This window comes from Nonomuraea maheshkhaliensis (assembly GCF_039529435.1).
GTDB lineage: Bacteria > Actinomycetota > Actinomycetes > Streptosporangiales > Streptosporangiaceae > Nonomuraea > Nonomuraea maheshkhaliensis.
In genome coordinates, this window is record NZ_BAAAMU010000002.1 from 169,184 (window position 1) to 225,234 (window position 56,051).

The window sequence follows — 56,051 nt, forward strand, 5'->3', positions numbered from 1 at the left end:
GACCGACGTGCAGCGAGCCGGAGACCGTCGGCGGCGGGGTGTCGATGGAGTAGACCTGCTCGCGCGGCCTGGACCGGTCGAAGCGGTAGGTGCCCTCTTCTTCCCAGCGAGCTACCCATACCTGCTCCAGGCCGTCGAGAGTCGGCTTCTGGGGCATGGCGGGACTGCGTAGTCGCTGTTGAGTCATGCCTCCTTATGGTACGGCTTCGCGGGCCCGGCAAGCGGTACAGACTAGTGTTCGTTACAAAGGGGAAGGGAGATCGACATGGCGGAGGACAAGCCCGATATCGCCTGGCGTGTCGTGGGCGGCCTGGTGGGGCTGGTGACCGCTTGGGGCGCGCGGAAGATCCTCGCGTTCGCCTGGAAGAAGGCGACCGGCAAGGAGCCGCCCATCGACACGGAATCGCCCGAGGTCAGCATGGGCGAGGCGATCGGTTACGCCGTCGTCATGGGCGTGGGCATGTCGGTGGCGCAGATCGTGGTCAACCGGACCGCCAAGAAGCGCTACGACGCGTGGAAGGCTCTACGGCAGGTGACTCCAGAGCAGTGAGAAACTCGCTCGCCCAGCGGTCCACGTCGTAGGTGGCGACCCGGCGGCGCATCGTGCGCATGCGCCGGGCCAGCTCGTGCGGCGTGGCCCGCATCGCCGTCAGCATCTGCCGCTTGACGTCCTCCACGTCGTACGGATTGACCAGGTACGCCTGCCGCAGCTCGTCGGCGGCCCCGGTGAACTCGCTCAGCACCAGCCCGCCGTGCAGATCGTGATGGCAGGAGACGTACTCCTTGGCCACCAGGTTCATCCCGTCGCGCAGCGGCGTGACGACCATGACGTCGGCGGCGAGGTAGAGCGCGGCCAGTTCCTCGTGGTTGTAGGACTGGTGGAAGTACCACACCGGCTGGTAGCCGAGCTGGGCGTGCTCGCCGTTGATCCGGCCCACCTGCAGCTCGATGTCGTCGCGCAGCCGCCGGTACTCGTCCACCCGCTCCCTGCTGGGCGTGGCGATCTGCACGAAGACGGCCTCGCCCGGACGCAGCCGCCCGTCGTTGAGCAGCTCGCCGAACGCCTCCAGCCGCTGCCCGATGCCCTTGGTGTAGTCGAGCCGGTCCACGCCGAGCAGCACGTGCTCGGGGTCGCCGAGCTCCATCCTGATCTCCTTGGCCCGCGCCACGATGTGCGGCTCGCGCACGAGGGAGTCGAGCTGCGCGAAGTCCACGGAGATCGGGAACGCCTGCGTGGTGACGATCCGGTCGTCGAGGAAGATCTCGTTCCCCTTGTACGGCAGCCCGAGCAGGCGGCGGCACAGCCGGCGGAAGTTGGAGGCGCCGCCGGGCAACTGGAAGCCGACGAGGTCGGCGCCGAGCAGCCCTTCGACCAGCTCCTTGCGCCACGGCAGCCGCCAGAACAGCTCCGTCGGCGGGAACGGGATGTGCAGGAAGAAGCCGATCCGCAGGTCGGGCCGGAGCCGGCGGAGCATGGCGGGCACGAGCTGGAGCTGGTAGTCCTGCACCCACACGACCGCGCCCTCGTCGGCCGCCTCCGCGGCGGCCTCGGCGAAGCGCTGGTTGACCATGCGGTAGGTGTCCCACATCTTCCTGTCGAACACCGGTGTGGCCACCACGTCGTGGTAGAGCGGCCACAGGGTGGCGTTGGAGAACCCCTCGTAGTAGAGCTCGACCTCGCTGGCCGACAGCGGCACCGGGATGAGGCTCATGCCGTCCTGCTCGAAGGGGGCGAGCTTCTCGTCGGGTGCTCCGTGCCAGCCGGCCCAGGCTCCGTGACGGCGCTGCATCACCGGGGCTATCGCGGTGACGAGTCCTCCGGGGCTCCTGCGCCACGAGGCCGTTCCGTCAGGCTCGATCGTCCGGTCGACGGGCAACCGGTTCGCCACGATCAGAAACGAGCTACGGCCACTCACGCAGTCCTCCTCTTGGGGGTCACATGTCAGGTGAGCCGCCGATCGCGCGGCTCATGGCGGCCGCCACCGACTCAGGCCCCGCATGGGGGATGATCGCGGCGATATGGGAGTCGGGCCTGATGAGCCATGCCTCATCGGGCCCCGCGCCGAGCCTCTCAGCGAGCGAGCCTGTCCCATCCATCTCCGCGAGCCCGCGTACGGCGAGCGGCGCCCTCATGACCTTGCCCAGGACCTGCACAAACAAACTCGAATCGCACATATCGCCCAATAGCACGAGAAATCCATCCCGCGTGAACTGCCGCAACCTCCCCCCGGGCACCAGGACGTCGGGCACGATCACGCCCGGCGCGGGTGGGCACAGCGCGCCCTTCGGCGGACGGCCCAGGAACGGCCGCGACGGCTCCGGCGTGGTGAGCGGCGAGTCGGCGTACCAGAAGGGCTCGGCGAAGCGGCCGGAGTCGATCTCGGCCACCCGCCCGCCCTCCAGCGCCGCCCGCCGCCGCATGCGCTCCTCCACGCTCACCGGCGCGAGGAAGCGCATCGTGGCGGCCGTCACCTCCAGGTTCTCCAGCGCCGCCGCGTGCCGCTCCACGTGGTACGACTCCAGCAGCTCCTCCCCCGCCCACCCGTTGAGCACGAACGCCAGCTTCCAGGCCGCGTTCTCGGCGTCGGGCACGCCGGAGTTGAGCCCCCGCGCGCCGAACGGCGCCACCAGGTGGGCGCAGTCGCCCGCCAGGAGCACCCGGCCGACGCGCATCCGGGAGGCGACGCGCGAGTGGAAGCGGTAGGTGCTGTGCCACAGCAGCTCGTACGGGCGATCCCCGACGATCCGCCGGATCTTGCGCGCGATGTCGGCGTCGGCCGGGATGAAGTCCGGCGCGATCTGCCAGTCGATCCGGTACGTGCCGCCGGGGCACGGATGGATGAGCACCTGCCTGCCCGGGTTCCAGATCGGGTCGAAGTAGAAGCGCCGCTCGTTCTCCCAGCCCGGCAGCTCGGCCCTGATGTCGCAGATGAGGAACTGGTCCTCGTACGTCTCCCCGGTGAAGGCGACCCCGAGCGCGCTCCTCAGCGCCTGCGCCCTGGCTCCGGCGCAGGCCAGCACGTAGGGGGCGCGCAGCACCCGCTGCCCGCAGCGCACGGTGACGCCGGAGGAGTCCTGGGTCAGGCCGGTGACCTCGTGGTCCCAGCGCACCTCGATGAGCGGCTGGGCGGCGATGGCCTCGTCGAGGATCTGCTCGGTGCGGGTCTGGGAGATGTTGACGCAGGCCGGCAGCGGCCCCTCGCGCTCGAACGTCCAGGAGAACAGCTCGCGGTCGCGGTGGTAGGTGCGGGCCGTGGTCCAGGCCAGCCCCTCCTCGGCCACCTTGCCCGCCCCGGCGGCGGCCCAGATGTCGAGCACGTCGCGCTGCTGGCAGATGGACTTCGACCCGCCACTAGCCCGGCCAGGCCGCTGATCGAGCACCAGCACCTGGACGCCCCAGCGGGCCAGCAGCAGCGCGGCGCTCTGCCCGACCGGGCCCGCGCCGACGACGATCACCTGCGCCGCGTCCTTCATCAGAAACCTCCGAGGAAAGCCCCGCCTTCAGGCGGGCGGATCGGACTCTTGCGGAGCAGGGCAGGAACAGGTGATTCGCCGCCAGGCGAACAACCGTATCGAACAAGCATGCGAATGTTCCTTGATCGTTCGGTAGGTTGTGAGGCGTGGCGCAGATCGCGAAGCGGGCCTACAGATACCGCTTCTACCCGACCCCCGAGCAAGCCTCGCGGCTTGCCCGGACGTTCGGCTGCGTCCGCCTCGTCTACAACAAAGCCCTCGAAGAGCGCACCCGCGCTTACGCTCTGGAGGGCAAGCGGGTCTCCCATGTGGAGTCGTCGGCGATGCTCACGGAGTGGAAGCGCAGCGGCGAGTTCGCCTTTCTGCGCGAGGTGTCGTCTGTGCCCTTGCAGCAGACGTTGCGGCATTCGCAGGCGGGGTTCGCGAACTTCTTCGCCAAGCGCGCCAAGTACCCGGCGTTCAAGTCCCGCAAGGAGAAAGGCTCGAACAATCGGGCCAAGGCTCGCCTGAAGGTGGCCCGGGTGTACGCCCGGGCCACCGACCGGAGAAGGGATCATCTGCACAAGGTCACGACACGGCTGGTTCGCGAGAACCAAGCGATCGCCGTGGAAGACCTGACCGTCCGCAACCTGGTCAAGAACCGCGGCCTGGCCCGCGCCGTCTCCGACGCGGCCTGGCGGCAATTGCGCTCGATGCTGGAGTACAGAGCGCGCTGGTAGGGGCGCACGCTGGTGGCGGTGAACCGCTGGTTCCCCTCCAGCAAGCTGTGCTCGGCCTGCGGCGCCGTGCGAGAGAATCTGCCGCTGACCATCCGGGAATGGGCGTGCGCCCGCGGCGCGGCCCATGACCGGGATGTGAACACGGCCAGGAATGTGCTCGCCGCCGGGCCGGCGGAGAGCTGAAACGCCTGTGGAGCCGGTGTAAGACCTCAACGAGACTCCTCTCGGGCGGGCGACCGGCCGTGAAGCAGGAAGGCCCATGGGCGACCATGGGATTCCCCCCTCTTCAGGAGGGGGAGGATGTCAAGTCTGCAGCTCGTCCCACACCTGCCGGTCGCGCTCCGCGGTCCAGATCCGCGGCCGCTCGACGCCGTGCAGCTCGTCCCACAGCCGGGAGACGTTGAACGGCAGGCAGTGCTCGAAGATCGGCCACTTGCCGTAACGGGGCTCCAGCGCCCGGTGGGTGCGCTCGAACGCCTCCTTCAGCGACCCGGCGGCGCGACTCTCGTGCAGCATCACGGCGAGGAAGTCACGCGTCTGCCCGATGGCCGCGGCCACGCCCTCCTCACCCCGCGCCACCGCGCCTCTGCCGCCGACCAGCGTCTCGGCACCGAACGAGGCCACCCGGTCGAGCGTCGAGGAGGCCCAGTCGCGGTGGAAGGCGTCGCCGGTGTAGAGGGCGGCCTGCGACTCGACCAGGTCGCCGGCGAACATGATCCGCTGCCGCGGCAGCCAGGCCACCAGATCGCCCTCGGTGTGGCCGCGCCCGCAGTACTGCAGCACCAGGTCGCCGCGCCCGCCGCCGAGGTCGATGGTGAAGCGGTCGCTGAACGTCACCGTGGGCCAGGTCAGGCCGGGGATGGACTCGGGCTCCTTGAACAGGCGGGGCATCCTGGCGTACTCGCTGGCCCAGTCCTGCTCGCCGCGCTCGGCGATCAGCTCGCGGGTCTTCTCGTGCGTCACGATCACGTCGGCGTCGAACGCCGAGGCGCCGAGCACCCTGACCGCGTGATAGTGCGACAGCACCAGGTATCTGACCGGTTTGCCGGTGTGCTCGCGCAGCCTGGCCAGCCAGGCGCGGGCGGCCACCGGCGTGGCCAGCGCCTCGAAGCAGACGAGGAAGTCCTCGCCCTCGATCGCGCCCACGTTGGGGTCGCCCTCGGCCGTGAGCGCGTACACACCTGGGGCGAGCACCTCCAGGGACTGCCTCTTCTCGCCGAGGTCCGCCGACGAGGCGAACGGCTTGGCCATCGCTTCTCCTCCCGCTCGGGCGTGACGCGGCCACGCGCGACCCGGACCAGGGTCAGCTCATGGGGAACGCGGTCACCACTCGTAGAACCCCTTCCCGCTCTTACGGCCCAGCTCACCGGCCGCGACCTTGTCCCGCAGCAGCGCCGGTGGCTCGAACCGGGGCCCCAGCCGGGCGTGCAGGTATTCGGCGATGGCCAGCCGCACGTCGAGACCGACCAGGTCGGTGAGCTTGAGCGGCCCCATCGGATGCCCGTAGCCGAGCGTCATGGCCGTGTCGATGTCCTCGGCCGAGGCCACGCCCTCCGCCATCATGCGGATGGCTTCAAGCCCGAGCAGCACGCCCAGCCGGCTGGTGGCGAATCCCGGCGAGTCGTTCACCACGACACTCGTCTTGCCGATGCCCGCCACGATGCCTCTGGCCCGCTCCAGGACCTCACCCGGCGTGGCCTTGGTGACGACGATCTCGACCAGGCGCTGCACCGGGACGGGGTTGAAGAAGTGCAGGCCGATCAGACGTTCCGGGCGGTCGAGCACGGCGGCCAGCTCGGCGACGGACAGCGAGCTGGTGTTGGTGGCCAGCAGCGCTCCCTCCTGGACGGCCGCCTCGGCCTCGGCCAGCACCTCGGCCTTCAGCGCCGCGTCCTCGGGCACCGCCTCGACGACCAGGTCGGCGTCCGCGGGCACCGGGCCCATGGTGAGCCTGGCCAGCGCCTCGGCCTTGTCGACCGCGCCCTTGGACTCGGCGATGGCCAGCCCTTCGGCGATGCGCCACCTGGCGGCCTCGGCCTGCGGCTCCCGCACGGTGACGCGCTCGCCCGCGGCCAGGAAGACCTGCGCGATCCCGGCGCCCATGCGCCCTCCGCCGATCACCGCCACCCTCATGGATTCACCCTCTTGACATGGAAGTCCCGCCGATGATTTGTTTACCGAACATTCGGTCAGTTGACAAGGGAGACCTTCCTTGGAGAGCGCGCGTCGCATGATGGACGCCGACACCGCCTCCGCCGCCCTGGGCATCGAGCTGACGGAGCTGGGCGAGGGCCGGGCGGTGTGCCGCATGCCGGTGACCGAGCGGATGATCAACGGCCACGGCCTCTGCCACGGCGGTTACGTGTTCCTGCTCGCCGACACGGCGTTCGCGTGCGCGTGCAACACCCGTGGCCCCGTCACGGTCGCGGCCGGGGCGGAGATCACGTTCGTCTCCCCCGCGCACGCGGGCGACGTGCTGGTGGCCGAGGCGGCCGAGCGCACCCGTTTCGGCCGCAGCGGCATCTACGACATCACCGTGCGCCGACCAGACGGTCACGTGGTCGCGGAGTTCCGCGGCCGGAGCCGGGAGCTGAAGTGAGACTTGGCGATCCCCCCGCACCCCACGAGCTCGACCCGATCGAGCGGGTGTCCCGCGACGAGTTGCAGGCGCTCCAGCTCGAACGGCTGCGGCACACCCTCGACCACGCCTACCGCAATGTCCCGCTTTATCGGGACAAGTTCGATCAGGCAGGGGTGCATCCGAACGACTGCAAGGAGCTCGGCGACCTGGCGAAGTTCCCGTTCACCACGAAACAGGACCTGCGCGACAGCTACCCGTTCGGCATGTTCGCCGTCCCCCGCGAGCGGGTCGCCCGGGTGCACGCCTCCAGCGGCACCACCGGCCGGCCGACCGTGGTCGGCTACACCCAGCACGACCTCGACGTCTGGGCGGAGGTCATGGCCCGCTCGATCCGCGCCTCCGGCGGGCGGCCCGGCGACATCGTGCACATCGCCTACGGCTACGGCCTGTTCACCGGCGGGCTGGGCGCCCACTACGGGGCCGAGCGGCTGGGCTGCACGGTGGTGCCCGTCTCCGGCGGCATGACGCAGCGGCAGGTGCTGCTGATCGAGGACTTCCGGCCCGACATCGTGATGATGACGCCGTCGTACATGCTGGCGCTGCTGGACGAGTTCGCCGCCAGGGGCCTGGACCCGCGGGCCTCCTCGCCGCGCATCGGCATCTTCGGCGCCGAGCCGTGGACCGAGCGGATGCGCCTGGAGATCGAGGACCGCTTCGACCTGCACGCCGTCGACATCTACGGCCTGTCGGAGGTGATGGGTCCCGGCGTGGCGAACGAGTGCGTGGAGAGCAAGGACGGCCTGCACGTCTGGGAGGACCACTTCTACCCCGAGACCGTCGACCCGCTCACCGGCGAGCCGGCCGAGGAGGGCGAGCTGGTCTTCACGAGCCTGACCAAGGAGGCCATGCCGGTCATCCGCTACCGTACGCGCGACCTGACCCGGCTGCTGCCCGGCACCGCCAGGCCGGCCTTCCGGCGGATGGAGAAGGTCACCGGGCGTACAGACGACATGATCATCCTGCGGGGCGTGAACGTGTTCCCGACCCAGATCGAGGAGGTCGTGCTGGGCGTCGCGGGCCTGTCGCCGCACTTCCAGCTGCACCTCACCCGCCCCGGGCGGCTCGACGTGATGACGGTCAGGGTCGAGGCGCGCCCCGGGCTCGGCGACGGGCGGGACGAGGCGGGCGAACGGCTGCGCCAGGCGGTCAAGGACACCGTCGGGGTGAGCGTCGAGGTCGAGGTGGTGGACCCCGAGACGCTGGAACGGTCGGTGGGCAAGCTCAGACGAGTCATCGACAAGCGGGATACTTAGCCACATGGCCACTCCGACCCCCACCCGGCCGCGCAGGCGGGGCCATGACCCCGAGTCCGTGCTGGCCACGGCCGTGGGCGTGTTCAACGAGCGCGGCTACGACGGCACCAGCATGGAAGACCTGGCCAGGGCGCTGGGGGTGACCAAGTCGGCCATCTACTACCACGTGCCGGGCAAGGAGCAGTTGCTGTCACGCGCGCTCGACCGGGCGCTCGACGGGCTGTTCGAGATGGTGGCCGACGAGCGCGCCTGCTCGGGGGCGGCGATCGAGCGCCTGGAGTGGGTGGTGCGCCAGAGCGTGCGCCTGCTCATCGACCGGCTGCCGTACGTGACGCTGCTGCTGCGGGTGCGCGGCAACAGCGGGACGGAGCAGGCGGCGCTGGAGCGGCGGCGGGAGTTCGACCGGTTCATCAGCGGCCTGGTCACGGAGGCGGCGGTGGAGGGCAGCATCAGGGCGGACGTCGATCCCGGGCTGGTGACGCGGCTGCTGTTCGGCAGCGTCAACTCGATCACCGAGTGGTATCAGCCGGCGCGTGGCGCCTCGGCGGATGATCTGGCCGACGCGCTGCTCAAGATGGCCTTCGGCGGCCTGCGCGTCGATCCGGCCGCTTAGCCTGCCGTTCAGGCGTCGAGCTGGTCGCGGGCCGGTGCGGAACCGACCGCGCCGGCCACCCCGCCCGGGGGCAGCTTCACGCGCAGGTCGGCGCGGATGGCCTCGCCCAGCTTCTTCGTGGCCATGCGGTTGAGCGCGCCGCCGGCGACCGCGCCGGTCAGGAAGGGCCCGAAGGTGGTCAGGTGACGGCCCAGCGTGCGCATGAGCCGGTTGCGCAGGGCGGTCTTGGTGGCGGCGCCGAGCGCCAGGGAGACGGACGCGGGGGCCAGCGGGTCGATGCCGCGCTGTTTCGCCCAGGCGGCCGTGAACGCGACCGCGCGCTGGGTGCCGGTGCCCTGGACGCGTACGCCGTAGACCTCGTGCAGCTCGGCCAGCAGCTTGACCTCGATGGCGGCGACGACGATGGTCTCGGCGACGAGCTGGGCGGGGGCGGAGAGCAGGAGGGGTGGCGCGGCGAACTCGGCCGCCGCCAGTGCTCCGCCGATGGCGCCGACCGTCATCGTGGCCTTCTGGGCGGTGCGCACCAGGTCGTCGGCGAGTTCCTCGCCGGTCAGGCCGTGATGATGCTCGGCGAGGGTGTGCAGGTCCCGGATCGGGATGCGCGGCGCGATGTTGAGGAAGACGTCCGCCAGCCAGCGGCCACGGCCCGCGCCGGTCTCCCGGGCCTTCCTGGCCCCGGTGGACAGCGCCCGGGCTAGTCGGCCGAGCAGCCTGCGCCGCTCGGCCGGTTCGAGCTCACCTGGCGCGGTGAGCCTGCCTACGAGCTCGCCGACCTCGTTCTCGGGGTCGGCGACCTCACTGCCTGGTTGACGGTCTTTCTCTGGTACGGCCACGCGATGCCTCCATGTCTCTTGGTCGCGATCGCTCAGGGACGAACCGATACCGGTCCTCGCCATCTCCCCGAGACCGCTCGCTCCAGATGATCAGGCGGCGCACTCCCGGCAGACCTGCTGACCGTTCCTCTCGGAGGCCAGCTGGCTACGGTGGTGCACCAGGAAGCAGCGTGAGCAGGTGAACTCGTCGGCCTGACGGGGAATCACCCGCAGGGACAGCTCCTCGTTGGACAGGTCGGCGCCGGGCAGTTCGAGCGACTCGGCGAGATCGGTCTCGTCGATGTCGATACTGCCGGACGACTTGTCCGTGCGCCGCGCCTGAAGTTCCTGAAGGCTGTCCTCCCCCAGGTCGTCATCTGTCTTGCGCGGGCTGTCGTAGTCGGTAGCCATTGTGCTTACTCCATCCCCCTCAGCTATATGTCTTCGCGCTCATCGCGCGTCTTCTAACGTCCGGGAAGCCCATCTTGTGCCCGTTCCGTCGGGGAGATTTCCCATCGGTACCCCGCGGAAACGAACAACGAACCTCCCAACACGTCAGGGCCTGCTGCCGACGGCAATGGTTAGCCAAATATGGCGAAACCCACAGCCTTGGCGTCATGCACCACCGTGTTCGACGGCACATCCAACCACATGTGCGGCGCGAATGAGACGCCCCCCGTGCCTCAACACGCGCATCAACATGCGGACGAACGCGCCGGAACGCCACGGGTGTCAGCGCCTCGGCAGTCTGACGGTCACGACAAGTCCTCCACCATCGCGTGGCACGGCGGTCACATTTCCGCCGTGCGCCTGTACCACCGCACGGACGATGGACAGCCCGAGCCCTGATCCCTTGGCCGATTCCACGCGGTCGGCGTGGAGCCTCCTGAAGGGCTCGAACAGGCTGTTCACCTCGTACGCCGGGACGTGCTGCCCCGTGTTGGCCACCTGAACAACCAAGGCACCGTCCGCCATTCCCGTCCGGATCCATACTTTTCCGTTTTCGGGAACGTTGTACTTGACCGCGTTCTCCAGCAGGTTGCTCACGGAGCGCTCCAGGAGCACGGGATCGCCCACGGTAGGCGCGCTGACCAGTTCGGTGGTGATGGTTACGCCGTGCTCCTCGGCGAAGGGCGTGACCTGTTCCACGGCCGTCTGCGCGACTTCCTGAACGTCGAGCGGTTTACGCACCGCGAGTTCGCGTTCGCTCCTGGCGAGCAGCAGCAGCCCCTCGATGAGCTTCTCGTTTCGCGCGTTGACTTCGAGCAGGGTACGCCCGAGCGCTTTCAGGTCCTCGGACGCCTCGGGATCGGACAGAGCGATCTCCAGGACCGTCCTGTTGATGGTCAGCGGCGTACGCAACTCGTGAGAGGCGTTGGCCACGAACCTGCGCTGGGTGTCGAAGGCGACGTTGAGCCGGGCGAGCATGGCGTCGAAGGTGTCGGCCAGCTCCTTCAGCTCGTCGCTCGGGCCCTCCAGGGCGATGCGCTGGTGGGCGAGCGTGCTCTCCGAGAGCTTCTTGGCGGTGGCGGTCATCTGCGCGACGGGCTTGAGCGCCCGGTCGGCCACGAAGTAGCCGATGATGAGCGCCAGGATGCCCACGCCCACCAGTGCCAAGGGCGCGCTGCCGAGCAGTCCGTCACGGGCGTTGGCGATGGCCAGCTCCTGGAACTGGCGCCAGCGGTTCTGCAACTGCTCGTTCTCGTAAGGGCCCAGGCCCAGATCGATCGTCGGCCAGGCCGTGCTGATGGCCGTGCCGACGATGGCGTAGACCGAGATGAGCAGCACTGCCCCGGCCCCGAACACGAGCGCGCCGTAGGTGATCGTCAGCCGCCACCGGATGCTGACCTTGGCGGGGAGCTCCTTCACACGTTCCATGGTGGAGCGCTGAACGGGCTGCCGCGCGGGCGGAGGGGGACCGTCCCATGCGGGCGGCCCCGTCGGCGGCGGCGCCTCCTGCACCCGCGTCGCCTTCCGCGCCGAATGCGGGCTGATCATGGGGTGCGTCGGCCCCGCCTCGCGTTCTGGCCTTTCAGTCACAATTTGTACCCAACCCCGGGCACGGTCTCGATCACCTGAGGCTCGCCCAGCTTCTTCCGCAGCGTCATCATGGTCACGCGGACCACGTTGGTGAAGGGATCGATGTTCTCGTCCCATGCCTTGTCCAGCAGGTCCTCCTGGCTGACGACGGCGCCCTCGGCCCGCATCAGCTCTTCGAGCACCGCGAACTCCTTCTTCGTCAGCACGACCTCCTTGCCGTCGCGCTCCACCAGCCGCTTGCCCGGGTCGAGCCGGATGCCGGCGCGTTCGAGCACGGGCGGCAGGGCGGGGGCGGAGCGGCGGCCGAGCGCGCGGACCCGGGCGACCAGCTCGACGAAGACGAACGGCTTGGCGAGGTAGTCGTCGGCCCCGAGGCCGAGCCCCTCCACCTTGTCGTCCACGTCGCCGGACGCGGTCAGCATGAGGATCCGTGAGGCCGTCCGCTGCTCGACCAGCCGCCGGCACACCTCGTCGCCGTGGACGACGGGCAGGTCGCGGTCGAGCACGATGACGTCGTAGTCGATGTAGGAGGTCCGTTCGAGCGCGCCGCCGCCGTCGTAGGCGACGTCGACCGCCATCGCCTCGCGCCGCAGCCCCGTCGCGATCGCGTCGGCGAGCACCCGCTCATCCTCAACCACCAGCACTCGCACGCCTGGCACACCTCTTTCCCGATTCGGGGCCCTCATTGTGCCCACCACCTCGATAAGCGCACGGTAAGGCATGTTCAGGGCAGGGTGACCCCCTGGGGATGCGGAGCGAGGCGAATTTCATGTTTCGGAGGGCGACGAGCCGGGGTATGCCTGCGGGACACCCATTGCCCAGTCTTCATCCGGCAATGGGGTAACTTCGCCGCCCACACGGATCGAACCCCCAGAGAGTAGGTGAGATGGGCGAGTTCACGACCACGATCGAACACCGCCTCGACCAGGCTTACAAGGGCCTTCGGGAGGCCCGCAGCGTCGGCGACGACTACCTCGCCGACACCCTCACCGCCGAGATCGAGGACCTGCGACGGCTGGCCGACGATCACGGCATCCCGTTGCCCCGCTAGCTGAACGCGAAACGGCCGGAGCCGGGCTCCGGCCGTTTCGCCCATGACACCTTCGTCTGAGGACGTCAGGCGTCACGTTCGGGGTTCAGTCCTGCCAGCAGGTCGTGCAGCTCCTCGAACAGTCCTGGAGCCGCGCACAGCGCGAAGTCGGGGCTGACCGGCCTGCCGTGCAGCCCGCCCAGCCTGGCGCCCGACTCGGTGGCCACCAGACCGGCCGCCGAGAAGTCCCACTGATTGACCCCGCGCTCGTAGTAGGCGTCCACCCGGCCCGCCGCCAGCGAGCACATGTCGATGGCGCACGAGCCGCCGCGCCGGATGTCGCGCACGCGCGGCACGACCTGCGCCACCACCTCGCCCTGGACGGCCCGCCGCTCCTTGAAGTAGCCGAACCCGGTGGCGACCAGGGCCTGCGCCAGCGGCACGCCGGTGTTGCAGCGCAGCCGCTCGTGCCCGAGCCAGGCACCCTGCCCGAGTGCCGCGGTGTAGACCTCGCCGCGGGCGGGCACGTTGACGACGCCCGCCACGACCTGGCCTTCGACCTCCACGGCGATCGACACGGCCCAGTCGGGCAGGCCGTACAGGAAGTTGACCGTGCCGTCGATCGGGTCGACGATCCAGCGCACGTCCGACTCGCCGGGCGCCTCGCCGCCCTCCTCACCCAGGATCCGGTCGCCGGGCCTGGCCGACAGGATGCGGTCGCGGATCAGCTCCTCCGACGCCTTGTCCAGCGTGGTGACGACGTCGGTGGGGCTGGACTTGGTCTCGATCTCGGCCGACATGGTCGGCCGCTTGGCCAGGATCATCTCCCCCGCCTCGCGGGCGATCTCCTCGGCCAGTCTCAGGAAGTCCGTCATCACGCCACCGATTCCGGACGCTTCCACTCCTGGCCCAGCACGTGCTGGGCGAGGAAGGCGAGCACGGTCTCGTACCAGGCGACGGCGTTGCCCGGCTTGAGGATCCAGTGGTTCTCGTCGGGGAAGTAGAGGAACTTCGAGTCCACCTCCGTGCGGCGCAGGTCCCACCACAGCCGCAGGGCCTCGCCGATCGGCACCCGGTAGTCCTTGTCGCCGTGGATGACGAGCAGCGGGGTGGTGATCTTGTCGAGCGAGAGGTGCGGCGACAGCAGCTGGTAGCGCTCCCCGCCGGGGACGCCGAACTCGCGCTGCCAGTACATGGCCGCGTCGGTGGTGCCGGCGAACTGGTCGAGGTGCCACAGCGAGGCGTGGGTGACGATGGCCTGGTAGCGGTCGGTGTGGCCGGCGAGCCAGTTGGCCATGTAGCCGCCGAACGAGCCGCCCAGCGCGGCGACGCGCTCGCTGTCGATGTCGTCCCTGGCCAGGGCCACGTCCACGATCGCGTCGAGGTCGGCCTGGGTGCGCGGGCCCCAGTTGCCCCAGCCGCGGTCGATCATCTCCTGGCCGTAGCCGGTGGACAGGCAGGGGTCGGGCAGCAGGACGGCGTACCCGTGCTGGGCCATGATCCACGCCTGCCAGCGCCACTGCCAGTCGTTCCACGAGGCCACCGGGCCGCCGTGGATGAACAGCAGGAACGGCGCCGGGTCGGCGGCGGAGGCGCCCTCGGGCAGGACGAGCCAGCCCCGGATGGTGGCGCCGTCGTCGGCGGTGGCGGAGATCTCGGTCAGCGTGCCGGGCACCTCGGGGCGCGGCGCGGGCGTCGGCAGGTCGGCGATGTCGCCGGTGGCCGCGTCGATCCTGGCCGGCCCGGGCGCGAGGTTGACGGCGCTGCGCAGGGCGTAGACGAAGCGGCCGTCGGGGGACGGGCTGAGCCCGAGGTAGGCGGCGTCGTCCTGGGTGAGCCTGACCGTCTCGTCGCCGCCGTCAGCATCGCCGGGCGTCACGCGGAAGATCGGGCGGCGGCCCTGGTGGTCGGCCACGAGGTAGACGGCGGAGCTGTCAGGAGCCCACTCGACGTCCATCGGGAACAGGTCGGGCGCGTACGCGCGGCCCTGCCCGGTGGCGAGGTCGGCGATCCACAGCTCGCTGCGCGCCGAGACGTCGTATCCGGTGTGCCGCTCGCGGGAGCAGGCGATCTGGGTCCCGTCGGGAGAGACCGCCATCGGGCCGTTGAAGTCGTGGGCCTCGTCGCTCAGCAGCACGCGCCGCTCGCCACCGGCCACGTCGATGGCCACCAGGTCGGTGCGCCACTGGCCGTTCGGCAGGAACTCGCGCCAGGTGGTGATCACGGTGGCGCCGTCGGGGGTCAGCTCGAACCCGCCCTCGCGCAGCGCCTCGCCCGCGTCGGGGGTCAGGTCGCGTACGTCCTCCAGGCGGTCCGCGCCGAGCCTGGCCGCGAACAGCCGGGGCCGGCCGGGCCCGAGGTCGTGGTCCCAGTAGCGGACGGGGTAGCCCTCGTGCAGGATGGCGCTGATCCCGGCGTCCTTGCGGGCCTTGCGCTTGTCCTGCTCGGCCGCCTCCTCGCCGTCGAGGACGTCGGAGGAGAACACGACCACGTCGCCGGCCGTGCGCACCGCGCCGATGCCGCCGGGCCTGGCGGCCACCTGGCGGGCCTCACCGCCCGCGCGGGGCAACAGCCACAGCGACGGCACCTCGTCGGTGGAGTCCTTGACGGTCACGTCGGGCCGCGCGGAGGTGAACAGCACGTCCCCGGCCGCGGTGAAGACGGCGGCGGACTCCCCCTTGGCCGAGCGCGTCAGCCGGTACGGCTCGCCGTCCACGGGAATGGCCCAGAGCGCGGTGCCGAACGACTTGCCGTCAGGGTTGAGGGACTGGACGGTGGAGACGAGTCTGGAGCCGTCGGGCGATAGTCGCAGCGACAGAACCCGGGGGATGGCCACATAGTCACGTATGTCGTTGAATGCGCTCACTCGATCGAACCTACCTCGCGGAGAAGACCGGAGACACTCCCGCATAGGGTTGTCACGTGGGAATTTACGACGCCTTGCTGGTCCTGTCGTTCGGCGGTCCCGAGGGGCCCGACGACGTGATGCCGTTCCTGGAGAACGTCGTGCGCGGGCGGGGCGTGCCCCGCGAACGGCTGCTCGAAGTGGCCGAGCACTACCAGAGCTTCGGCGGGGTCAGCCCGATCAACGAGCAGAACCGCGCGCTGGTCGAGGCGTTGCGCCCGGTCGCCGGGATGCCGGTCTACTGGGGCAACCGCAACTGGCACCCGTTCGGCGAGGACACCGTACGTCAGATGCGGGCGGACGGCGTGCGGAAGGCCGCCGTGTTCGCCACCTCCGCGTTCGCCGGCTACTCCAGTTGCCGGCAGTACTACGAGGACATCGACCGCATCTCCGTCGAGGACGGCCCCGAGCTGGTCAAGCTGCGCCACTACGGCGAGCACCCCGGGTTCGTGGCCGCGATGGCCGACCGCACCCGCGCGGCGCTCGACCGGCTGGGCCGCGACGACGCGCGGCTCGTCTTCACCGCCCACAGCATCCCCGTCTCGATGGCCGAGACGGCCGGCCCGTCCGGCGGGCTCTACGAGGCGCAGCTGCGCAGGAGCGCGGAGCTGGTCAGCCGGGCGCTCGGCCGCGACCAGCCGTGGGACCTGGTGTGGCAGTCGCGCAGCGGCCCGCCGCAGGTGCCGTGGCTGGAGCCGGACGTGTGCGACCATCTGCGCAAGATCGACGCCGGGTCCGTGGTGCTGGTGCCGATCGGGTTCGTCTCCGACCACATGGAGGTCGTCTACGACCTCGACACCGAGGCGAAGGCGGTGGCGGCGGAGCTGGGCCTGCCGATGGAGCGCGCCGCGACGGCGGGCACCCATCCGCGCTTCGTCCAGATGGTGCGCGAGCTGCTGGACGAGCCCGATCCGGCGCCGTGCCCGCTCACCTGCTGCCCGCCCCCGCGCCGGCGGCCCCAGCCGGCCGCTCAGGCGTAGCCGGCGCGTCCGCTCAGGCGTAGGTGCGGGCGTACGCCTCGGCGATGCCCATGACCTTGTTCACGTAGTCCCACGAGTGGTTGTAGAACCAGATCGCCTTGCGCAGGCGCTCGCCGCCCTGGCCGGCCTTGTTCGCGCACAGGTAGTTGGCGGCGCCGGGCACGGCGTCGTAAGGGCTCCAGATGTCCTTCTTGCCGTCCCCGTCGCCGTCGACGCCGTAGTGCTTCCAGGTGGCGGGCATGAACTGCATCGGCCCGAGAGCGCCCGCGCTCGACGGGCCGTTGTTGCGCCCGTGGCTGCTCTCCACCTGCCCGATCGCGGCCAGCACCGTCCAGGACAGGCCGGGGCAGCGGGTGGCCGAGGCCTTGTAGAGCTCCAGGTAGCTGCCAGGGCGGCCGACCGTGACCTGCTGCGGCTGGTCCTGGGCGGGCTGGTCCTGGGACGGCTGCTGGACAGGCTGGCGCTGCTTGGCGGTGCGGGCGGAGGCATCCAGCATGACGATCTGAGCGCTCTTGCCGAGCAGCTGGCGCACGCCCGACTCGCGGATCTTGCCCGCCTTGCCGTGCAGCAGCACCGCCACCCCCTGCGCGAACCCCAGCCGCCGGCCCAGATCCGCGCTCACGAGCCCGTCCACGCCGTGCAGCCCGAGCGGGGCCGAGGCCGCGACGCGCAGCCGGGGCCCGCCGTCCACCTGGTACATGGCGCCGAGGATCATGCCGAACTTGCGCATCGCGGCCGCGTCGGTCACGAGCTCGCCCCTGGCCAGGGCCTGCCACACGGCGGGCTGGTCGGCGATCGGCTGCGGCGTCCATGAGCGGAAGTCCGCCGGGTCCACCGCCAGCAGGTTGATCGAGGTGCCCGACACCTTGACCGCGCCCGCGTCCACCACGGTCGCCTTGCGCACGCTGGCGAGCTCGCCGAGGCGGAACCTGGTCTGCTTGGGCACCGTGCCGGGGGCGATGGCCAGCACTCGCGGCGGCGTCGCGGTGACCTTGTGGCCCGCCCGCGCGAGGTCTCTGACCGGGTCCTTCACCGGGGCCGCGGTGGGGACGAGCTGGTCGAGGCGGGGCGCGGGTGACTGACTCGGGCTCGGCTTCCCGCGTACGGGCGGCTCCCGCGTGCTGCCGACCACGTCGTCGCTCACGAGCACGACGACCCCGCCGGCCGCCACCGTGGCGGCGAGCACGGCGATGACCATGAGCATGACCGCACGGAACGAGGGAAGACCCGACACCCGGGACACGTTAACTCACCCCACTAGAAACCGACTTGCCAACCGGACATACGGTGCGCAATGGTTAGCTGCTTTTTAGTAAGGGGGAAACAGCGTGGTCGGGCCTTACCGGGGGTTGTTCGACAGGCCCGGCGTCAAAGCGTTCGTGCTGGCCGGGTTCGTCGGCCGGATGCCGATGTCGATGCTCGGCATCGGCGTCATCCTGCTGATCTCCACCCTGACCGGCTCCTACGCCACCGCCGGGGCGGTCGCCGCCACCACCAACGTGGCCTTCGCCGTCGCCGCGCCGCTGTCGGGCCGGCTCGTGGACAGGTTCGGGCAGGGGCGGGTGATCCCGCCGTTCGCGGTCGTCAACGCGGTCGCGCTGGTGGCCCTCATGGGCTTCGCCGGGTGGGGACTGCCCGACTGGACGTTCTACGCCAGCGGGCTCGTCGTGGGCGCGACCTCGCTGTCGATCGGCTCGATGGTGCGGGCCCGCTGGTCGGTCATCTACGGCGGCTCCGGCCGGCTGCACACCGCGTTCGCGTTCGAGTCGGTGGCCGACGAGGTCGTCTTCGTCACCGGGCCCGCGCTGGTCACGGTGCTGGCGACCAGCGTGAACCCGTACGCGGGGTTGATCGTGGCGCTGCTGTGCATGCTGGCCGGCAGCCTGGCGCTGGCGACGCAGCACGACACCCAGCCGCCCGTGCAGGAGATCAGGTCGTCGGCGGGCTCGCCCATCCTGATCCCCGGCATCGCCCTGCTGGCCTGCGTCTCCCTGGCGCTGGGCGCGATCTTCGGGTCGGTCGACCTGATCACGGTGGCCTTCGCCGACGAGCACGGCGTGAAGGGGGTCTCCGGGTTCCTGCTGGCCGCGTTCGCGGGCGGGTCGATGGTGTCGGGGCTCTGGTTCGGCTCGCGGAACTGGCGGATCCCGCTGCGCAAGCGGTTCGTCAGGGCGCTCGGGCTGTTCGTGGTGGGGCTGGTGCCGATCATGTTCATCGGCAGCCCGTGGATCATGGCGGCGGCGCTGTTCCTGGCCGGGTTCGCCATCTCCCCGACGCTCATCACGGTCTTCTCGATCACCGAGCGGATGGTGCCGCAGTCGCTGCTCACCGAGGGCATGGCCTGGATCTCGACCGCGATCGGGTTCGGCGTGGCGCTGGGCTCGTGGGCGGGCGGGGCGCTCACCGAGTCGCACGGCGCCTCCAGCGCGTACGTCTTCTCCGTCTGCGCCGCCGCCCTGGCCGTGGCGGTCGGGATCGGAGGTTCGGGTTTGCTGAGACTTCCCGAGGCTCCTTCACCGTCGCAGACGTGATCCGCTACCGTCGGGACATCCCTCGCAACACCCATCACACCGGAAGCATTTGTTATGTCCCGACGAATCACATCACTTCTAGCAATCGCGGCCGTCTGCGTCGCTGTCGCCCCGGCACCCGCGTCGGCTCAGGCGCCGAAGAAGGAGCCCATCGACTGTTCGCAGGTCAAGTGCATCGCGCTGACCTTCGACGACGGACCGGGCAAGTACGCCGGCACACTGCTCGACACGCTCAAGAAGTACGACGCCAAGGCGACGTTCTTCCTTGAGGGCCAATACGTGAAGAGCCGCCCCTCCTACGTCAAGCGCATGGCCGCCGAGGGCCACGAGCTCGGCAACCACAGTTACAGCCACCCCGACTTCACCAAGAGCGAGGCCGGGACCATCAAGAGCGAGATCCAGAAGACCCAGGACGCGGTGAAGAAGGCGGCGGGCGTCGAGCCCAAGCTGCTGCGCCCGCCGTACGGGCTGGCCGACCTCCAGGTCTCCGACATCGCCGCCGAGTTCGGCATGCCGATGATCCTGTGGACCGCCGGCTCCCAGGACTGGAGCTCCAAGAACGTCAAGGCCATCCAGAAGCAGACGCTGGCCGTGGCCAAGCCCAACGGCATCATCCTGATGCACGACTGGGTCAAGCAGACCGTGGACGGCATGCCCTCGCTCATCAAGACGCTGAAGAACAAGGGCTACCACCTGGTGACGGTCTCCGACGTGATCAAGAGCCAGAACCTCGAGCCCGGCGACATCTTCCCCGTTCCGGAAGGCTGGGAGAAGTGAGTATCGTTCGCGTCTAACGGAACGATGCTCTTTCCCAAGGGGTGCTCGTGACCTTCGTGAACTGGGCGCGCAACCAGTCGGGCACCCCCGCCGAGGTGCGTACACCCGCCTCCGTCGAGGACGTCGTACGCGCCGTACGGGACGCCGCCGCCTCAGGGCGGCGCGTCCGCATGATCGGGACGGGCCACTCCTTCACCGGAGTGGCCCTGACCGACGGCATCATGCTCCGCCCCGGCGCGCTGACCGGGATCAGGTCGTACGCCGACGGCCTCGTCACCGTCGCGGCCGGCACCCCGCTGCGCGCGCTCAACGAACTGCTCGCCGAACGCGGCCTGGCCCTGGCGAACATGGGCGACATCACCGAGCAGACCGTCGCCGGCGCCATCCAGACCGGCACCCACGGCACCGGCCGCGACAGCGGCGGCCTCGCCGACCAGGTCGCCGCACTGGAGCTCGTCCTCGCCGACGGCTCCGTGACCACCGCCGCGCCCGGCGACGACCTCTTCGACGCGGCCCGCGTGGGGCTCGGCGCCCTCGGGGTGCTGACGGCCGTGACGTTCCGGGTCGAGCCCGCGTTCCTGCTGCGCCAGCGGCGCCGCAGGCTCGCGCTCAGCGACATCCTGCGCTCGCTCGACGACCTGACCGCGGCGAACGAGCACCTCGACTTCTTCTGGCTGCCGCACACCGACGCCTGCCTGGTCAAGACCAACAACCGCAGCCCCGGCCCGGCGCGGCCGCCCGGCGCGCTGCGGCACTGGCTGGACAACGTGTTCCTGGAGAACACCGTCTTCGGCGCCGCCTGCGCGCTCGGCGCCCGCCTGCCCGGGTCGATCCCGAAGATCAACGCCGTCAGCGCGGCGGCGCTGGGCGACTCCGAGTCGGTGGACGCCTCGTACAAGGTGTTCACGGCGCGACGGGACGTGCGCTTCCTGGAGATGGAGTACGCCGTCCCGCGCGAGCGCCTGGCCCAGGCTCTGCGTGAGACCGGGGACCTGATCGGGCGGATGGACTGGAAGATCACCTTTCCGGTGGAGGTGCGGGTGACGCCGCCCAGCGACGCGTGGCTGTCCACCGCGTACGGGCGGCCGACGGCGTACGTCGCCTGCCACGTCTACCGGCCGACGCCGAACCCCGCCTACTTCGACGGCGTCGAGGAGATCATGACCCGCCTCGACGGCCGGCCCCACTGGGGCAAGCTGCACACGCGCGACGCCGCGTACCTGGCCAAGGTGTACCCGCGCCACGCCGACTTCGTCGCCCTGCGCGACCGCCTCGACCCGGGGCGCCTGTTCACCAACGACTACCTGGACACGGTGCTCGGCTAGCCCCACCGGCGAGCCACCGCGAACCGCCCCGGACCGCCCCGGACCGCCTCCGGGCGACCACCGCCGGCCGGACGGCGGTTCACCGCAGGTCGCCCCGGCCGGCGGGGTGGTCGTCGGCCTCGTCCTGGCCCGTCTGCGGGGACGGCTCCGTGGTGGCCGTCGGCGTCTCGTCGGTCCCGTCCGGCTGCTCGGGCTGCTCCTGCGGCGGCGCCTCCGTCGTTCCCTGCGACGGCGTCACCGGCTCCGACCGCGTGGGCGCCGGCTCGGACGTGGGACGCCCGGACGGCGTCCTGCTCCGCGTCGCACTCGGCGTCGGGGTCGGTGTCGGGGTGGGCGTCGGCGTCTCCGGCTCCGTCGTGAGGGTGTGCGGCGGGTACGCGGGCGCCCGGCTCTCCGGCTCGCGGGTGGCCGGCGTCCTGTCCTCGCGCGCCTTCACCGGCGCCTTGCCGGTGACCTGCTCGTGCACCGTCCGATCGGCCAGCGCCTGGTAGGCCAGGATGCTCCCCATGCTGACCGCGAACACCATCGCCGCCGCCGCACCGACCTTCATCCACGGCAGCCCGCGGCCCGGCCCGCGTACGACCGGCATCACCAGCGTGGACCCGCCGTCACCCGAGGTCGCGTCCGGCGTGTCGCCGTCGGCCGGAGTCTCGTGCCGTGCGGTGCCCTCGTCGTTCGAGGCCGCGTGCGGAGTCGTCTCCCTGTCGGCGTCGGCCCTGGTCGCGTGTGCGGCGGCGGCCAGCAGGCCCTGCTCCGGGTCGCGTCCCCCTTTTGGCACCAGCGTGTGCTGTTTGACCCGCTCTCCGGTGCGCTTGAGATAGTGCGTGTAGATCGCCGTCGCGACCGTACTGGCGACGCTGACGACCGCCGCCCCGATCACCGTGCCCGCCACGCCGAGGTACGACGCGGCCACCGCGGCCGTCACCGCGGCCAGGGCACTGCCCAGGATCTGTGGGACGCTCAGCTCGAACCCCCGCTGCCCGTCACTCATCCCCCGGTTCAGTCCTCTCTCGCCATGCGTTCTGTGTTGGTAAAGAGCTGTCTCGTGAATAGACGCGAGTGCGTGTCCTGTTGTTCCTGTGACCTGCGCGACAGGCACCCTTATAGCTCGTGCCCCGACGACTCGGCCTGCCCTCCGTTTACCTCGCCGCGGCCGTGGCCACGGCCGCCGCGACCGCCGTACCCTCCGCCATGACGCCCGCCTCGGGTCTCGCCCTGCACCCCTCGCCGTCCGAGCCCGCCCGCCCGTACATCGTCATCGCCCGCAGCCGGGTGGCCGCCCGCGATCTCGTCGGCGAGGTGCGCTGGCGGGTGCGCCGCTACTACGCCTCGGCGCTGCCCGGCTTCGCCACCTTCCTCACCGCCGCCGAACTGGCCGACCTGCGCGCCGACCGGCGGGTGCGCTCGATCGAGCCCGACCGCCAGATCCGTCCCATGACCGGCGGCAGGCCCTCCCGTCCGTACGCCGTGGAGGCGGACGGCGCGGGCGTCACCGTGTACGTCGTGAGCAGCGGCGTGGATACGGGCACGGAGGCTGGGGACGAGGATGGGCGGGGCTTCGGGGAGCGGGTGTGGCGGGCGTTCGACGCCACCGGCGGCACCGGACGCGACTGCGGCGGCCACGGCACGCGGTCCGCCTCCCGCACACACAGTGTCGCGCCGAAGGCCGGCCTCGCCTCGGTGCGGGTGCTCGGCTGCGGCGGCTCCGGCACGCTGTCCGATGTCCTGGCCGGGCTGGACTGGATCCGCAGGCACGCCAGAGGACCCTCCGTGACGAGCATGACGATCGACGGCGCCGGCTCCCCCGCCCTCGACCGCGCCGCACGGTCGCTGGTACGTAAGGGCGTGTTCGTGGTCGGAGCCTCCTCCACCGGCACATGTCACATCACTCCGGACGGCCGGGCATACTCTCCGCACACCCCGTACCTCGCCGGAGCCGCCGCCCGTCACCTGGAACTTCATCCCGAAGCCGGCCCCGCCGCGATCGCCTCATGGCTGAAGTGCACGCCCTCCCGTGGCGCGATTCGCCAGAACCCGCCGACGGCATCTAACCTCCTCATGCGCGATGGCGGGCTCTAGAGTGATGGATTCCACAAATGTGACCGGCGTCACAACGCCTGCGGGCTATCCCAGGAAGGCGATGTTCGGACATGCCGGGTACGGTGCTGGCAGGCAACCGGCACACGCGAGAGACTCAAGGGTCCGGGGGAAGAATGGCGACGCTGACGAAGGGACTCGCATGCAGGAGCTCCGACTCGTCGCGGTAAGTGAGGACGGCACCTACCTCGTGCTGGCTACTGCCGGACGGGGTACGCGCTTCACGCTTCCCGTGGACGACCGGCTCCGTGCTGCCGTCCGCGGCAACTTCTCCCGTCTCGGCCAGTACGAGATCGAAGTGGAGAGTCCGTTGCGCCCCAAGGAGATCCAGGCCCGCATCCGAGCCGGAGAGACGGCGGAGGAGATCGCGGCGACCGCCGGGATCCCCGTCGAGCGCGTCCGCTGGTTCGAGGGGCCGGTGCTGCAGGAGCGGGAGTACGTCGCCCAGCAGGCGCAACGTGTGGCCGTACGGATGCCGGGCGAGTCCGCCCCGGGGCCGACGCTCGGCGACCTCGTCGCGGAGCGGCTGACCAGGCGCGGCGTGCCCACCGACGAGATCGACTGGGACTCCGCCAAGCGCGACGACGGCCTGTGGCGGGTCAAGCTCGGCTACGTGTGGAACGGTCACACGCGCCACGCCGAGTGGCTCTTCGACCCGCGCAAGCGCCACGTGACACCCCACGACGACGAGGCCCTGCGGCTGTCGTCCGCCGACTTCGACCCCGATCCCGCCGTGGTGGAGGACACCACGGTGATGCCGTTCGCGCCGCGGGTGGCCAAACTGCAGCCGGTGCCGCCGCTCGCCTCCGACGCGCTGCCGTTCCCGTCGGTGGTGCGCCGCGAGCCGGAGGAGCCCGCCGTCGGCTACACGCCGCCGGTCCGGTCGCCGGAGACCGCCTACACGCGGCCGCCGGAGACGCCGCCGCGCGAGGCGCCCTTCACCCCGCGCCACGACTTCGACCACGGCGAGGAGCCGGCCGCACGCCACGACTCCCCGGCCAGAGACGCAGGCCACCGCGCCGACTCCGGCCGGCCGCAGGAGCCCGGCCACCGGCAGGAGCCCGGCCACCGGCAGGACTCCGTACGCGAGCCCTACCGGCCCGAACCTCCCGCCCGCGAAACCGGCCACACCCGCCCCGGCGACACCTCGTCCCGCCGCGGCGGTTCTTCGCCGTGGCTGCCCGACTTCGGCGCGGGCCGCTCCGGCGACCGCGAGACCGACTCCATCTACGCCCCCGCCGGCCCACCGACCTCCCACCCGGCCCCCCGGCCGCCCACCGCCGACGCCCCCGCACCCGACCAGCGCTTCACCACCGCCGACGACCAGCGCCCCGCACAGGGGCCCGCGTTCGTCGAGGACCGGCCTGGCACGCAGAGGCCCACCTCTGACGGCCGACCGGCCGGGCAGGAGTTCACGCCCGTCCAGAACCAGCGGGCGGCGCGACCGGATGCGCCCGCCGATACGCTCTCGCCGGCCCGAGACCAGCCGGCCGCCGATCTGCGCAACTCGGCGACCACCCACTCCGAGTCGCCGTCCGCCCAGCCCACGTCCCCGGCCCGCCACCCGGAACCGACCATCCAACCGGAGCCGAGCGCCCAGGTTGAGGCGACCGCACACGCTGAGACGGCCGTTGTCCGGGCCGACGCGCCGCCCGCCACGGGCCCGTCCGTCGTCACGCCCGCCGAGCTCGCGGAGAAGGCCGTCGCCGAGACCGCCGCCGACGCGCAGAGGCCCACCAGGGCCGAGTCCGGGGCCGCCGAGAGCCAGGCCGGGGCAGGCGCAGCCGTTCCCACAACGGAGGACGCCCCGCAGGCCGCCACGGAAGCGGCCACCGCATCCGTGGCACCGGCCGCCTCCACGGACGCCACGGTGGAAGTTGTCGCGCACCCCACCACCACAGAGGCCGCCGCCACGGCCGCCCCGGAGACGACGCCGGCTCCCGCCGCGAAGGGCGTGACCGCCGGGACCGAGGCCCAGCCCGAGCTCGGGTCCGGATCCGCACCGGTCCAGCCCGTCGCAAGCGGCGAGACCGCCGTCGAGGCCACCGGCACAAACGCCGTCGAAGCCGGCAAGACGGCCGCTGCCGTCGAGACCGCCAAGAACGACGAGACCGCCCCGGCCGGATCCCCGGACGCTGCAACCGCCGCCGCCGAGCAGCCGGCCGTCACCGAGCAGCCGGTCGCCGGCGAAGTGACCAGCCCGTCTGGGACGACGCCCACGTCCGAAGCAACGGCCATGGCCGAGGGCACGGTCCCGGCGCGGACCACGCCCGTTCCCGGTTCCACTGCCGCTGGCGAAACCGCTGCCATGCCCGAAGCCGCATCCGAGACCGAAACCCCGGTCGCGGCCGAGACGACGATCCTGGGTGGGGGCACAACGGCGGCGCAGACCACGGCCGTTCCCGAGGGGGTTGCCCCCGAGACATCCGCGGCGGCTACCGAGACGACGGCAGTCGCCGCGTCGGCCGCCACCGAGACCACCCCGGCAACCGCCGCGACCCCCGAGGCCCCGGCCGCCGCCGCGAAGGCCACCGGTGAGGCTCCCGCTCCGGAAGCAGCCGCCGCCGAAACGTCCGCAATCGCCGAAACGTCCGCAGCCGCCGAGTCGTCCACCGGTGACGAGACGAAGTCGGCTGCTGAGGCCGCTGCCGTCACCGAGACGACGTCGGCTCCTGAAGCGACGCCCGCCCCTGAGGCCGCTGCCGCTCCTGAGACGGTCTCCGTTCCCGAGCCGACGCCCGCTCCTGAGCCCACACGCGTTCCCGACCCGGCGCCCGCCGCCGAGGCGGCGACCGTTCGGGAGGCGACGCCCGCCGCCGAAGACGCGCCTGAGCCGGCGGCCGAGCCTGAGAGGCCGACACCGGCGAAGCTGGCGGCGCAGAAGAAGGCGGGTCGGGCCGAGCCCGAGCAGCCGGTTCGGGAGAGCAAGCCGCCGGCGCCCAAGCCGAAGCCCGCTCCGGCGGTTCCGGCGGCGCGGGCGGCCAAGGACGAGCCGAAGGAGGACCCGGCCGTGCCGGTGCCCTCTCCGCCGCCCGCTCCGGCCGCCCGTCAGGCGCGCAAGGGTTCGAGGGGCCGCCGGGCCTCGGTGCCGACCTGGGACGAGATCATGTTCGGCGCCCGCCGCCAGGATTGATCAGAACGAGCCGGACCGCTCAGGTCAGAACGGACCGCCACCGAGCACGACAAACCTGGGCTGCCCAGGCGAACCAGCAGTGATCGGGCGCGGGGTGCGGGAGGCCGGGCGACACGCGGCGGTGGCAGGAGCAGGAGCACTCGTCCTCGTGCCCGCGCCCACCAGGTGTTCCGGGTTCACCACCTGTGCCAGGACCACCAGGTGACCGAGCCGCCGACGGCCAGGACGAGCCCCCGGTCAGGGTTCGGTGCGTTCCAGGAAGGGGGCGAGCCACTCCGGCGTCACCTCGGAGGGGAATCCCACCGCCTGCGGCAGCGACACGTCGATCGCCGAGTAGCCCCCCTTGCCGGCCCCGACCCCGGCGATCAGCGTGAGGACCCCGGCCTGCCGCTGGAACCACGTCTGCCGCAGCCGCCAGCCCACCACGGCCCGGCGTTCGACCACGGCTTGGGCGCGACGCAGCGAGCCTGAGCGCACCGACAGGCGTACCCCGTCGTAGCCGTGACCCAGTGAGGCGTAGCGGTCGAGCCCGAGCGGCACCCCGACGCCGGCCATGACCAGCAGGAGCACCAGCAGGACCCACCACAACACCGCCCCCGTGAGCCAGGCGGCGACGGCGGCGAGCAGGGCGGCCAGGAGCCAGGGGAAGACGGCGCGGAACAACCGCCGACGGCGCGCCACAGGAGGATGGGGACGGAGGTCCCCGTGGTAGGGGCCGATCGCGTCGGCGGTCACCTGGAAGGCCACGTCGCGGGGCACGTCGGGCAGCAGTTGCCCCCGCGTCTCCGAGTCGCCGAGCCCGGTCACGATGGCCCAGACGCGGGTGACGCCGACCCACCGTTCGGCCAGGCCGTCCACGATCTCGTAGCCGCGCACCCGCTGCGACTCCAGCGACACGCTGCGCCGGTTGATCAGCCCGCGCTCGGCCACGAGGTAGCCGTCGCGGCGCTTGAGCCTGAAGTCCCAGTTGAAGATCGCGTACATGAGGCCGCCCGCGAACGGCATCGCCACCACCAGCAGCAACGCCAGCGCCAGCAGCAGGTAGGGGTGCTCCCAGAGCCACTCGCCCGCGCTCCAGGCGGTGTCCCGGCTGACCCCGAGCTCGTCGCCCCACTGGAACGCCAGCCCCACCAGGCCGCCGGCGAAGGCGAAGGGGGTCAGCAGGTACGCGCCCGAGAGCGGCCCGTACAGCAGCCACCTGCGCGGCACGTCGATGATCGGGCGCTCCCTGGGCCCGGTGGCGGCGGGCGCCGCTTCGCCGGGGGCGTGCGGCTCGGGCTCGGCGGCGCGGCGCAGGAGAACCGCCTTGAGGCGTTCCGCCTCCTCCGGCGTGATGCCGGCGAGCTTCGCCTCCTCCTCGCCGCCGCTCGCCCCGGTGTCGATCTTGAGGATGGTCAGGCCGAGCAGCCGGTGCATGGGCGGGGTGGAGACGTCGACGCCGCGGATGCGTTCCAGCGGGATGGTACGGACGGAGCGGCTGATCAGCGAGCGCTTGGTCTCCAGCCGGTCGCCGACGATCTCGTACGTGAACGTGGCCCAGCGGATGATCGCGAACACCACGGCGCCGACGACGCCGGCGGCGGCGTAGCCATACGACCTGGCCGAGAAACCGCCCACGAACAGGACGCCGACCAGGGGGAGGAGGAGGGAAGGCAGCATGCGCACCGGGTCGATGAGCAGCACCTTGGGGCTGAGCCGCTGCGGCACCCGCACGACGGGGGGCCCGGGAAACGGCCCCGCGCCCGGATGGCCCGGCGGCGGGAACCGTCCGGCGTCCTGGGCGTCCGGAGGCGGCCCGGACGGCGCCGACCATCCGCCGGCCTGAGGAGGCACCGGCGCGGAGGACTGGCCGCCGTGAGGTGGGGCCGGGGACGGCTGCCCGTCGTGCGGGCGTGGCCGGTCGGTTGACGGCGGCGGCTGGTCGGTGGGTGGGGCCGGGTCGGTGGACGGCGGCGGGCCGATGGGCTGGGACGGGCCGATGGGCTGGGACGGGCCGTCGGGGTGGGGGCCGGTCATGTCGCGTCGTCCCTCAGCTGCTCGGCCCGGCGGGCCAGCTCCTCGGCCAGCCCGGCCGCCACCCGGTAGTCGAGCCCCTTGATCGTGGATGAGCCCGCATGGGACGCCGTGCGGATCTCCAGGGTGGCCAGACCGAGCATCCGCTCGAACCACCCTTGCCCCTTGTCGACCGTCTGGATGCGGCTCACAGGCACGAACACCCACTCCCTGGTCAGGAATCCCGACCTGGCGTAGACGACGTCTCCTGACAGCTCCCAGCGATGCACGGCGTACCGTACGAACGGCTCGGCCGCCAGGAACGGCAGCGTCAGCACCACGACGGCGGCGGGCAGCAGCCACGGGTCGCGGGCGAACCAGTCGGGCACCCAGGACCAGCCGCCCGCCCACCGCGACAGCAGCAGCGAGATGCCGGCGAAGAACACGAAGGCGATCAGCGACTCCAGCAACCACAGCCGTACGGCCTTGGGCGAGACGCGGTTCGCCGGATCGCGCAGCGGGCCAGTAGACGTCACAAAGCCAGCTTAGGGCGCGAACCGCCGGGGCGATCTGCCAGCGGGCCGGTAAAGATCCGCCGGACGCTCCGGCGTGTCTGCCACGAGGCGGCCGCGCCCGGGTGCATGCTCGTTGGCGGCCCGGCCGCAGGCTGTCGCGCTTGGCCACGTCGGCGGCGCCACGTTCGTGCCAGCCAGGCTCGGGCAGCGCATGACCGCACCACAGCGCGAGCGCCTAACGCAACGTGGCAGCCGCCGTCCGCGCACCGCACGCGGGGCCGGGGGCGCCCTCGCTCCCCCCTGATCCAGGCATCGCCCCCGAACCGCGCGCTCCCGTACGCGAGTGTCGCCCGCCGCGGCCGAACCGAGCCCCGTACCCGAACGTCGGCCCCTTTAGTCGAACGGCGCGACCTGGCGCACCCGATTTTTCGCCGCACCCCGTTACTGGGACGATGGCCCCGTCAACGCCGTCCGAGACCCCGCACCCCGCCCCCACCCACGGCGGCCGCGAACGCGCAGCCCAGAAATGGTCCGCCGGCCTGCCCGGATCGTCCCCCCGCCTGGCGCTCCCACCGCCTCCGATGTGGCCAAGTTCACTACCCGGATGCCGTCATTCCGGCTGTTTTCGGATCCTTTACCTACCACCGACCATCGAGAAACGGTCTGCGCACCGCCGAGACCCGCGTAGCATCATCCGGCATGGGGCTGTGTAACACGGCATCACGCATGCGACGCATCACTGTCAGTGTGACAGTGGTGGCACTCGCGTTCGCGCTGGCGGGTTGTGGCAGCTTTTTCGGCAGGTCGGAGGCGAAGGACATCGCGGAGATCAACGTCGCGAGCCCCGAGCTGCGCGACGGCGAGCCGCTGCCGCGCGAATACTCCTGCCGGGGTGATCAGGGCAGTCCGCCGCTGCGCTGGTCGAGCCAGCCCTTGTCCGAGGCGGAGTCGATCGCCATCGTGGTCGACAGCCATACGTCGTCCGAGTCGGCCGTGCACTGGGTGCTGTTCAACATCCCGGCCACCACGACCGAGCTCGGCCCCGATGCCGCCGCCGATCCCCCCGAGGGGTCCGGGCAGGCGAAGGTGACCAGCGGGAAGGTGGGCTACGAGCCCCCCTGCCAGGACCGGGCCAGCTACCGGTTCACCGTCTACACGTTGGACGGCAAGGTCGATCTGCCGGGAGGCGCCGAGCTTCCCGAGGTTCTGAAGAAGATCGCGGATCAGACCATCGCCCGCGGCAGGCTCACCGCGGTGAACATTGAGTGAGCAGTCAAATACGACATGTAGTACCGGTGTACCAATTCTTCACGTAGGGTGTGACAACTCTCATAGTGGTCCGACACAATCAGATCCAATCGTTAGGCACTGGTGATCAAAGGGGGCAGGTCGCGTCGATGGCCGCGCGATCTCATCGGTGCCAGAGGGAGGCCATGACTTTGAGGGTGGTGCAATGATCGCGGTCGTCATCAGCTTGGTCGCTGTCGTGCTCCTCGTGCTCGCTGTCGTGGCACTGGGCATGCGCTCCATGAACCGCAGGGAGAGCTCGCTGCCTCCGGAACGGCTGAAGGAGATGGCCGAGAAAGAGGAGAACACGCTCACGCGCTCGACGGACCAGTTCGCGGCGCACGAGCCCCGCATGGCCAATTTCAGCCCCGACTTCAGCCCGATCGACGAGCCGAAGCCGAAGCCGGTCCGCACGGGCCAGCGCGGCAGGCGCGGCGTCGACGAGTGGGGCAACCCGAGCACCGACGACGACGACGAGGAGTTCTGGGCCAACATCCGCAGCGACGCGGAAGAGGGCGGCTTCGGCGCCGGCGGCACCGTAGCGGCGCGCAAGGGCGCCTCCCGTCCCGTCGAGCGTGAGCGGCCCCCCTCCGAGCGGCCCGCCGCCGAGCGCCCCGCCGAGCGCGAGCGCACCGCGCCGCGTGAGCGGCCCGCCGAGCGACGTTCCGAGCGGCCCGCCAAGCGGCCGAGCCGTTCCGCCAAGCCGCAGCCCGCGACCGCCGGCGCCGACCCCAACGCCGCCACCGTGCAGGCCCCGCTCCCCCAGCGTCAGCCCGCCGCCGCCAACCTGGCCGACCTGGTCGAGCCGCAGAAGCGCGCCACTCCCACTCAGTCCGAGCTGGCCGACCAGCGCACCGTGACCTTCGCGGCCCCGACGGCCGACGTGATGAGCATCCTCGGCGTGGGCGCCCAGCCGGTGCCCGCCCCCACCCGTCCAGAGCCGTCGCCCGTGAGCCGGCCGTCGCGGGCCGAGCGCCCCGCGACCAGGCCCACCCCGGTGGCCTCCCACGGGGTCTCCTCCAACGCCTATCCGGCGAGCGGCGGCAGCGGCTCGTTCCCCGCGGTGAGCAACCCGGCGAGCCCGGTGAGCCCCGCCTCCAGCGGCAGCTTCCCCGCCGTTCCCGCCGCGCCCATCCACGGCGCGCCGACGAGCGACCCGTTCCCCGCGTACGGCGGCGCCGACGCCCGTGAGTCGACCTACCCGCCCGCGGCGGCGAGCACGTCCGGCTCCTGGCCCGCCTCGCCCGACATCTTCGACGACCCCGCCCCCGCGGCCTCCGCCTATCCCGGCGCGAGCTCGTGGCCGGCGTTCGAGCAGCCCGCCGAGCGTTCCTCCTACCCCGCCTCCTACGAGGTCCGGGCCGGCTGGGCCGTGGCCGACGACTCCGACCCGCTCACCGCCCCCTCCCCCGCGACCGGCACCCCGACCGCGCCCGCCCGCGCGGTCTCCAGCTACGACGACGTGCTCTCGGCCCCGACGCCGCCGCAGTCGCCGTTCGGGCCGGGCGCCTACGAGACGGGCGACATCACCACCGCCCCCGCCGCCGCCTGGCCCGAGCCTCCGGCCGCGGGCAACGGCGCCCAGGGCACCTGGCCCGCGTACGGCGGGCAGCCTCCGGCGCAGGACGACAACCGCGGCAACCACCGTCGGGGCCCGGAGCAGGACTATCCGAACGACTACTACCGATGATCTTTAGCGCCTATTAATCCGTAAAACCCGCGTGACGCCCCCCTAAAGCGGGGTCGACGGAGCAATAGGGTTTGCTCCATGTTCCGCGACACGCAGAGTAGCTGGCTGAGCACCCTCCGACACGACGTGCCGGCCTCACTCGTGGTTTCCCTCGTCGCGGTGCCCCTTTCCCTGGGCATCGCGATGGCCTCCGGCGCGCCGCTGACAGCCGGGCTCATCGCCGCCGTGGTGGGCGGCATCGTGGCGGGCGCCCTGGGCGGTTCCGCCGTCCAGGTGAGCGGCCCGGCCGCCGGCCTGTCGCTGGTGGTCGTGGATCTGGTGCACACGTACGGATGGCGCGCCACCTGCATGATCACCCTGCTGGCCGGGGCCGTACAGCTCGTCCTGGGCGTGTTCAAGGCGGCCAGGGCGGCGCTGGCGGTGTCGCCGGCGGTCCTGCACGGCATGCTGGCCGCGGTCGGCGTCATCATCGCCCTCTCCCAGCTCCACATCGTGCTGGGCGGCAGCTCGCAGCGCTCCGCCATCGCGAACCTCATCGAGCTGCCCGGGCAGATCCTGCACCTGCACGGCCACAAGGTCGCCGTGGGCGTGCTCACGATCACCGTGCTGGCGCTGTGGACGCGCCTGCCCCGGCGGATCAAGGCGGTGCCCGCGCCACTGGCGGCGCTGCTAACGGCGGCGGTGACGGCGTGGGCGTTCGGCTGGGACGTCACGCGGGTGGACCTGTCGGGCGGCCTCAGCGACTGGGCCTTCCCGGTGCTGCCGCAGGGCGACTGGCATCTCGTGGTGGCCTCCGTACTGCTGGTGGCGCTGCTGGCCGGCTGCGAGTCGCTGCTGTGCTCGGTCGCGGTCGACGGGATGCACGCCGGGCGCCGCGCCGACCTCGACCAGGAGCTGACCGGCCAGGGCGTGGCCAACATGGTCAGCGGCGCGCTCGGCGGCCTGCCGGTGGCCGGGGTGATCGTGCGCAGCACCGCGAACGTGGCGGCGGGCGCGCGTACTCGCTGGTCGACGATCCTGCACGGGGTGTGGGTGCTGGTGTTCGCGACCGGGTTCGGCTGGTCGATCACGCTGATCCCGCTGGAGGCGCTGGCGGCGCTGCTGGTGTTCATCGGCATGCAGATGGTGAACCTGGGCCACATCAGGAAGGTGCACGGCCACGGCGAGGTGCCGGTGTACGTCGTCACGCTCGTCACCGTGATCCTGCTCGGCCTGGCCGAGGGCGTGCTGGCGGGTCTGGCCCTGGCCGCGCTGCTCGCGCTGCGCCGCCTGACCTGGGTGACCGTGCTCAAGCGGGAGGAGCGCGACGGGCGCCTGCACGTGACGATCTCGGGATCGCTGACGTTCCTCGGGGTGCCCCGGCTGACGCACGAGCTGCGCACGATCCCCGCCGGCACCGCCGTCGACCTCGACCTGAACATCGACTTCATGGACAACGGCGCGTTCGAGGCCATCCACTCCTGGCGGCTCGACCACGAGCGCATGGGCGGCACGGTCGACATCGACGAGCTGCACGACGAGTGGTACGCGCTGGCCGCCAGCGGCGCCCACATGCTGCCCGTGAAGTCGCCGCCGAAGGCGCCGGACCGCTGGTGGCTGCCGTGGGCGCAGCGGCGGCGCCGTCCCGAGCCGTTCCCGCTGGACGAGGACGTCGCGGGCTCGCCCGAGTGCCTGCTCACGGCCGGTGCGCGCGAGTATCACCGCAGTACGGCGCCGCTCGTCCGGCCCATCTTCACCGAGCTGGCCCGCAAGCAGCAGCCGACCCACCTGTTCATCACCTGCGCCGACTCCAGGATCATGCCCAGCCTGATCACCGCGAGCGGTCCCGGCGACCTGTTCACCGTGCGCAACATCGGCAACCTGGTGCCGCGCAGGGGCTCGGAGCCGCACGACGACTCGATGGTGGCGGCCATCGAGTACGCCACGCAGGTGCTGGGCGTGCACACGATCACGGTGTGCGGCCACTCGGGCTGCGGCGCGATGGCCGGGGTGCTGAGCGCCGGGGTGCAGGCGGGCAGCCTGCCCGGGCTGCGCAGGTGGCTGCGGCACGGTGACCACAGCCTGGCCAGGTTCATCGACACCGAGGGCGACCGGCTGCACAGCGGGGCGCTGGACGTGCTGTGCCGGGTGAACGTGCAGCAGCAGCTGGAGAACCTGCGCACCTACCGAAAGGTGGACGAGCAGGTCAGGGCGGGCAAGCTGGAGCTGGTGGGGCTGTTCTTCGACATCGGGTCGGCGCGGGTGCACATGGTGCCGCCGCTGCGCCCCACGAAGGCACTCGGGATGGCCGCCACCGAGTGAACCCTCGTTCTGCGTAATCCTCCGCAGAACGGGCGGCGAGGCGGGGTTAGGGTCGCGGTGCCAGCGAGGTGCTCCCGTTGCCCACGGCGCCCCTCGCGACGCCGGTCCTCACTCCCAGGGGCCGGAGGGGCGGAGGCGCCCGCCGTTCGAGCTATGCCCCTCTCGGGGCCGCCGATGGTAGCCGGACGGAGCGCGACCCACCTCCGCCCCTCACCCCGGCCGGAACGCGCCGAGCCGGGCGAGCTGCTAGAAACAGAACCCGGGGCACAAAACGCAACCCGGGGGACACCATGCCACAAGACTTCCAGAACCCACGCTTCGCGCAGGCGTACGCGCGGATGAGCGTGCTCACCGACCAGCGGGGCGCGTACGAGCACCGGCGGCGGCTGCTGGCCGGCGCCGAGGGCCGGGTGATCGAGATCGGCGCCGGCAACGGCCGCAACTTCCCCCACTACCCGGAGGCGGTCACGGAGGTCGTGGCCGTGGAGCCGGACGACACGCTGCGCGCGCTCGCCACCACCGCGGCCAGGTCGGCCCCGGTGCCCGTCTCCGTGGTGCCCGGCCACGCCGACGCCCTGCCCGGCCCTGAGGGCGACTTCGACACGGCGGTGGTGTCGCTGGTGCTGTGCTCGGTGCCGTCGCAGCAGCGGGCGCTGGCGGAGATCACGCGGGTGCTCGTCCCCGGCGGGCGGCTGTGCTTCTACGAGCATGTACGCTCGGCGAACCCACTGTTCGCCCTGCTGGAGGACGCCATCACCCCGGCCTGGCGCCGAGCGGCGGGCGGCTGCCACCCGAACCGGGACACTCTGCGCGCGATCAAACGCGCCGGCTTCGAGGTGACGGAATCCGACAGATTCACCTTCTCCCCGCAGCCCCTCGTCCCCCGCACCGCCCACATCCTGGGCCACGCCCGCACGACGAAACACTGACCACCCGAAGCCCTGCGGCCCGCCCTGATGCACGGTGACCTCACCATCGTGCTCCTCGGCCCGGGCCCACGAGCCGTCTCCGTGCGTCATGACCGCGACACGGACGTCACCCTTCTCCTGGTAGTGGTGCTCGATGCCGGGCGCGATAGTGACGAGCCCACCACTGTCGGCCATCGACCGCGACGATCTGTTGCCATCCGGACAACTCCATGCTTGCGCCGCCATCATGAGAGTGAGGCGCCTAGCAGATTCCGGACAGTCGGCTACATAAGCTGACGGAAGTCTGGAAGAGGTAGAGGTACGTGGCCCCTCAAGCTGAGGTGGAGGTCGAGGTGTTGCTCGACCGGCTGCGGACCGAGATCAAGGACCGCAGTTTCCGCCCGTTACCGGCACGGGAGCGGATGATCCCGAAACCGGGCACGACGAAACATCGCCGCCTGGGGATCTCCACTGTGCGAGACCGGGTGGTCCAGGCGTCCTTGAAGCTGGTGTTGGAGCCGATCTTCGAGGCGGATTTTCTCCCGCGCTCCTACTTGGTTTCGCCCGAACCGTCGGACTCGTGACGCGGTGGCCGAGATACGCCATTTCACCTCCCGCTCCTATGAGTGGGTCGTGGAAGGCGACATCAAAGCCTGTTTCGACGAGATCTCGCATGCCGCCCTCATGGGCAGGGTGCGGGCGCGGGTGGGAGACAAGCGCGTCCTGGCTCTGGTGAAGGCGTTCCTCAAGGCCGGGGTCCTCCGAGAGGATCGCACGCTGCGGGAGACCGACGCCGGAACCCCGCAGGGTTCGATCCTGTCCCCGCTGCTCAGCAACGTGGCCCTATCCGTCCTGGACGAGTACATCGCTCATGCTCCGGGCGGGCCGGGGACGAGCCGCAACGACCGGCTCACCCGTCGCCGCCATGGCCTGCCGAACTACCGGCCGGCCAGATATGCCGACGACTGGTGCCTGGTCGTGTCGGGAACCAAGGCCGACGCGGAGGTCCTTCGGGACGAGATCGCCGGGGTACTGTCCACGATGGGATTGCGCCTGTCGGAGGAGAAGACCCTGATTACCCACATCGACGAGGGCCTCGACTTCCTCGGCCGGCACATCCAGCGTCGCCGAAAACGAGGCACCGACCGGCGCTACGTCTACACCTACCCGTCGCACAGGGCCCTCACAGCCGTGACCGGCAAGGTGAAGATCCGGTGCCGACAGAGCATCAACCTGCCGCTCGAAGCCCTGCTGCGCCAGCTCAATCCGGTGCTGCGGGGCTGGACCAACCACTTCCGGCCCGGGGTGTCCAGCATCGCCTTCGGTTACCCGCGTGCCTTCACGTGGCGACAGGTCATCCGCTGGATACGTCGCAAACACCCTGGAATCACCTGGAAGGAACTCCGCCGACGCTACTGCGGCAACGGGTGGTGGCCCGCCGACGGTGACGTGATCATGTTCAACCCCGGCGCGGTGCGGACAACCCGCCACCGCTATCGAGGAAGCAAGATCCCTTCACCGTGGTCGAACGTCGCATGAGCACCAGCAGCCCAGATCCAGCGGGACTTGTGGAGAGCCGGATGCGTCGACGAGGCGCACGTCCGGTTCGGGAAGCGGACCGGGGAAACCCGCCCATGGAAACACCGGCACGGCGCCCCGGTCCGACTTCACCACCTCAACGTCCGCCTGGAGGAGGCCAAAGCCCGCGTCCTGGTACTGATCGGGGTCCGTGCCGACGGCTCCAAGGAACTGATCGCGCTCAAGGACGGCTACCGCGAGTCTGGCGAGTCCTGGGCCCACCTGCTGCGCGACTGCGCCCGCCGGGGCATGCGCGCCCCCGTCCTCGCGGTCGGCGATGGCGCCCTGGGCTTCTGGAAAGCCCTGGCCGAGGTGTTCCCCGCCACCCGCGAACAGAGGTGCTGGCTACACAGAACGGCCAACGTCCTCGATGCCATGCCGAAGTCTGCGCAGCCGGGCGCGAAGAAGTCCATCCAGGACATCTACAACGCCGAGGACCGCGACCACGCGGTGCAGGCAATCAAGACGTTCGCCCAGCTCTACGGCGCGAAGTTCCCCAGGGCGGTCAAGAAGATCATCGATGATGAAGCCGAGCTACTGGCGTTCTTCGGCTTCCCCGCCGAGCACTGGATCCACCTGCGGACCACGAACCCCATCGAGTCGACCTTCGCCACCGTCCGCCTGCGGACCAAGGTCACCCGCGGTGCCGGCTCCCGCACCGCCGCTCTGGCGATGGTCTTCAAACTCATCGAGTCTGCCCGAGCCCGCTGGCGGGCCGTGAACGCGCCCCACCTCGTCGCCCTCGTTCGCGCCGGAGCCCGCTTCGAACGTGGCGTGCTCGTCGAACGATCCGGCGAGCACGCCGCCTAGCCTGCCATCACGGAGCCGGTCAGCCGTGCCCGTCGGCCCGCTCGGCGACCAGGGCGCGGAACGCCTCAAGGTCACCGATGACCTCTTCCGCACGGTCTCGTTGCCGGTACAGGCTGTAGTAGCGGGCGCCGATGGCATCAGGATCAGCCACCTCGTCGCCCGGGATGACGCCGGAGGCGATCGTCACCGTTGCCGCGTGAATCCCCTGGGGGCGGAGTTCGGCGTGCAGCGCGTGCGCCCAATTGCGCAAGCCGGCCATGGCCAGGCCCACGTTGGCCAGGAATGGCGCGGCGATCGTGGAGGACACACCAGTTGTCAGCAGCAGTGTCCCCTCGCCCCGGGCGCGCATCTGCGGTAGCACCTGTCCCACGGCCGTCACCGCGCCCAGCACATGCAGCTCGAACTGCGCGGCGGCGGATGTCACCGTGGTCTGTGCGGCGTGGGTGATCGGCCCCGTCGGGCTGGGGCTGTACTCCAGGACATCGACCGGTCCCAGCGCCTCCCCGACCCTGGTGAGAGCATCGGCCAGCGCGTCACGATCTCGGATATCGGCGGGAAAAGCCGCAGCGGTGACGCCCAGCCTGGCCAAATCACCCACCAAAGCGTCCAGGGTGTCCTTGCTCCGGGCGATCAGCCCCACCTGGAAGCCGTGCCTGCCGAAAGCCCGGGCCACACCCATCCCCAGCCCCGGACCGGCACCGACAATAACGAGCGTCTTCGCCACCACAACATCCCTTCCGATCACAGCGGCAGTTACTCTTTGTTCGCAACAGCATGATTTGTCACTGCCCTGTAGGTGGCAAGACGGCACATTGATGTCGGTGACGTACATGGAGGTAACCCTTGACGCCCGCCAGGAGCACCCCACCAGCAGCGCGGTGCCGCGACGTCACGCCACCGGCGCCAGAAGACGCGGGCGGTCGCGAGCCGGATGACGAGGTATGCCGACAGGTGCTGAAGATCCTCGCCCTGATCGGCGACAAGTGGAGCATCCTGGTCATCGGGCAACTCCGCGACCGAACCCTGCGCTTCAGCGAACTGCACCGCGCGGTCACGGGGATCTCGCAGCGCATGCTCACCCTGACCCTGCGGCAACTTGAGCGCGATGGCCTCCTCACCCGGACCGTGCACCCCAGCGTTCCCCCGCGCGTCGACTACGCGCTCACCCCACTTGGCGCAACACTGCTGGACTCCGTCGCCGCGCTGGCCGAATGGGCCACCACACACCGACAAGAAATCAACAGCAACCGCCGCCACTACGACGCCACCCATTCGCCACGAACACAGCCCTAGCCGTCCACAGCATTTGACAATTCCTCGTCGGGGGCGACGAAGAGTCATGAGCTCCGAACGGCTACCGGCCTCGCCGAACGGCTCGGCCACCAGGGCGCGAGCTGGAGTACGCCGAACGTGACCTCGACCACGAGAAAGAGCCACAACACCCGCGTGACGCCCTGGCTCAACGCATAGGCCTGCCAGATCGCGAAAAGCGTGCGTGCGGCGCCGTCGAACAGTCCGTGCACCGGCAGCGGCCTGGCGATGCGCAGCACGGCCCAGACGACGACCACCGAACCCATCAGATTCGCGTACAGAATCTGCAGGGGGTCGAGGGCCGGCATGACGCCCAGGCCAAGTGCGGCGCCCAATGACGAGAGGGCGCCGTGGACGAAGGCGTAGGTCCACGGCGTCACGAATCCGGCCGTGACGACGAGGTCGTACCAGGCGCTCGCGCGTACGACGTGCAGATAGGCGGGGCGGGAAGGGGTGAGACGACGGATCACGATGAACCTCCTGCGGTTTCCCGGCGGGAGTGCCACGCTAAAGGGTGGAGTAGGCTCCAAGGTCAAGTCCGGAGCCGATGGAGGATCATGCGCATCGGAGAGCTGGCCGCCCAGGCGGGTATGACCAGGGACACCGTTCGGTTCTACGAAAAGGTCGGCCTCGTCACAGGTCATCGGCTGGCCAACGGCTATCGCGATTTCCCTCCCGAGACCGTGGTCTGGCTGCATTACGTACGCACGGCGCAGAAGCTCGGTTTCACGCTGGCGGAGATCGCCCAGCACGGCGCGGACCTGCGCGACGCACCGGACAGCGCGGAAGCCCTGTCCGCGCTGTTCGAAGAGAAGATCCAGGTCATCGATGAGCGCATGGCCGAACTCGGCGCCCTGCGAGCCGAACTCACCGCACGCGTCGGCACCGGGTGCCCGTTGCGGGCGAGCTGAAAGTGCCGGGGAAGAGCACTGGGCGATCTTGCAGTGCCCGGAAAGGCCCCTCGCCGACCTCGAAGGTGGCTGCGTGCGAGTCGCGTCCAGGTCCTCAACCTCGCGGCCCGCTACGCCGAGTCGGCGGCGTGGCTGTACGAGGACGCCGGAGAGGTCGAGCAGGCCGGGCGCTGGACCGACCGCGCGTCCATGTGGGCCTATGAGATCGGCGACGACGAGATGATCGCGTGGACCATGTTCCGTGGCAGCCAGCAGGCCATGGGCAGGCTCCTGGCCGGTGACGTGCTCGGCCTGGCCGCCTCCGCGCTCCGGCAGTCCGGCCATCTGCCGGCGCCGATGCGCGCGGCGATCGTGCAGCAGCAGGCCCAAGGTCACGCCCTCGACGGCGAGGAACGGGCCTGCCACCGGCTACTGGACGAGGCCCACGAACTCGCGTCGCCGGTCAATGACGATGGCGACGCCCGAAGCGGACACGGGTCGTTCTGCACGCCCGCCTACGTCGAGGTACAACGTGCCCGCTGTTGGCTGGAGCTGAGGAAGCCACAACGTGCGGTCGCCACCTTTGAGCACGCACTGCCCGCACTGCCATCGGTGTACCGCCGCGACCGCGGCATGGCCCTGGCGGGATTGGCCTCTGCCTACGCCGGACAGGGAGACCCCGAACAGGCAGTCACGACGGCCACCGAGGCGCTCAATATCGCCCGCGCCGCCGGCTCGGTGAGAATCATCAACGTGCTGACCTCAGTCGAACGCTCGCTGGCCGCCCATCGGCGACTCCCCACCGTGGCCGCCTTCCGGCTGGCGCTGGCCGAGGCGGTGGCCTGCTGATGGCCTCTAACCTCGAACTCCAGGCCATGCGGCGCGCCATCGCGCTGTCGGCCCACGGTCTCGCCTCCACCAGCCCCAACCCGCCGGTCGGCTGCGTCATCCTGGATGCCGCCGGCCAGCCTGTCGGCGAGGGCTACCACGCCCGCAAGGGCGAAGCGCACGCCGAGGGGAACGCTCTGCTGGCCGCCGGGGCGGCGGCGAAGGGCGGAACGGCCGTGGTCACCCTGGAACCCTGCAACCACGTGGGTCACGCGCCCGCCTGCCGCCAGCTCCTCATCGACGCCGGGATCGCCCGCGTGGTCATCGCCGTCATCGACCCCACCTCCCGCGGCGAAGGCGGGGTGGTCGAGCTGCGCAAGGCGGGCGTGAGCGTGGAAACCGACGTACTCGCCGAGGAGGCGATGCTTGTCCTCGGCGGATGGCGCACCGCCCTCACGCTCAACCGCCCCATTGTCACGTTGGTCTATGCGGAGACCGCCGAAGGGAGGATGAGCGCCTTCAACCGCATCCCGTCCTCTCGTGATCTGCTACTTTCCGCCGATGCCGTCCTGTACGCCGATGGACACCTTGAGGAAGCGATCCCCCGCAGCCACGGTCCCGGCATGATCCACCTGCCGGAAAGTCCCATACGACTCGACCACCGCGACCTGCTGAAGACGCTCCACACGGGGGGAGTCCGCCGTCTCCTCCTCGACGGCGGCTCCGATTTGGCCGCGCCCTTCCTGGCCGCTGCACTCGTGGACCACGTCGTCGCCTACCTCCCCGACCGCGGCCCATCGGCTCCCCCTGGGATCAACGAGCAAGGACTGATACCAGACGGCTTCTACCTCACGGGCATCGACCGCGTTCCCCGCTACGTCAAGGTGAGCGCGGCCAGGAACGACGGAGAGCGACAAGATCACCTCTCCCCATCCTCGTAGCCTGGTCGATCACGGGGTGCCGGTAAGAAACGTGTCATGAGCCCCAAACAGCGTTGATCTTGCTGTAACTTGTCTGCTCAATGCTGGGCGGTCATGAAACACCCCCGATGCACATCAACGAGCTGGTCGAGCACTGGACGATCCCGGACGAAGAGCGTGACCTCATCGCCGGGAAGCGGGACGCCACGCGACTCGGGTTCGCGATCTTGCTGAAGTTTTATACGCAGCATGGCCGATTCCCGCGCGGCCGCTCGGAGCTGCCGGACGACGTGGTTGAACACGTGGCCAAGCAAGTCCGGGTTCCTGTTTCGGAGCTGGGCTTCTATGAGTGGTCTGGCTCCACGATCGAGTACCATCGCCATCAGATCCGCACGCACCTGGGCTTTCGCACGTGCACGACGGCGGACGCGACGAAGCTGGCGGTTTGGCTGGCTGAGAAGGGCGCGCACGCCGAGCGGCGCCCTGACCGGGTACGGGAGGAACTGCTCAAGCATCTGCGCGAGGAGCGGATCGAGCCGCCGACGCCTGGGCGGATCTCCCGGATCGTGGCCTCGGCTCTGCACAACGCGGAGGTCGCCTGGTCGGTGCGGATCGCCTCCCGGCTCAGTCCCGGTGATCGCCAGGCCGGCTTCAGCGGTCTCGCTCAGGCAGACGCACCCACAGATCCGGCGGCCCGATGATGGCCCGGGCGTCGGGCAGTCGCAGCCCTGCCTTGGCGCACACATATGCCACGGCCTCGCCCTGGTAGAGGTATTCGGCCAGAATCTCATCGGCCGTCAGGTGTCCGCCCGCGTCGCCGCCGCCGGGAAGTGTGTCGGAGTCCTCGATCACTCCATCGCGGCTGACAAGTCCTTGGTCGCCGCTCTTGGGGTTGGCGAACAGGCTGTAGCAGACCGTTCCCTCGGACAACGGCAAGGTCACTTCGGGAGTGGAGGGGATGTACCCCCAGGGTTGGGTGACGACGCATCCACCGGGGACGTCGGTGATTCCGACGATTCCCAGATGGGCGTCGGGATCGGCCCAAGGATCTTCCAGGACCGGCTCCATAGTGGTGTCGTCCACCGGCCGGGCTTCCAGACGCCGCGCAGCCTCAGTCGTGGTGAGATCCGCCACGCAGGCCACACCCATGTAGTCGTCGATGTCGGCCAGCGTGGCGATCAGCCGGTGCGCCTCCGCGGCCGTCGCGGCCTCGTCGGGGGTCAGGCCGGGATGCCCGGCGGGGACCAGGAACAGGTCCGGGGTCGGACCGGCGAGGGCGAGCCGTCCAGGAGACCATCCGGCCATCATGGGCCGCCAGGGGTCCGCACCGGCGGCGACCAGGGTGCGGACGTTGTCGAGTCGATGGGCGAACACCGCCGTCCACAGGGCGGTCCGGTCGTCGAACTCGGCATCGACGTCGTCGACGCGACGGGCCAGCTCGGCCACCGTCTCAGGAGTCCCCCATTCGGCCGCGAAGTGCAGGGGCCTTCCCTCGTAACCGCCGAAGGCGTAGACGCCCGAGTTGGGGTCGGCGCCCGCTTCCAGCCTGGCGCGGATCGCTGCGAGGTCAGCCCATCCATGCCCATCGATTCCGGACCATCCCGCCGGTAGGGGCTCGGTCATGACGCTCCCTCGGATTGGCATGTCATGGACGGGGACGATTATTCCGTATCAGAACGGGCGGCTGAACCGCCTCGGCCCTCTGCCGAGTGACAGAGGGCCGAGGTCGGGTTCAGCTTCTGGTTCTCACCAAGAAAGGGTCCTTGTCGGCGAGTCTATTTCTCGAGTAGAAGGTTCTGAGCCAGGTCCATCTATGGTTCCTGTTCTGCAGGCCATTGATGGGTCTGACGGAGTAGTCGTTCCCCACTTTTCCCTGGTACGTGCTGGCGAAGGGGAACTCATCGCACTGCAGACCGGCCTGGGTGTAGTGCTGTACCCACTTCAGGCTCGGGTTCAGCTCCCAGTAGTACAGGTCGCATTCGCCCTTCGTCAGATGGCCGTTCACCTGCCTTTCCCAGTTGAACTTCTTCCGATTCTCATCCGCGTTCTTCTTGCCCAGGAGACGGGTCAGTGGATTCGATCCCGGGACGTCGGCGTTGCCCGGGATGGTCTTGACCTGGCGCACGTTGTTCACCAGTTTGTAGGGCCAGGTGTTCTTGTTGTCCGGTGTCTTCAGGGCGTCGGCGATATGGTCGATGACCGCGTCCATGGGTTTCCCGGCCGCTGTCGCCGCGCTTTTCGACATCGTGAAGACGGGGGTGATGGTGAAGATGCAGGCGCCGGTGTGCACGCCATAGGTGTTGTTCGCCGCCGCTCTCACCGTGCTCGGGGGGTCCTCGTCCTCCTGCCCGAGGGTGAGTTCGTCACAACGGGTGGTCGGGGCGTAGGCGTAGCTGGGGCCACCGCAGACGCGTGTGGTTCCGATGACCTTGCCCACGTCCAAGCCCTTGTCGTCAAAGCAGCCGGTGTTCCACAGCGGGATCGCCTGCTTGTCCCAGGTTTCGTCGACCTCGCCGTCGTCGTCCCACTCGTCCAGTGTGTTGTACAGCCGGGGACGAAGCGTGCAGGTGCTGACACGGTCGCTGTCGGGGTCGGAGTAGAAGCGGAAGAAGGTGTCACCGCTGGCCTTGAACTTGGCGATGCTGTCCCGGAACGTGTAGATGCCGTCCCCGTACTCCTGCCAGCCCTTGGCCTTCATCTGGCTGAGGACGGCGGGAGTGAGGTTACACGTGGAGCCGCTTTCGCCCTTCGAGCTGATCACCAGGCCGATCCGGTACTCGTCGAGTTTGTCGGCCGGGATCTCCTTGCCGTCGAGGTACGCCACGATGTTGCCCAGCCGGGTCCACATCGAGATCGTCTGCGGAGTCAGGCCTGTTCCGCCGATCACCCCCGCGCCGTCGGCAGTCCCTAGGTAGGTGTGATAGACGGTCGTGGCCTCCACGAGATAGCCGTCCTCCACTTGCGGGCGGACGTACTCTCCCTTCTTGATGTAGTCGCCGACGCCGATGAGCTTGCTCCAGCAGGCGTTGTAGCGGGAGGACTTCTGCCAGCCGAAGCTGGCATTCGGCTGCGGCGCGTTCCGGCGGCCCTCCGAGCACATTTCAAGGCTCATGTGCTCATAGTCGAAATCGGCGTTCTGTACGGCGGTGGCCTCCGCCTTCTTCGGAGTGCTTGCCTGGCCGGAGTCACCGAGATCGATCTTGACCGACTGCCATTCCGTCCACGAGGACACCGCGGCGGCCGATGTGGCGCGGGCACGCCATCGCACCTGCCACCCGTCCTTCAGCTTCCCGTCGGGCACCCGAGCGATTCCCACAGATCCAGCGGCGATCTCTGCGCTTCCGGACCAGATTCTGCCCTTGCCCTGCGACCGGGCGCCGGGGTCGTGCTCGACCTCGACTTCCACGGTGGAGTGCCGCGTCAACCGGCCGGACACCTTGACCATGAGCTCCGGAGCCGTGGTCGGTACGACGGCCTCCTCAGCCTTCGAGGAGCGGGTCCACAACCTGTCGATGGACAACGGGGCCTTGGCCGTAGCACGTAGTTGCCGCGGTTCCGCCGAGCCGGCCAGGAAAGTCCACCCGTAGGAACTGGGCGTGGGCACCGGCAACCTGATCCTTGCCTACCGGGAGCTCTGGGGTGAGTTCACGGGCAGCATGGCGCAGGAGCGAGAGCGCCGACTGCTCGAATCCGGCGCGGATCTGAGCCAGCCGACCAAGGTCCGAACCCTCCGCGGCCACATCACCCGGCAGCTCCTGGCCGAACTACGCGACTACTTCGACCAGCAGAAAGGAAGCGATGGCCCGCGTTAGAGATCTCTGGACCAAGACCGTCATCGGCCCCGATGGAGAGAAGAAGAGGGAGCCCACCAGCCGCCACGGCAACGGAAGGCGCTGGCTGGCCGTCTGGATCGGCCCGGACGGCAAGGACCAGACCAAGGCGTTCGCCAAGAAGAGCGACGCCGAGAAGCACGCCACCGCCATGGAGGCCGACCAGCTCAGGGGCGTCTACATCGACCCCAAGCGCGGGCAGGCCAAGCTGCGCCAGTACGCCGAGGAGACCTGGTTACCGGCCCTCGTCCACCTGCGCGCCAATTCCCTGGAGACGTACCGGTCGCACCTCAACACCCATATCTACCCGGCGTTCGGCGTTCGGCGACCGGCGGATCGGCTCGCTCGCCCGTACCGACATGAAGAGCTTCGTCGCCACTCTGAAGGGCTCCCTCGCGCCCTCCACGGTCGGCACGGTCTTCGCTGTCCTGCGTGCGCTCATGCAGGCGGCGGTGGACGATGGCGTCGTCCCCGCCAATCCCTGCCTGCGGGTTCCACTCCCCCGGGTGGAGGCTCGCGTCGTGGAGCCTCTGCCGACCCGGTCCGTGCTGGCGCTCGCCGATGCCATCACGCCGAGGTACCGCCTGGCGGTCTGGCTCGGGTTCGGCCTCGGCTTACGGGAAGGTGAGGCGCTCGGCCTCACCGAGGCCCGGGTCGAGTTCCTCAAGCGGCGCATCCGCATCGAGCAACAGGCGCAGAGGGGCACTCTTGTCGAGCTGAAGACGAAGGCGTCGCGGCGGACCCTGCCCGTCGATGACGGCGTCCTGGCGGAGATCGCAGGGCACATGCAGCGCTACTCCCCCGGCCCGGAGGGCGTGCTCATCACCAACCGCATCCGCAAGATCCCCCGGCGCTCCTCGTTCGGGGACTGCTGGCGCGAGGCCGTCGAGAAGGCCGGCCTCCCCAAGGGGACGCGGTTCCATGATCTCCGCCACTACTACGCCTCGACCCTGATCGCGGCGAACCTCAACCCCAAGAGCATCCAGCGACGTCTCGGCCACGCGACCATCGCCGAGACGTTCGACACCTACGGGCATCTGTTCCCGGACGACGAGGACCTCGGCCGCGGTGCGATCGACGCTAAGATCGAGAAAGACCTGGCGGAACAGAGCCGGAACAAGAAGGAAGCATGAACCCCAACCCCCTGGCCAGAGGGGTGTGTGTGACGAGTCGGCCTGTAGGCCGGGTTTTAATTCGACGTGCCTGTGACTTGTGGGAAGAGGAGTGCCTGCGCCGGGGAGCTGCGGGAAGGGTGACATCATTTGACACTGCTCGCCAGGCGCTGCCATGACGGTGTGCCCCCGTTGTGCCCTTCCCCAGCAGCATGGCGGCCACTAACCTCGCTGTCCCAAGGCACGACTGACGATCAGAGCCTCGACGAGGTCGTGGCCTTCTAAAGAGGTACAGTCGCCGTAGGGCGTTGTCGCCCATCTCGTCCCCCCACTCGCAGGGCCTGAGGTCCGCGCTGGGCAGACGATGCAGCGGTCGACCTCTCAGGGGGGATTCACCCTGGACCGGAGCCATCTGAGGCATGATGTCCTCATGGCGATCCGGCGTACTACTCAGGTCAGAGAGGTGCGACCACTTGGATACTGCAAGCTCTATCGTGAGCATCTAGAAAGAATCGCATCAGCCTGCGCCGAGCTAGGGCCTATCAAGATCGACATTGATGGGCACGTTGAGGCGACTGAAGCCGCAGATTTCACTGAAGTCGGGAAAGTATATAGGATCACGATACTGACTGATTTAGGCGAGAGTCCGAGCGAGTTCACTGTGGTTCTAGAAAAATCGGCAGCGCATGTCGAGATGACAGAACCTACGACGGCCATGTATGGGATTTGCTCGCGCATCCAAGATATATGCCGGGAGCAACGTCGAGCGTTGGCTATACCCGAAGGAGCATGGCCCGGTGCCGGCGTTCTCGTGATAGGGCCTTGTGCACTTTCATCAATTCTAATCTTCGGATCCGCCGAGCCCGCATTGAAATGGTCACTAGCACCCGGGATTATACTCGCAGGCTTCCTGACCTACACAATTATGTGGCTGAAAGCAACCAGAAATGGCGGCAGTGCCCATCTAATCAATACATACGAAGTGGATTCCCCAACCTTTTTCCAACGGACACGAGACGACTGGATTGTTGGTGCAATATGGGCCGCAGTCGGCGCACTAGCTGGCGGGGTGATAGGTTACTTCGTGAATGAATGGAGTTAATTATAGCACCGAGTTAATTTTGGCACTTAGCACGAGGGCTATCCAGCCCCCAACATTCTATTAGAAGCCATAGCGTCCTGGCACGGAATCCCGCAATGAGAGCGGGTCATCGTCTTAGCCAGGGCCCCACAACTTCCCTGTAACAACTTGGTTGCTCCAGCGATTTACAGATGTGCTCAGTAGCTTGCTGCCAGGTTTCCGGGAGATCCGTGCCCCACTAGCCGCAGGGTATATATGGTGCGCTTTCGTGTGGCTTACGTGGGGCGTGGGCTTACCGGGACCAGAAGCGGCGACCGGCCTCCTGAAGGAAGTCTATAAGGTCGGCGAATTTGTGGGCGCAAGCGGGGTGGCTGTGGCACTAAGTTTCACGGCTTACCTGATTGGTGTACTGTCGGCAGGAGTTTCCCAAGGACTCATAGCTCAGGACTGGTGGGGTCCTCTCAAAAATAGGCGTACGCGCACATCTCTCACGCAATTGGCCATACGAAAGGGACTGGTTGGCCCGCGAGAGTTGAGCATGTTCCGAGGAAGTAAACAACGCAACGGATGGTATTTTCTCGAAGATACCGATGCAATCAACGTCTTGCGTAGGCGCGAACCGAGAGGAAAAACGAGCGGGACCTGGCGTATCTCAAGCACCGACTATGAGCGCATCGTGACTGCAGTGTCTCTGCTAGACCGGCTTGAGAGAGACTTAATATTGATGCCGGCCCGCCTGCTTGGCAAGGAGGAAGAGCTCTATGATACGTACGATCGACTTAGAGCCGAGGCCGAATTCAGAGCGGCCGTTGCACTTCCACTTATTGCACTTGCTGGGCCGTTCTACTTCAGAATTCATTTTAGTCTAGTCTTTATTCTCCCACTCGCCTCAGGGATGTTGCTTTACTCAGCACTTCGGCGTATCGATGATGCATACTGCACTCTTGCAGAAGCGTTGCGGGCCGAGCGCGAAGATCTGACAACTCCGGTGCTGCACGGGAGAAACGACCACGCTGGCGATGGACTTGCTAGTAATTCGAGAAACATTGCAGAAGGTTAGTGTACGTCAATAATTGACGCGTGCATGTGCGACTTCTGCTGCACCTCACCTATGGTGATATTCCCATACCCGGTTATGTACGTGGTTTCTTACAACATCAGGTGGTGTCCTCGGTCATCTCCTCGTCGGGCAGGCGAAGCCATACCGGGCCGGACGTGTCGGGGCAAGCCGTCATTCGCGTGTACATGTGGCCCGGTGACCTTCCGTGCGCGCTGGTTGTCCTGCCAGCACATGACGGCTTGCCCTGGCGCGGCTGGTCTGGTGTCCCTTGTGGTGGCCGGCGGGGAGATGACCGCACAGGACCTTAGCCACTCCCCCTGGTTCGCGCGGCCGGGCTCATCTCCGAGGAGGGCCGGGGTTTGGGGCGGAGCCCCAAGGTCTTCAGCCCTTCGCGCTTCTGCTTCATCGTGCAGCTGGCCGTCGTCGGTCTCCGCCAGGCGCAGAGTCATGGCTGAGGCTTGAGGGCTGCTCGTCCTGGTCTCGTCGATCGTTCGGCTGGAGGTGTAGATACATGAAGAGGGCGCAGCGTCTGGCGACTCTTGCCGCCTGCTACCGGAGGTGCCGGCTTGCCCGGCACGCGCGCCGCCGCGGCGGGACCGGCCGAAGAGCCGCAGCCCGCCGCGAGCGAGCGCGCAGGGCCAGGCGATGTGTCGTTGGGGTTCGCTGCGGCGGTGCGCTGCCGGCGCGGCATCAGGGTAGGGCGGCTCATCGCTGAAGCTGTTCTTTGAGAGGATCACGCCTCCGTCGACGGAGCCGGGGCCGGATGTGCTGCCTGGTTCTAGCTGGTGCCTTGACGCCGCTCTTCACGGCTTCTTCCTGGAGACCTTCTCAGGCCCTATCCCGAAACTCGGGTGTGCCGTCCCCTACTGTCCCCAAGATCGCGCGGTTCCCGCCGCTGCGCGGCGGGCTTGAAACCGCAGGGAAACTTGTAACAGCCCAACCAGAGGTCACATGAGGCTGACTCCGTCGTGGTGCCGGATCGCTGGAGCACCTTCGTGGAGGGCGTCAAGGATGCGAACCGCGAACGCCTCCGTAACCATGTTTCGGATCTCAGATTCGGACGCCCAGCGGAAAGCGGTGACCTCGTCGTTGGTGATGAGCTGGCCGCCGGTGGCCTTGCAGCGGAACACGAGAGCCACGACGCCGCGGGTCATGTTCTTGTAGACGCCAGTGAGTGCCAAGGGCTCTACGATCAGGCCGGTCTCTTCGAGGACCTCGCGACGGACACCATCCGGGATGGTCTCTCCCATTTCGAGTACGCCTCCTGGAGCTTGCCACTCGCCGTTGTCGGCCCTACGAGTGGCTCTATACCTGAGTTGCGACAGCGTTTGTTGGCCGGCCGTGACAGCGGTCGTGTAGTCCGCCGGACTGTGTTGCTGAGTTTTGACAGCACCCAAGTGGTTGCGGTGGGACTATCAGGGTGCTACGCACCGTGAGGGAGCCCACGTGCTCGCATGTCGAAGGTTGAGCTGTACGCGGCGATCCGCCGCGATGCTCGCACTGGCATGTCCAACCGGGCACTGCAAACAAAGCACGGCGTCGGGTTTCGCACGGTGCCAGCTGGTGACGGACTGTGGTCGCCAGCGGCTTGTCGCGCCACCGGGTGATGGCCTTGTCCTGGTAGCCGAGCGAGTCCGATACGACGGCGCAGGATTCGGCACGGGACCGGAGAACAGCTGAGAATGGGGGGTGTTAACGTCCTTCCCGTGGCGAAGCACCAGGACGAGACCAGGACGGCCTACGACGGGGTCGTCGAGTTATATGCGTCGATGTTCGCTAACCGACTGGAGACGCAGCCGTTCGCACGGAACATGATCGGCACCTTCGCCGAGTTGGTGCGTGGGACGGGGAATTCGCGGGTGGCGGATGTCGGCTGCGGGCCCGGACATCTGACGGCCATGCTGCACGACCTGGAACTGGATGCCTTCGGGCTCGACCTCTCTCCGGGCATGGTCGACCACGCTCGGCGGGCCCATCCGGCGCTGAAGTTCGATGAGGCCCGGATGGAGGAACTCCCCGTTGAGGACGGCGCGCTCGGCGGCGTGCTGGCCCACTACTCGATGATTCACACCCCTCCTGGGGAACTACCCGCGCTGCTCGCCGAGCAGGCGCGTGTCCTGGCGCCGGGGGGCCTTCTCCTGGTCTCGTTCTTCGGAACCGACGCACCCGAGCCGGTCCGCTTCGACCACAAGGTGACACCCGCCTATAGCTGGCCGGCGGACCGCTTCGCCGAGTTGCTGGCCGGGGCTGGGTTCGCCACATTCGCGCGGCTGCTCCACGACCCGGCCTCCGAGCGGGGCTTCCTGGACGCCCACTTGCTGGCCCGTCTCCGCTAGAGAACGGGCGGAGGTGGGTGCTGCCATTTCTCACCAACATTTCTGCGCCTGTTGATCGCCAACCGCTGTCCAAACTCACCAACAAACGATGTCGCTACTGACCGACGAAATCATACGAGTCAACAGGGCTCGGCCAGTGTCGTCGACAACGACGCCGGCGACACTCACCGAATGCATGGAACGGGTCATACGCTTGCTCTCGTCATGTCGTGCGCTGGTGGTACTGCAACGTGTAGAGATGTCCGCCCTTGACCAGCACTGAGACTTCAACGGGGCGCTTGTTGTCGGCATAGACCACTCTGAGTTGCCTCATCACGGGCACTCCCTCTGGGAGTTCCAGTCCTTCAGCCTCTTCGACTGTTGGAGGGCGGCTCGACAGGAGATCCGTAAATTCACGCTGCGGGTAGCCGAGGTCGGCCAACACCTGAAGCGCCCCTCCCTTGATCTTCTTGGAGCCCGCCAAGGGCGTGCCTCCTGCGAGAGTCGATGGATAGTACGACCAGGAGAGCTCGACAGGGTCACCATCGTGGAGAAGCAGGCGATGACGCAGAACGGCCTTGTCACCATCACCAAGGCCAAGGGCTTCCGCCACGTCACGGGGCGGAACAACTTCGTCAACGCTGAGTAGCTCGTAGCTGTAGCCCCGCGGCGATGGTGCGAAGTAGGAAGAGACCTCGACAACGGCCAGTTGCTTGGCGCGGACGAAGACACCCTTGCCAGGACGGCCTTCCAGAAAGCCTTCGTCCTTCAACAGTGAGAGCGCACGTTGGACTGTGGCGTTCGCGGTCGTGTACTGACTCACAAGCTGTTGAGTCGATGGGAGCTGGGCACCAGGAGACAGTCGGCCGGCCATGATGTCTGCTCGAATGGCGGCGGCAATCTGCTGGTGCTTCGGACGGGTGTCCTGGTACTGGACCAAGGGAGAGCCTCTCTGCTCAGTGGGAGAGCTTGTAGCGAAGGTGGCGCCCGTAAGGGACCATGGTCATCACGCTGACTTCGACTGGCGTGTTGTCACGAGATCGCGATAGCCGGAAGAGAACAAGCACCCACTCGTGATCCTGGAGCTGGAGCAGCTTCCGCTCCTCGTCGGTGGCCGGCCGAGTAGATACGTCCTCCTCCACGTGGACAAGTTGATGACCCAGCTCGGCGAGGAGCGTTGGTGCTCCTCCAGGGATCTTTCTCTTGTCAGCGAGGCGGGTTCCCTGAGCTATGGACGCGGGATAGTACGAATCGGCCAGCTCGATGGGCTGCTCATCAAGCAGCACGGTTCGACGTCTGACGATTACGGGTTCGTCCTCACGGAGGCCGAGCGCCGCTCCCACGTTTGCTGGAGGGCGCAGCACTGTCACTTCACGAAGGACGTTGCTGCCGGTGTGTCCATGTTCAGCGGCCTCCTCTGCCCAGGCGTCCGGCTGGTCCGCCCTTCGGGGTAGCACGTACGGCATTGAGACGCTGCTCCAGCTCTCTTGCTCGGCCACGACCCACCACTCCTCACCAGCTCATCCCGCAGGGACACCACCTAGCCACCTTACTGGCAAGGCGATAAGGATGGATTTGTCCCCTGCCCTCAAAGAAGTCTACCCAACACCTTGCTGCCTTATCGGAATGGCAGTATGGTTGCGGTAGAACCTCGAAGCCACGGCTTGCCGAGGACCAAGAGATCAGAGGAGAACACATGCGCAACATTCCGGTGGACATCGCGTCGATGTCGTTCACGGTCGCTGGCGAGGCTGAGCCGAAGATCGTGGATCGGGCGACCGGTGAGGTGAAGAAGGACGCGGAGGGGCGTGAGCTGTACACGCTGCCGCTGCTGCCCATGCCGAACGACGACCGGCGCAACCCGGTGATCACGGTGACCTTCCCGTCCGCGACCTTCCCGCAGATCGTGGTCGGCAGCAAGGTCAAGCCGGTGGGGCTGACCTGCTTCTACTGGCAGATGAACGGGCGTTCCGGGATGGGGTTTCGCTGCGAGGCGATCCGGTCGGCCGCGGAGAAGGCGGCCTGATACGAGAGGTCCCGGAGCGGCCGTGTGCTTGGCGGCTTGGGCCGCTCCGGGGTCTCCGTCCACCCAGATATGAGGAGAGGAGACCGGTCTAGTATGGCCGACTTCGCGGTCTGGCTGGGGCTGGCGTTGCTGGCTGCCAGCGTGGGCTTCTGGGCGTGGCGGCGGTGGGCGCCGACCTCGTTCTGGTACGTGATCGGGTTCCCGGCCAAGGCGCTGGCGGTGTACGGGACGTGGCGGGCGGTGGCTTCGGGCTGCGGTCTGTCCAGGCGTCGGCGTCGCTGGCGGTGGACCTTCCCCGGCTTCCCCGGACTGGGGGGTTGAGGCATGGAACTCGGGGAATTCTGGAAGCGGTTCAACGAGGAGCTGACGCCGGAGCAGGCTGACTGTGCGCTGGCGTGGCTGGCCGACCACGATGGCAGTGCGGTGCTGACCGCCATCGCCTACGCCAAGGGGAGGTACCCCGGGTGAGAGGCCTGATGATTGCCAAGCAGCGTCGTGGCTTGCGGCGGGTGGAGGTTGAGCGGGCTCCGCGCCTGGGGCTGTTGCGGCCGACGTCCACGGGGTTTCGGGTGACGGTGCGGCTGCACGATGGGCAGACTCCCGACGACTACGAGCGGGTGCTGGACAAGCTGGCGCACGCCTGGCGGGTGCACAGTGTGCGCCTGGTCGGTTGGCGGCCGGGCAAGGTGACCTTGGCCGCCACGATGACCGATCCACTGGAGACGGTGGCCGGCGGGCATTCGCTCGCTGATGGGCTGCTGCGGGTGCGGGTCGGCCGGTTGGACTCCGGTGAGTGGTTCGTGATCGATTTCCGCAAGGTACCGCACTGGCTGAACGTGGGCGCTACCCAGTCCGGGAAGTCGAACCTGGCTAACGCCCTGATCGCGGGGCTGGCCCCGCAACCGGTGGCGCTGGTCGGCTTCGATCTGAAGGGCGGGGTCGAGTTCACCCCGTATCAGCGGCGACTCTCGGCGCTGGCCACTGAGCGTGCCGAGTGTGCGCGGCTGCTGGCCGATCTGGTCGGGATCATCACGTCTCGCATGGCGCTGTGCCGCCAGCACCGGGTCAAGAACATCTGGCATCCGAGGTTGCCAGAGGAGGCACGGCCAACGCCCATCGTGGTGCTGGTCGATGAGGTGGCCGAGCTGTTCCTGATGGCCGATCCCAAGGCGGAGAAGGAAGAGGTCGCCGCGGTCGCTACCCGGCTACTGCGCATCGCTCAGCTGGGCCGCGCGTTCGGAATCTACCTGGTGGTGTGCGGGCAGCGCGTGGGCTCGGATCTGGGGCCGGGGGTGACCGCGCTGCGTGCGCAGCTGACCGGCCGGATATGCCACATGGTCAACGACGACGAGACGGCCAAGATGTGCCTGGGCGACATGGACTCCCGCGCAGTAGCGGCGGCTCGGCAGATCTCTGCGGACCGGCCGGGCACGGCGGTGGTGCTGGGGGCTGATAGCCGCTGGCATATGGAGCGCTCGGTGCACGTCACCGAGGAGGAAGCCGAAGCAGCAGCTGAGGAGCACGCGGAGCTGGCTCCATCGTGGGCGCTCCTGACTGGCGGACCGGCGATCGAGGTGGCCGACGCGACGGAGCTGGAGCGGGCGGTGGAGGAGTTCACCGAACCCGACCTTGAGGACATGCCCGTCTAGCCGGAAAGGAGGCCAGGTGAAGTTGCAGCTCGATGACGTCGTGTGCGAGACCTGCGGCAGCAGCGACAACGAAGTGACCAGCGTCGGCCTCAGCCGGTTTGCCCGGGACGTCTTGCGGGTCGACTACTTCTGCCGGACGTGCGAGGACCGCTGGACCGTGTGGCTGTAGCCGCAACCTCGGCTGCAGAGCGGACCTTCTTCCCCGTGGCCTGACGTGAGCCGTGATCACGCCATGTCCCTACCTGATCCATGCCTAATTCGGGAGTATCAACGTGAAAGAGCGCGCGATGAACCGGCTCCGCTCGGTGGTGGTCGACTCGGCACCGGTGACGGTCCTGGCTGTGATCGCGGCTGTCGGATCGTTCGATCACATCTCCAGCCTGGCGCGCAAGTATGGCCAGCACGGCTGGCGGGCGTGGGCGGTGGCCGTCTGTATCGACCTGCTGTGCGTGATGGCTGCCCGGGAGATCCAGCGCGACAAGCGCACCGGCCGGCGTCGCCGCGGGCTGCTGTCGTGGCCTGCTCTGGTACTGGCCGGCGGGATCGTGCTGACCCTGGCCGCGAACCTGGCCGAAGCTCCGAAAACCAGCTGGGGCTGGATTCTCGCGGCGACACCGGCCGGAGCGTTCCTCATCGCCATGTCGATGTTGGAGCGCCGAGCTAGTCATCCCAAATCTGACGCGGTGGCGGTCCGCGCTCGCCCGATCGTGCCCGCGTACGAGGAGGCTCCGGCAGAGGAGGAACCTGCGCAGCGTGAGCAGCTGAAGGCTGCGCTGGAAAACGAGGCGCCTCCGCAGCTCGAACAGGGTCCGCCTACTCCTGCTGTCCCGGATAAGGACGGGCCACTGCCGGCGCCTGCGCTGGTGGGCTACGCGCGCCGCGTAGCCGCCGAGTACGAGGCCGCTCACGGCAGGCGGATTCCCACTGAAGTGCTGCGCACCCGGATGAACGTCGCCCCGGAACTGGCCGCCGCACTGGTGGACCAGCTGGGCGTGGACGGCGACTGAGACATCAATTCCGACCGACATCGACAGATGAGGAGATCCCCTGATGATGACCACCGACTCAACCGTCCGTGCCGAGTTCATCGCCGGGCTGCGCGCGCTGGCGCGGTTCCTGGCTGACAACCCCAAGGTGCCCGTCCCGAGCTACGGCGAGACGGTCAGCGTGCACGCCAGCGGCACCGAACGGCAGCAGCACGCGAAGGTGGACCGGGTGGCGGAGCTCATCGGCGCACCCACGAGCGGCGGCACGCACTACCAGACGGCACGGGACTTCGGGCCGATCACCTACCGCGCGATCGCGATCAGCGAGCAAGCCATGAACGAGTACACCGCGGCCCTGAGTTACCAAGGGGCGGTGACGACGTGAGCGTTTACCTGCCTGAGCAGGGCCGGACGTTCAGGGGCACGGTTGCGCTGCTGGCCGTCGGTGGCGTGGCACTCGTTGCGCTGGGTCTGTCCGGCGGTTTCGGCGAGAGTGACCCGGCCGCACCGGCTCCCACCGGCTCGGCCACGACTCCCACCAGTAGCAGCACGCCGCCATCGATCACCTGCGAGGCAGACCAGTGCTGGTGGACCGACCTCGGCAAACCCGAACGAAGGTGACGCGCTGATGG

56 protein-coding genes and 2 pseudogenes (1 of these 58 cut by a window edge) are annotated in these 56,051 nt (G+C 69.1%); 36 read left to right on the forward strand and 22 right to left on the reverse strand.

The annotated features are described in order from the left end of the window. Positions 1–187, reverse strand: the start of a protein-coding gene (gene valS / locus ABFX54_RS02510) for a valine--tRNA ligase (RefSeq protein ID WP_346101216.1). Its footprint begins 2,339 nt before the window's first position; only the first 187 of its 2,526 coding nucleotides appear in the window; the start codon lies at positions 185–187; the stop codon falls past the left edge of the window. 78 nt (positions 188–265) lie between these two features. Here valS and ABFX54_RS02515 point away from each other — a divergent pair, with 78 nt between their 5' ends. Beyond that, positions 266–550 carry a DUF4235 domain-containing protein gene (locus ABFX54_RS02515; RefSeq protein ID WP_346101217.1) on the forward strand — a complete coding sequence of 95 codons (285 nt, stop codon included), beginning with the start codon at positions 266–268 and terminating at the stop codon, positions 548–550. Here the strand turns inward: ABFX54_RS02515 and ABFX54_RS02520 are convergent. Further along, the gene (locus ABFX54_RS02520) at positions 483–1,916 is read right to left on the reverse strand and encodes an alpha,alpha-trehalose-phosphate synthase (UDP-forming) (RefSeq protein WP_346101218.1); all 1,434 of its coding nucleotides are present in this window, start codon (positions 1,914–1,916) and stop codon (positions 483–485) included. The two genes, ABFX54_RS02515 and ABFX54_RS02520, sit on opposite strands and share 68 nt — an antisense overlap. A gap of 19 nt (positions 1,917–1,935) precedes the next feature. Further along, the gene (locus tag ABFX54_RS02525) at positions 1,936–3,474 is read right to left on the reverse strand and encodes an FAD-dependent oxidoreductase (RefSeq protein ID WP_346101219.1); all 1,539 of its coding nucleotides are present in this window, start codon (positions 3,472–3,474) and stop codon (positions 1,936–1,938) included. 146 nt (positions 3,475–3,620) lie between these two features. Here ABFX54_RS02525 and ABFX54_RS02530 point away from each other — a divergent pair. Further along, a pseudogene (locus ABFX54_RS02530) lies at positions 3,621–4,462 on the forward strand (RNA-guided endonuclease InsQ/TnpB family protein); the annotation flags it as partial. A gap of 34 nt (positions 4,463–4,496) precedes the next feature. Here ABFX54_RS02530 and ABFX54_RS02535 read toward each other — a convergent pair. Next, positions 4,497–5,444, reverse strand: a complete 948-nt coding sequence (locus ABFX54_RS02535) for an MBL fold metallo-hydrolase (protein ID WP_346101220.1) — start codon at positions 5,442–5,444, stop codon at positions 4,497–4,499. 72 nt (positions 5,445–5,516) lie between these two features. Next, positions 5,517–6,326, reverse strand: a complete 810-nt coding sequence (locus ABFX54_RS02540) for a 3-hydroxyacyl-CoA dehydrogenase family protein (protein ID WP_346101221.1) — start codon at positions 6,324–6,326, stop codon at positions 5,517–5,519. 97 nt (positions 6,327–6,423) lie between these two features. Here ABFX54_RS02540 and paaI point away from each other — a divergent pair, with 97 nt between their 5' ends. Genes paaI through ABFX54_RS02555 form a run of 3 tightly spaced genes read left to right on the forward strand, consistent with a single transcriptional unit; the run spans position 6,424 to position 8,700 of the window. Beyond that, entirely contained in the window at positions 6,424–6,792 is a 369-nt protein-coding gene (gene paaI, locus ABFX54_RS02545; RefSeq protein WP_346101301.1) for a hydroxyphenylacetyl-CoA thioesterase PaaI, read from the forward strand. Further along, positions 6,789–8,087, forward strand: coding sequence for a phenylacetate--CoA ligase PaaK (gene paaK / locus ABFX54_RS02550; protein ID WP_346101222.1), 1,299 nt, complete (start codon positions 6,789–6,791; stop codon positions 8,085–8,087). The genes paaI and paaK overlap by 4 nt, the downstream gene beginning before the upstream one ends. A gap of 4 nt (positions 8,088–8,091) precedes the next feature. Next, a complete protein-coding gene (locus tag ABFX54_RS02555) occupies positions 8,092–8,700 on the forward strand; it encodes a TetR/AcrR family transcriptional regulator (protein ID WP_346101223.1) in 609 nt (202 codons plus the stop codon). An 8-nt stretch (positions 8,701–8,708) separates the two neighbouring features. Here the strand turns inward: ABFX54_RS02555 and ABFX54_RS02560 are convergent, their stop codons facing one another. The 4 genes from ABFX54_RS02560 to ABFX54_RS02575 all read right to left on the reverse strand — a co-directional run bounded on the left by ABFX54_RS02560 (position 8,709) and on the right by ABFX54_RS02575 (position 12,202). Then, a complete protein-coding gene (locus ABFX54_RS02560) occupies positions 8,709–9,533 on the reverse strand; it encodes a hypothetical protein (RefSeq protein WP_346101224.1) in 825 nt (274 codons plus the stop codon). A 90-nt stretch (positions 9,534–9,623) separates the two neighbouring features. Next, positions 9,624–9,923 (reverse strand): DUF4193 domain-containing protein, encoded by a 300-nt coding sequence (locus ABFX54_RS02565; RefSeq protein WP_090929286.1) that lies wholly within the window; start codon positions 9,921–9,923, stop codon positions 9,624–9,626. A gap of 321 nt (positions 9,924–10,244) precedes the next feature. Continuing rightward, positions 10,245–11,510, reverse strand: a complete 1,266-nt coding sequence (locus ABFX54_RS02570; RefSeq protein WP_428834488.1) for a sensor histidine kinase — start codon at positions 11,508–11,510, stop codon at positions 10,245–10,247. A gap of 38 nt (positions 11,511–11,548) precedes the next feature. After that, entirely contained in the window at positions 11,549–12,202 is a 654-nt protein-coding gene (locus tag ABFX54_RS02575; RefSeq protein WP_346101226.1) for a response regulator transcription factor, read from the reverse strand. A 236-nt stretch (positions 12,203–12,438) separates the two neighbouring features. Here ABFX54_RS02575 and ABFX54_RS02580 point away from each other — a divergent pair, with 236 nt between their 5' ends. Then, a complete protein-coding gene (locus ABFX54_RS02580; RefSeq protein ID WP_165974805.1) occupies positions 12,439–12,603 on the forward strand; it encodes a hypothetical protein in 165 nt (54 codons plus the stop codon). Positions 12,604–12,668: 65 nt separating this feature from the next. Here the strand turns inward: ABFX54_RS02580 and ABFX54_RS02585 are convergent, their stop codons facing one another. Together ABFX54_RS02585 and ABFX54_RS02590 are read right to left on the reverse strand one after the other, a co-directional pair. Then, the gene (locus ABFX54_RS02585) at positions 12,669–13,457 is read right to left on the reverse strand and encodes an inositol monophosphatase family protein (protein ID WP_346101227.1); all 789 of its coding nucleotides are present in this window, start codon (positions 13,455–13,457) and stop codon (positions 12,669–12,671) included. Then, complete coding sequence (locus ABFX54_RS02590; RefSeq protein WP_428834484.1) at positions 13,457–15,493, reverse strand: S9 family peptidase; 2,037 nt, start codon at positions 15,491–15,493, stop codon at positions 13,457–13,459. Before ABFX54_RS02590 ends, ABFX54_RS02585 begins: the two co-directional genes overlap by 1 nt. Before the next feature lie 11 nt (positions 15,494–15,504). Between ABFX54_RS02590 and ABFX54_RS02595 the strand changes: the two genes are divergently transcribed. Further along, complete coding sequence (locus tag ABFX54_RS02595; RefSeq protein ID WP_346101229.1) at positions 15,505–16,467, forward strand: ferrochelatase; 963 nt, start codon at positions 15,505–15,507, stop codon at positions 16,465–16,467. Between the two features lie 13 nt (positions 16,468–16,480). Here the strand turns inward: ABFX54_RS02595 and ABFX54_RS02600 are convergent, their stop codons facing one another. After that, positions 16,481–17,701 (reverse strand): lytic transglycosylase domain-containing protein, encoded by a 1,221-nt coding sequence (locus ABFX54_RS02600; protein ID WP_346101230.1) that lies wholly within the window; start codon positions 17,699–17,701, stop codon positions 16,481–16,483. Between the two features lie 94 nt (positions 17,702–17,795). On the opposite strand from ABFX54_RS02600, the gene ABFX54_RS02605 reads away from it, so the two are divergent. The 3 genes from ABFX54_RS02605 to ABFX54_RS02615 are packed head-to-tail and all read left to right on the forward strand — an operon-like array spanning position 17,796 to position 21,100. Next, positions 17,796–18,998 carry an MFS transporter gene (locus tag ABFX54_RS02605; protein WP_346101231.1) on the forward strand — a complete coding sequence of 401 codons (1,203 nt, stop codon included), beginning with the start codon at positions 17,796–17,798 and terminating at the stop codon, positions 18,996–18,998. Positions 18,999–19,052: 54 nt separating this feature from the next. After that, on the forward strand, positions 19,053–19,775 hold the full coding sequence (locus ABFX54_RS02610) for a polysaccharide deacetylase family protein (RefSeq protein ID WP_346101232.1): 723 nt from the start codon (positions 19,053–19,055) through the stop codon (positions 19,773–19,775). 47 nt (positions 19,776–19,822) lie between these two features. Beyond that, entirely contained in the window at positions 19,823–21,100 is a 1,278-nt protein-coding gene (locus tag ABFX54_RS02615; RefSeq protein WP_346101233.1) for a D-arabinono-1,4-lactone oxidase, read from the forward strand. A gap of 79 nt (positions 21,101–21,179) precedes the next feature. On the opposite strand, the gene ABFX54_RS02620 is transcribed toward ABFX54_RS02615, so the two are convergent. Continuing rightward, a complete protein-coding gene (locus ABFX54_RS02620) occupies positions 21,180–22,091 on the reverse strand; it encodes a hypothetical protein (RefSeq protein WP_346101234.1) in 912 nt (303 codons plus the stop codon). A 119-nt stretch (positions 22,092–22,210) separates the two neighbouring features. On the opposite strand from ABFX54_RS02620, the gene ABFX54_RS02625 reads away from it, so the two are divergent. Both ABFX54_RS02625 and sepH read left to right on the forward strand, forming a co-directional pair. Then, entirely contained in the window at positions 22,211–23,179 is a 969-nt protein-coding gene (locus ABFX54_RS02625) for a protease inhibitor I9 family protein (RefSeq protein ID WP_346101235.1), read from the forward strand. A gap of 160 nt (positions 23,180–23,339) precedes the next feature. Further along, positions 23,340–26,330, forward strand: a complete 2,991-nt coding sequence (gene sepH / locus ABFX54_RS02630) for a septation protein SepH (RefSeq protein WP_346101236.1) — start codon at positions 23,340–23,342, stop codon at positions 26,328–26,330. Positions 26,331–26,567: 237 nt separating this feature from the next. On the opposite strand, the gene ABFX54_RS02635 is transcribed toward sepH, so the two are convergent. Then, a complete protein-coding gene (locus ABFX54_RS02635) occupies positions 26,568–28,346 on the reverse strand; it encodes a PH domain-containing protein (RefSeq protein ID WP_346101237.1) in 1,779 nt (592 codons plus the stop codon). After that, positions 28,343–28,858 (reverse strand): PH domain-containing protein, encoded by a 516-nt coding sequence (locus ABFX54_RS02640; protein WP_346101238.1) that lies wholly within the window; start codon positions 28,856–28,858, stop codon positions 28,343–28,345. The genes ABFX54_RS02635 and ABFX54_RS02640 overlap by 4 nt, the downstream gene beginning before the upstream one ends. A 705-nt stretch (positions 28,859–29,563) precedes the next feature. Here ABFX54_RS02640 and ABFX54_RS02645 point away from each other — a divergent pair. From ABFX54_RS02645 to ABFX54_RS02675, 7 genes and pseudogenes are all read left to right on the forward strand, one after another. Beyond that, entirely contained in the window at positions 29,564–30,106 is a 543-nt protein-coding gene (locus ABFX54_RS02645) for a YbhB/YbcL family Raf kinase inhibitor-like protein (RefSeq protein ID WP_346101239.1), read from the forward strand. Between the two features lie 184 nt (positions 30,107–30,290). Then, positions 30,291–31,814: a hypothetical protein gene (locus ABFX54_RS02650; RefSeq protein ID WP_346101240.1), complete on the forward strand. Its 1,524-nt coding sequence runs from the start codon at positions 30,291–30,293 to the stop codon at positions 31,812–31,814. Positions 31,815–31,892: 78 nt separating this feature from the next. After that, on the forward strand, positions 31,893–34,115 hold the full coding sequence (locus ABFX54_RS02655; RefSeq protein ID WP_346101241.1) for a SulP family inorganic anion transporter: 2,223 nt from the start codon (positions 31,893–31,895) through the stop codon (positions 34,113–34,115). Positions 34,116–34,405: 290 nt separating this feature from the next. After that, a complete protein-coding gene (locus ABFX54_RS02660; RefSeq protein ID WP_346101242.1) occupies positions 34,406–35,044 on the forward strand; it encodes a class I SAM-dependent methyltransferase in 639 nt (212 codons plus the stop codon). Positions 35,045–35,364: 320 nt separating this feature from the next. Next, positions 35,365–35,607, forward strand: a complete 243-nt coding sequence (locus tag ABFX54_RS02665; RefSeq protein WP_346101243.1) for a hypothetical protein — start codon at positions 35,365–35,367, stop codon at positions 35,605–35,607. Positions 35,608–35,611: 4 nt separating this feature from the next. Further along, on the forward strand, positions 35,612–36,562 hold the full coding sequence (locus ABFX54_RS02670; protein ID WP_346101244.1) for a reverse transcriptase domain-containing protein: 951 nt from the start codon (positions 35,612–35,614) through the stop codon (positions 36,560–36,562). 132 nt (positions 36,563–36,694) lie between these two features. Beyond that, positions 36,695–37,390, forward strand: a pseudogene (locus ABFX54_RS02675) (IS256 family transposase); the annotation flags it as partial. A gap of 40 nt (positions 37,391–37,430) precedes the next feature. On the opposite strand, the gene ABFX54_RS02680 reads toward ABFX54_RS02675, so the two are convergent. After that, positions 37,431–38,243 (reverse strand): SDR family NAD(P)-dependent oxidoreductase, encoded by an 813-nt coding sequence (locus ABFX54_RS02680; protein WP_346101245.1) that lies wholly within the window; start codon positions 38,241–38,243, stop codon positions 37,431–37,433. Between the two features lie 119 nt (positions 38,244–38,362). On the opposite strand from ABFX54_RS02680, the gene ABFX54_RS02685 reads away from it, so the two are divergent. Then, positions 38,363–38,704 (forward strand): winged helix-turn-helix transcriptional regulator, encoded by a 342-nt coding sequence (locus ABFX54_RS02685; RefSeq protein ID WP_346101246.1) that lies wholly within the window; start codon positions 38,363–38,365, stop codon positions 38,702–38,704. A 44-nt stretch (positions 38,705–38,748) separates the two neighbouring features. Here the strand turns inward: ABFX54_RS02685 and ABFX54_RS02690 are convergent, their stop codons facing one another. Then, on the reverse strand, positions 38,749–39,192 hold the full coding sequence (locus tag ABFX54_RS02690; protein WP_346101247.1) for a hypothetical protein: 444 nt from the start codon (positions 39,190–39,192) through the stop codon (positions 38,749–38,751). 87 nt (positions 39,193–39,279) lie between these two features. On the opposite strand from ABFX54_RS02690, the gene ABFX54_RS02695 reads away from it, so the two are divergent. The 4 genes from ABFX54_RS02695 to ABFX54_RS02710 all read left to right on the forward strand — a co-directional run bounded on the left by ABFX54_RS02695 (position 39,280) and on the right by ABFX54_RS02710 (position 42,061). Then, the gene (locus tag ABFX54_RS02695) at positions 39,280–39,633 is read left to right on the forward strand and encodes a MerR family transcriptional regulator (protein ID WP_346101248.1); all 354 of its coding nucleotides are present in this window, start codon (positions 39,280–39,282) and stop codon (positions 39,631–39,633) included. Between the two features lie 33 nt (positions 39,634–39,666). Continuing rightward, positions 39,667–40,461 carry an NsdA family TPR-like regulatory protein gene (locus ABFX54_RS02700; protein ID WP_487047314.1) on the forward strand — a complete coding sequence of 265 codons (795 nt, stop codon included), beginning with the start codon at positions 39,667–39,669 and terminating at the stop codon, positions 40,459–40,461. After that, positions 40,461–41,381 (forward strand): bifunctional diaminohydroxyphosphoribosylaminopyrimidine deaminase/5-amino-6-(5-phosphoribosylamino)uracil reductase RibD, encoded by a 921-nt coding sequence (ribD, locus tag ABFX54_RS02705; RefSeq protein WP_346101250.1) that lies wholly within the window; start codon positions 40,461–40,463, stop codon positions 41,379–41,381. The genes ABFX54_RS02700 and ribD overlap by 1 nt, the downstream gene beginning before the upstream one ends. Before the next feature lie 107 nt (positions 41,382–41,488). Further along, on the forward strand, positions 41,489–42,061 hold the full coding sequence (locus ABFX54_RS02710) for a DUF4158 domain-containing protein (protein ID WP_346101251.1): 573 nt from the start codon (positions 41,489–41,491) through the stop codon (positions 42,059–42,061). Here ABFX54_RS02710 and ABFX54_RS02715 read toward each other — a convergent pair. Together ABFX54_RS02715 and ABFX54_RS02720 are read right to left on the reverse strand one after the other, a co-directional pair. Further along, positions 42,012–42,983, reverse strand: a complete 972-nt coding sequence (locus ABFX54_RS02715) for an ankyrin repeat domain-containing protein (RefSeq protein WP_346101252.1) — start codon at positions 42,981–42,983, stop codon at positions 42,012–42,014. The genes ABFX54_RS02710 and ABFX54_RS02715 overlap by 50 nt on opposite strands. A gap of 109 nt (positions 42,984–43,092) precedes the next feature. Continuing rightward, positions 43,093–44,805, reverse strand: a complete 1,713-nt coding sequence (locus ABFX54_RS02720; protein ID WP_346101253.1) for a NucA/NucB deoxyribonuclease domain-containing protein — start codon at positions 44,803–44,805, stop codon at positions 43,093–43,095. 151 nt (positions 44,806–44,956) lie between these two features. On the opposite strand from ABFX54_RS02720, the gene ABFX54_RS02725 reads away from it, so the two are divergent. The 3 genes from ABFX54_RS02725 (at position 44,957) to ABFX54_RS02735 (ending at position 48,443) form a co-directional block, all read left to right on the forward strand. Next, the gene (locus ABFX54_RS02725; RefSeq protein ID WP_346101254.1) at positions 44,957–45,172 is read left to right on the forward strand and encodes a hypothetical protein; all 216 of its coding nucleotides are present in this window, start codon (positions 44,957–44,959) and stop codon (positions 45,170–45,172) included. 458 nt (positions 45,173–45,630) lie between these two features. Further along, complete coding sequence (locus ABFX54_RS02730) at positions 45,631–46,323, forward strand: site-specific integrase (protein ID WP_346101255.1); 693 nt, start codon at positions 45,631–45,633, stop codon at positions 46,321–46,323. 1,745 nt (positions 46,324–48,068) lie between these two features. After that, entirely contained in the window at positions 48,069–48,443 is a 375-nt protein-coding gene (locus ABFX54_RS02735; RefSeq protein WP_346101256.1) for a hypothetical protein, read from the forward strand. Positions 48,444–49,390: 947 nt separating this feature from the next. Here ABFX54_RS02735 and ABFX54_RS02740 read toward each other — a convergent pair. Continuing rightward, on the reverse strand, positions 49,391–49,768 hold the full coding sequence (locus ABFX54_RS02740; protein WP_346101302.1) for an NUDIX hydrolase: 378 nt from the start codon (positions 49,766–49,768) through the stop codon (positions 49,391–49,393). Positions 49,769–50,149: 381 nt separating this feature from the next. Between ABFX54_RS02740 and ABFX54_RS02745 the strand changes: the two genes are divergently transcribed. Next, complete coding sequence (locus ABFX54_RS02745) at positions 50,150–50,779, forward strand: class I SAM-dependent methyltransferase (protein WP_346101257.1); 630 nt, start codon at positions 50,150–50,152, stop codon at positions 50,777–50,779. A gap of 202 nt (positions 50,780–50,981) precedes the next feature. Here the strand turns inward: ABFX54_RS02745 and ABFX54_RS02750 are convergent, their stop codons facing one another. Next, entirely contained in the window at positions 50,982–51,698 is a 717-nt protein-coding gene (locus ABFX54_RS02750) for a GntR family transcriptional regulator (protein ID WP_346101258.1), read from the reverse strand. A gap of 16 nt (positions 51,699–51,714) precedes the next feature. Then, entirely contained in the window at positions 51,715–52,257 is a 543-nt protein-coding gene (locus ABFX54_RS02755) for a GntR family transcriptional regulator (protein ID WP_346101259.1), read from the reverse strand. Between the two features lie 197 nt (positions 52,258–52,454). On the opposite strand from ABFX54_RS02755, the gene ABFX54_RS02760 reads away from it, so the two are divergent. The 8 genes from ABFX54_RS02760 (at position 52,455) to ABFX54_RS02795 (ending at position 56,040) form a co-directional block, all read left to right on the forward strand. Then, positions 52,455–52,784 (forward strand): SCO3933 family regulatory protein, encoded by a 330-nt coding sequence (locus tag ABFX54_RS02760; protein ID WP_346101260.1) that lies wholly within the window; start codon positions 52,455–52,457, stop codon positions 52,782–52,784. 93 nt (positions 52,785–52,877) lie between these two features. After that, a complete protein-coding gene (locus ABFX54_RS02765; protein ID WP_346101261.1) occupies positions 52,878–53,105 on the forward strand; it encodes a hypothetical protein in 228 nt (75 codons plus the stop codon). 3 nt (positions 53,106–53,108) lie between these two features. Further along, on the forward strand, positions 53,109–53,252 hold the full coding sequence (locus tag ABFX54_RS02770; RefSeq protein ID WP_346101262.1) for a hypothetical protein: 144 nt from the start codon (positions 53,109–53,111) through the stop codon (positions 53,250–53,252). Between the two features lie 8 nt (positions 53,253–53,260). Continuing rightward, a complete protein-coding gene (locus ABFX54_RS02775) occupies positions 53,261–54,433 on the forward strand; it encodes an FtsK/SpoIIIE domain-containing protein (protein ID WP_346101263.1) in 1,173 nt (390 codons plus the stop codon). Between the two features lie 16 nt (positions 54,434–54,449). Further along, positions 54,450–54,602: a hypothetical protein gene (locus ABFX54_RS02780; RefSeq protein ID WP_346101264.1), complete on the forward strand. Its 153-nt coding sequence runs from the start codon at positions 54,450–54,452 to the stop codon at positions 54,600–54,602. Between the two features lie 103 nt (positions 54,603–54,705). Next, entirely contained in the window at positions 54,706–55,440 is a 735-nt protein-coding gene (locus ABFX54_RS02785; protein WP_346101265.1) for a DUF2637 domain-containing protein, read from the forward strand. Positions 55,441–55,483: 43 nt separating this feature from the next. After that, positions 55,484–55,804: a hypothetical protein gene (locus ABFX54_RS02790; protein WP_346101266.1), complete on the forward strand. Its 321-nt coding sequence runs from the start codon at positions 55,484–55,486 to the stop codon at positions 55,802–55,804. Further along, positions 55,801–56,040, forward strand: a complete 240-nt coding sequence (locus ABFX54_RS02795) for a hypothetical protein (RefSeq protein WP_346101267.1) — start codon at positions 55,801–55,803, stop codon at positions 56,038–56,040. Before ABFX54_RS02790 ends, ABFX54_RS02795 begins: the two co-directional genes overlap by 4 nt. Positions 56,041–56,051 lie beyond the last annotated feature (11 nt).

Bases quoted from the DNA above. Each gene is read 5' to 3' on its own strand.
- sepH (WP_346101236.1), top strand. From the start codon at position 23,340: ATGCAGGAGCTCCGACTCGTCGCGGTAAGTGAGGACGGCACCTACCTC.
- ABFX54_RS02720 (WP_346101253.1), bottom strand. From the start codon at position 44,805: ATGGTCAAGGTGTCCGGCCGGTTGACGCGGCACTCCACCGTGGAAGTC.
- ABFX54_RS02710 (WP_346101251.1), top strand. From the start codon at position 41,489: ATGCACATCAACGAGCTGGTCGAGCACTGGACGATCCCGGACGAAGAG.
- paaI (WP_346101301.1), top strand. From the start codon at position 6,424: ATGATGGACGCCGACACCGCCTCCGCCGCCCTGGGCATCGAGCTGACG.
- ABFX54_RS02760 (WP_346101260.1), top strand. From the start codon at position 52,455: ATGCGCAACATTCCGGTGGACATCGCGTCGATGTCGTTCACGGTCGCT.
- ABFX54_RS02610 (WP_346101232.1), top strand. From the start codon at position 19,053: ATGTCCCGACGAATCACATCACTTCTAGCAATCGCGGCCGTCTGCGTC.
- ABFX54_RS02730 (WP_346101255.1), top strand. From the start codon at position 45,631: ATGCAGGCGGCGGTGGACGATGGCGTCGTCCCCGCCAATCCCTGCCTG.
- ABFX54_RS02715 (WP_346101252.1), bottom strand. From the start codon at position 42,983: ATGACCGAGCCCCTACCGGCGGGATGGTCCGGAATCGATGGGCATGGA.
- ABFX54_RS02585 (WP_346101227.1), bottom strand. From the start codon at position 13,457: ATGACGGACTTCCTGAGACTGGCCGAGGAGATCGCCCGCGAGGCGGGG.
- ABFX54_RS02655 (WP_346101241.1), top strand. From the start codon at position 31,893: ATGTTCCGCGACACGCAGAGTAGCTGGCTGAGCACCCTCCGACACGAC.
- ABFX54_RS02620 (WP_346101234.1), bottom strand. From the start codon at position 22,091: ATGAGTGACGGGCAGCGGGGGTTCGAGCTGAGCGTCCCACAGATCCTG.
- ABFX54_RS02580 (WP_165974805.1), top strand. From the start codon at position 12,439: ATGGGCGAGTTCACGACCACGATCGAACACCGCCTCGACCAGGCTTAC.
- ABFX54_RS02535 (WP_346101220.1), bottom strand. From the start codon at position 5,444: ATGGCCAAGCCGTTCGCCTCGTCGGCGGACCTCGGCGAGAAGAGGCAG.
- ABFX54_RS02525 (WP_346101219.1), bottom strand. From the start codon at position 3,474: ATGAAGGACGCGGCGCAGGTGATCGTCGTCGGCGCGGGCCCGGTCGGG.
- ribD (WP_346101250.1), top strand. From the start codon at position 40,461: ATGGCCTCTAACCTCGAACTCCAGGCCATGCGGCGCGCCATCGCGCTG.
- ABFX54_RS02765 (WP_346101261.1), top strand. From the start codon at position 52,878: ATGGCCGACTTCGCGGTCTGGCTGGGGCTGGCGTTGCTGGCTGCCAGC.
- ABFX54_RS02790 (WP_346101266.1), top strand. From the start codon at position 55,484: ATGATGACCACCGACTCAACCGTCCGTGCCGAGTTCATCGCCGGGCTG.
- ABFX54_RS02650 (WP_346101240.1), top strand. From the start codon at position 30,291: ATGATCGCGGTCGTCATCAGCTTGGTCGCTGTCGTGCTCCTCGTGCTC.
- ABFX54_RS02645 (WP_346101239.1), top strand. From the start codon at position 29,564: ATGCGACGCATCACTGTCAGTGTGACAGTGGTGGCACTCGCGTTCGCG.
- ABFX54_RS02695 (WP_346101248.1), top strand. From the start codon at position 39,280: ATGCGCATCGGAGAGCTGGCCGCCCAGGCGGGTATGACCAGGGACACC.
- ABFX54_RS02590 (WP_428834484.1), bottom strand. From the start codon at position 15,493: ATGCGGGAGTGTCTCCGGTCTTCTCCGCGAGGTAGGTTCGATCGAGTG.
- ABFX54_RS02660 (WP_346101242.1), top strand. From the start codon at position 34,406: ATGCCACAAGACTTCCAGAACCCACGCTTCGCGCAGGCGTACGCGCGG.
- ABFX54_RS02540 (WP_346101221.1), bottom strand. From the start codon at position 6,326: ATGAGGGTGGCGGTGATCGGCGGAGGGCGCATGGGCGCCGGGATCGCG.
- ABFX54_RS02570 (WP_428834488.1), bottom strand. From the start codon at position 11,510: ATGATCAGCCCGCATTCGGCGCGGAAGGCGACGCGGGTGCAGGAGGCG.
- ABFX54_RS02775 (WP_346101263.1), top strand. From the start codon at position 53,261: ATGATTGCCAAGCAGCGTCGTGGCTTGCGGCGGGTGGAGGTTGAGCGG.
- ABFX54_RS02565 (WP_090929286.1), bottom strand. From the start codon at position 9,923: ATGGCTACCGACTACGACAGCCCGCGCAAGACAGATGACGACCTGGGG.
- ABFX54_RS02680 (WP_346101245.1), bottom strand. From the start codon at position 38,243: ATGTACGTCACCGACATCAATGTGCCGTCTTGCCACCTACAGGGCAGT.
- ABFX54_RS02555 (WP_346101223.1), top strand. From the start codon at position 8,092: ATGGCCACTCCGACCCCCACCCGGCCGCGCAGGCGGGGCCATGACCCC.
- ABFX54_RS02635 (WP_346101237.1), bottom strand. From the start codon at position 28,346: ATGACCGGCCCCCACCCCGACGGCCCGTCCCAGCCCATCGGCCCGTCC.
- ABFX54_RS02515 (WP_346101217.1), top strand. From the start codon at position 266: ATGGCGGAGGACAAGCCCGATATCGCCTGGCGTGTCGTGGGCGGCCTG.
- ABFX54_RS02770 (WP_346101262.1), top strand. From the start codon at position 53,109: ATGGAACTCGGGGAATTCTGGAAGCGGTTCAACGAGGAGCTGACGCCG.